Origin of the sequence: Pseudomonas sp. p106, assembly GCF_003936645.1 — a bacterium.
Lineage (GTDB): Bacteria > Pseudomonadota > Gammaproteobacteria > Pseudomonadales > Pseudomonadaceae > Aquipseudomonas > Aquipseudomonas putida_E.
This window is the reverse complement of record NZ_RHQR01000001.1, coordinates 429,132-486,802: the sequence shown is the minus strand read 5'-3', so window position 1 is coordinate 486,802 and position 57,671 is coordinate 429,132. Positions and strand designations below refer to the sequence as shown.

Annotated in this window: 48 protein-coding genes (1 of these 48 only partly in view); 24 read left to right on the top strand and 24 right to left on the bottom strand. The window is 63.1% G+C overall.

Features of this window, described 5'->3' with window-relative positions:
* Positions 1-870 carry the 5' portion of an alpha/beta hydrolase gene (locus EGJ09_RS02450; RefSeq protein ID WP_125923131.1) on the bottom strand. It extends 159 nt beyond the left edge of the window, so 870 of the gene's 1,029 nt are visible here — the first part of the coding sequence; it begins with the start codon at positions 868-870; its stop codon lies beyond the left edge, outside the window.
* Between the two features lie 220 nt (positions 871-1,090).
* Between EGJ09_RS02450 and EGJ09_RS02445 the strand changes: the two genes are divergently transcribed.
* The 3 genes from EGJ09_RS02445 to EGJ09_RS02435 all read left to right on the top strand — a co-directional run bounded on the left by EGJ09_RS02445 (position 1,091) and on the right by EGJ09_RS02435 (position 3,613).
* Positions 1,091-2,038 carry an AraC family transcriptional regulator gene (locus EGJ09_RS02445; protein WP_125923130.1) on the top strand — a complete coding sequence of 316 codons (948 nt, stop codon included), beginning with the start codon at positions 1,091-1,093 and terminating at the stop codon, positions 2,036-2,038.
* 229 nt (positions 2,039-2,267) lie between these two features.
* Positions 2,268-2,963, top strand: coding sequence for a 3-oxoacid CoA-transferase subunit A (locus EGJ09_RS02440; RefSeq protein WP_039601534.1), 696 nt, complete (start codon positions 2,268-2,270; stop codon positions 2,961-2,963).
* An 8-nt stretch (positions 2,964-2,971) separates the two neighbouring features.
* Entirely contained in the window at positions 2,972-3,613 is a 642-nt protein-coding gene (locus tag EGJ09_RS02435) for a 3-oxoacid CoA-transferase subunit B (protein WP_012314450.1), read from the top strand.
* Positions 3,614-3,787: 174 nt separating this feature from the next.
* Here EGJ09_RS02435 and EGJ09_RS02430 read toward each other — a convergent pair whose 3' ends face one another.
* A complete protein-coding gene (locus EGJ09_RS02430) occupies positions 3,788-4,165 on the bottom strand; it encodes a VOC family protein (protein ID WP_119689016.1) in 378 nt (125 codons plus the stop codon).
* Positions 4,166-4,362: 197 nt separating this feature from the next.
* Here EGJ09_RS02430 and EGJ09_RS02425 point away from each other — a divergent pair, with 197 nt between their 5' ends.
* Entirely contained in the window at positions 4,363-4,554 is a 192-nt protein-coding gene (locus tag EGJ09_RS02425) for a hypothetical protein (protein WP_196996291.1), read from the top strand.
* 33 nt (positions 4,555-4,587) lie between these two features.
* Here the strand turns inward: EGJ09_RS02425 and EGJ09_RS02420 are convergent, their stop codons facing one another.
* The 3 genes from EGJ09_RS02420 to EGJ09_RS02410 form a co-directional block, all read right to left on the bottom strand.
* On the bottom strand, positions 4,588-4,821 hold the full coding sequence (locus tag EGJ09_RS02420) for a hypothetical protein (protein WP_125923128.1): 234 nt from the start codon (positions 4,819-4,821) through the stop codon (positions 4,588-4,590).
* A gap of 87 nt (positions 4,822-4,908) precedes the next feature.
* The gene (locus tag EGJ09_RS02415; RefSeq protein ID WP_046786323.1) at positions 4,909-6,531 is read right to left on the bottom strand and encodes a methyl-accepting chemotaxis protein; all 1,623 of its coding nucleotides are present in this window, start codon (positions 6,529-6,531) and stop codon (positions 4,909-4,911) included.
* Positions 6,532-6,735: 204 nt separating this feature from the next.
* Complete coding sequence (locus tag EGJ09_RS02410; RefSeq protein WP_080952116.1) at positions 6,736-7,542, bottom strand: outer membrane protein OmpK; 807 nt, start codon at positions 7,540-7,542, stop codon at positions 6,736-6,738.
* A 645-nt stretch (positions 7,543-8,187) separates the two neighbouring features.
* Here EGJ09_RS02410 and EGJ09_RS02405 point away from each other — a divergent pair.
* The 6 genes from EGJ09_RS02405 (at position 8,188) to EGJ09_RS02380 (ending at position 14,414) form a co-directional block, all read left to right on the top strand.
* Entirely contained in the window at positions 8,188-9,201 is a 1,014-nt protein-coding gene (locus EGJ09_RS02405; protein ID WP_125923127.1) for an ABC transporter substrate-binding protein, read from the top strand.
* 38 nt (positions 9,202-9,239) lie between these two features.
* Positions 9,240-10,265, top strand: coding sequence for an aromatic ring-hydroxylating dioxygenase subunit alpha (locus EGJ09_RS02400; protein WP_115274915.1), 1,026 nt, complete (start codon positions 9,240-9,242; stop codon positions 10,263-10,265).
* A gap of 66 nt (positions 10,266-10,331) precedes the next feature.
* Positions 10,332-11,186 (top strand): ABC transporter ATP-binding protein, encoded by an 855-nt coding sequence (locus tag EGJ09_RS02395; protein WP_125923126.1) that lies wholly within the window; start codon positions 10,332-10,334, stop codon positions 11,184-11,186.
* A gap of 111 nt (positions 11,187-11,297) precedes the next feature.
* The gene (locus EGJ09_RS02390) at positions 11,298-12,026 is read left to right on the top strand and encodes an ABC transporter permease (protein ID WP_172655317.1); all 729 of its coding nucleotides are present in this window, start codon (positions 11,298-11,300) and stop codon (positions 12,024-12,026) included.
* 16 nt (positions 12,027-12,042) lie between these two features.
* Complete coding sequence (locus tag EGJ09_RS02385; RefSeq protein WP_125923125.1) at positions 12,043-13,473, top strand: amidohydrolase family protein; 1,431 nt, start codon at positions 12,043-12,045, stop codon at positions 13,471-13,473.
* Positions 13,470-14,414, top strand: coding sequence for a PDR/VanB family oxidoreductase (locus tag EGJ09_RS02380; RefSeq protein WP_125923124.1), 945 nt, complete (start codon positions 13,470-13,472; stop codon positions 14,412-14,414). Before EGJ09_RS02385 ends, EGJ09_RS02380 begins: the two co-directional genes overlap by 4 nt.
* Positions 14,415-14,427: 13 nt before the next feature.
* Here EGJ09_RS02380 and EGJ09_RS02375 read toward each other — a convergent pair whose 3' ends face one another.
* Complete coding sequence (locus tag EGJ09_RS02375; RefSeq protein ID WP_125923123.1) at positions 14,428-15,045, bottom strand: dTMP kinase; 618 nt, start codon at positions 15,043-15,045, stop codon at positions 14,428-14,430.
* A 207-nt stretch (positions 15,046-15,252) separates the two neighbouring features.
* Here EGJ09_RS02375 and EGJ09_RS02370 point away from each other — a divergent pair, with 207 nt between their 5' ends.
* Positions 15,253-16,905: a mechanosensitive ion channel family protein gene (locus EGJ09_RS02370; protein ID WP_125923122.1), complete on the top strand. Its 1,653-nt coding sequence runs from the start codon at positions 15,253-15,255 to the stop codon at positions 16,903-16,905.
* On the opposite strand, the gene aspT is transcribed toward EGJ09_RS02370, so the two are convergent.
* The gene (gene aspT / locus EGJ09_RS02365; RefSeq protein ID WP_125923121.1) at positions 16,898-18,586 is read right to left on the bottom strand and encodes an aspartate-alanine antiporter; all 1,689 of its coding nucleotides are present in this window, start codon (positions 18,584-18,586) and stop codon (positions 16,898-16,900) included. The two genes, EGJ09_RS02370 and aspT, sit on opposite strands and share 8 nt — an antisense overlap.
* A 90-nt stretch (positions 18,587-18,676) precedes the next feature.
* Positions 18,677-19,354 carry a DUF3313 domain-containing protein gene (locus EGJ09_RS02360; protein WP_125923164.1) on the bottom strand — a complete coding sequence of 226 codons (678 nt, stop codon included), beginning with the start codon at positions 19,352-19,354 and terminating at the stop codon, positions 18,677-18,679.
* A gap of 230 nt (positions 19,355-19,584) precedes the next feature.
* Here EGJ09_RS02360 and EGJ09_RS02355 point away from each other — a divergent pair, with 230 nt between their 5' ends.
* From EGJ09_RS02355 to EGJ09_RS02340, 4 genes are read left to right on the top strand one after another with little or no spacing between them, the layout of a single operon-like run.
* Entirely contained in the window at positions 19,585-20,181 is a 597-nt protein-coding gene (locus EGJ09_RS02355) for a paraquat-inducible protein A (protein WP_125923163.1), read from the top strand.
* Positions 20,178-20,822, top strand: coding sequence for a paraquat-inducible protein A (locus EGJ09_RS02350; protein WP_125923120.1), 645 nt, complete (start codon positions 20,178-20,180; stop codon positions 20,820-20,822). The genes EGJ09_RS02355 and EGJ09_RS02350 overlap by 4 nt, the downstream gene beginning before the upstream one ends.
* Positions 20,803-22,458, top strand: coding sequence for an intermembrane transport protein PqiB (locus tag EGJ09_RS02345; RefSeq protein ID WP_125923119.1), 1,656 nt, complete (start codon positions 20,803-20,805; stop codon positions 22,456-22,458). The genes EGJ09_RS02350 and EGJ09_RS02345 overlap by 20 nt, the downstream gene beginning before the upstream one ends.
* Positions 22,459-22,475: 17 nt before the next feature.
* A complete protein-coding gene (locus EGJ09_RS02340) occupies positions 22,476-23,030 on the top strand; it encodes a membrane integrity-associated transporter subunit PqiC (protein ID WP_196998176.1) in 555 nt (184 codons plus the stop codon).
* A gap of 25 nt (positions 23,031-23,055) precedes the next feature.
* Here the strand turns inward: EGJ09_RS02340 and EGJ09_RS02335 are convergent, their stop codons facing one another.
* The 11 genes from EGJ09_RS02335 to EGJ09_RS02285 form a co-directional block, all read right to left on the bottom strand.
* A complete protein-coding gene (locus EGJ09_RS02335; RefSeq protein WP_125923118.1) occupies positions 23,056-25,584 on the bottom strand; it encodes a fused MFS/spermidine synthase in 2,529 nt (842 codons plus the stop codon).
* Between the two features lie 84 nt (positions 25,585-25,668).
* Entirely contained in the window at positions 25,669-27,234 is a 1,566-nt protein-coding gene (locus tag EGJ09_RS02330; RefSeq protein WP_125923117.1) for an arylsulfatase, read from the bottom strand.
* A gap of 99 nt (positions 27,235-27,333) precedes the next feature.
* Complete coding sequence (locus tag EGJ09_RS02325) at positions 27,334-28,335, bottom strand: HAD family phosphatase (protein WP_125923116.1); 1,002 nt, start codon at positions 28,333-28,335, stop codon at positions 27,334-27,336.
* 45 nt (positions 28,336-28,380) lie between these two features.
* The gene (locus tag EGJ09_RS02320) at positions 28,381-29,685 is read right to left on the bottom strand and encodes a BatD family protein (RefSeq protein ID WP_125923115.1); all 1,305 of its coding nucleotides are present in this window, start codon (positions 29,683-29,685) and stop codon (positions 28,381-28,383) included.
* Positions 29,682-31,280 carry a VWA domain-containing protein gene (locus EGJ09_RS02315; protein ID WP_125923114.1) on the bottom strand — a complete coding sequence of 533 codons (1,599 nt, stop codon included), beginning with the start codon at positions 31,278-31,280 and terminating at the stop codon, positions 29,682-29,684. The genes EGJ09_RS02320 and EGJ09_RS02315 overlap by 4 nt, the downstream gene beginning before the upstream one ends.
* A gap of 1 nt (position 31,281) precedes the next feature.
* A complete protein-coding gene (locus EGJ09_RS02310; RefSeq protein ID WP_125923113.1) occupies positions 31,282-32,274 on the bottom strand; it encodes a VWA domain-containing protein in 993 nt (330 codons plus the stop codon).
* Positions 32,261-32,770: a DUF4381 domain-containing protein gene (locus EGJ09_RS02305; protein WP_125923112.1), complete on the bottom strand. Its 510-nt coding sequence runs from the start codon at positions 32,768-32,770 to the stop codon at positions 32,261-32,263. The genes EGJ09_RS02310 and EGJ09_RS02305 overlap by 14 nt, the downstream gene beginning before the upstream one ends.
* Positions 32,767-33,708: a DUF58 domain-containing protein gene (locus EGJ09_RS02300; RefSeq protein WP_115274935.1), complete on the bottom strand. Its 942-nt coding sequence runs from the start codon at positions 33,706-33,708 to the stop codon at positions 32,767-32,769. Before EGJ09_RS02300 ends, EGJ09_RS02305 begins: the two co-directional genes overlap by 4 nt.
* A gap of 13 nt (positions 33,709-33,721) precedes the next feature.
* On the bottom strand, positions 33,722-34,696 hold the full coding sequence (locus EGJ09_RS02295) for a MoxR family ATPase (RefSeq protein ID WP_125923111.1): 975 nt from the start codon (positions 34,694-34,696) through the stop codon (positions 33,722-33,724).
* A 104-nt stretch (positions 34,697-34,800) separates the two neighbouring features.
* Positions 34,801-37,155: a tetratricopeptide repeat protein gene (locus EGJ09_RS02290; protein WP_125923110.1), complete on the bottom strand. Its 2,355-nt coding sequence runs from the start codon at positions 37,153-37,155 to the stop codon at positions 34,801-34,803.
* A 328-nt stretch (positions 37,156-37,483) separates the two neighbouring features.
* The gene (locus EGJ09_RS02285; RefSeq protein WP_256658382.1) at positions 37,484-39,505 is read right to left on the bottom strand and encodes a PAS domain-containing sensor histidine kinase; all 2,022 of its coding nucleotides are present in this window, start codon (positions 39,503-39,505) and stop codon (positions 37,484-37,486) included.
* A gap of 217 nt (positions 39,506-39,722) precedes the next feature.
* On the opposite strand from EGJ09_RS02285, the gene EGJ09_RS02280 reads away from it, so the two are divergent.
* The 9 genes from EGJ09_RS02280 to EGJ09_RS02240 all read left to right on the top strand — a co-directional run bounded on the left by EGJ09_RS02280 (position 39,723) and on the right by EGJ09_RS02240 (position 52,044).
* Positions 39,723-40,643, top strand: a complete 921-nt coding sequence (locus tag EGJ09_RS02280; protein ID WP_125923108.1) for a bestrophin family protein — start codon at positions 39,723-39,725, stop codon at positions 40,641-40,643.
* A gap of 137 nt (positions 40,644-40,780) precedes the next feature.
* On the top strand, positions 40,781-41,788 hold the full coding sequence (locus EGJ09_RS02275) for a zinc-binding alcohol dehydrogenase family protein (RefSeq protein WP_125923107.1): 1,008 nt from the start codon (positions 40,781-40,783) through the stop codon (positions 41,786-41,788).
* 224 nt (positions 41,789-42,012) lie between these two features.
* Positions 42,013-42,183: a hypothetical protein gene (locus tag EGJ09_RS02270; protein WP_177433131.1), complete on the top strand. Its 171-nt coding sequence runs from the start codon at positions 42,013-42,015 to the stop codon at positions 42,181-42,183.
* 229 nt (positions 42,184-42,412) lie between these two features.
* Positions 42,413-44,947: an HWE histidine kinase domain-containing protein gene (locus EGJ09_RS02265; RefSeq protein ID WP_125923105.1), complete on the top strand. Its 2,535-nt coding sequence runs from the start codon at positions 42,413-42,415 to the stop codon at positions 44,945-44,947.
* 178 nt (positions 44,948-45,125) lie between these two features.
* A complete protein-coding gene (locus EGJ09_RS02260) occupies positions 45,126-46,499 on the top strand; it encodes an APC family permease (RefSeq protein WP_115274942.1) in 1,374 nt (457 codons plus the stop codon).
* Between the two features lie 88 nt (positions 46,500-46,587).
* Positions 46,588-47,775, top strand: coding sequence for an MFS transporter (locus tag EGJ09_RS02255; protein WP_177433134.1), 1,188 nt, complete (start codon positions 46,588-46,590; stop codon positions 47,773-47,775).
* A 223-nt stretch (positions 47,776-47,998) separates the two neighbouring features.
* Complete coding sequence (locus tag EGJ09_RS02250; RefSeq protein ID WP_119688990.1) at positions 47,999-49,006, top strand: hypothetical protein; 1,008 nt, start codon at positions 47,999-48,001, stop codon at positions 49,004-49,006.
* Between the two features lie 27 nt (positions 49,007-49,033).
* Positions 49,034-50,980, top strand: a complete 1,947-nt coding sequence (locus tag EGJ09_RS02245; RefSeq protein ID WP_125923104.1) for a LodA/GoxA family CTQ-dependent oxidase — start codon at positions 49,034-49,036, stop codon at positions 50,978-50,980.
* Positions 50,981-50,988: 8 nt separating this feature from the next.
* The gene (locus EGJ09_RS02240; protein ID WP_158621125.1) at positions 50,989-52,044 is read left to right on the top strand and encodes an NAD(P)/FAD-dependent oxidoreductase; all 1,056 of its coding nucleotides are present in this window, start codon (positions 50,989-50,991) and stop codon (positions 52,042-52,044) included.
* Between the two features lie 61 nt (positions 52,045-52,105).
* Here the strand turns inward: EGJ09_RS02240 and EGJ09_RS02235 are convergent, their stop codons facing one another.
* The 5 genes from EGJ09_RS02235 to EGJ09_RS02215 all read right to left on the bottom strand — a co-directional run bounded on the left by EGJ09_RS02235 (position 52,106) and on the right by EGJ09_RS02215 (position 57,288).
* Positions 52,106-53,107 (bottom strand): D-glycerate dehydrogenase, encoded by a 1,002-nt coding sequence (locus EGJ09_RS02235; protein WP_125923102.1) that lies wholly within the window; start codon positions 53,105-53,107, stop codon positions 52,106-52,108.
* A 9-nt stretch (positions 53,108-53,116) separates the two neighbouring features.
* Entirely contained in the window at positions 53,117-54,409 is a 1,293-nt protein-coding gene (locus tag EGJ09_RS02230) for an MFS transporter (RefSeq protein ID WP_115275558.1), read from the bottom strand.
* Between the two features lie 61 nt (positions 54,410-54,470).
* Entirely contained in the window at positions 54,471-55,421 is a 951-nt protein-coding gene (locus tag EGJ09_RS02225) for a sugar kinase (protein ID WP_125923101.1), read from the bottom strand.
* Complete coding sequence (locus EGJ09_RS02220) at positions 55,414-56,193, bottom strand: sugar phosphate isomerase/epimerase (protein ID WP_125923100.1); 780 nt, start codon at positions 56,191-56,193, stop codon at positions 55,414-55,416. The genes EGJ09_RS02225 and EGJ09_RS02220 overlap by 8 nt, the downstream gene beginning before the upstream one ends.
* Positions 56,194-56,265: 72 nt before the next feature.
* Positions 56,266-57,288: a LacI family DNA-binding transcriptional regulator gene (locus EGJ09_RS02215; protein WP_125923099.1), complete on the bottom strand. Its 1,023-nt coding sequence runs from the start codon at positions 57,286-57,288 to the stop codon at positions 56,266-56,268.
* Positions 57,289-57,671: the final 383 nt, after the last annotated feature.

The window sequence follows — 57,671 nt, the reverse complement described above, 5'->3', positions numbered from 1 at the left end:
GTCTTCTCCCGCGATGAACAGCATTGGGCGTGGCGAGATCGTCTCGATGTCATTGAACGGGTAGAAGTTCATGAAACGGACATTACTGGTCAGCGTGGGATGCGTCGTCAGAAGCGGCGACAACCCTTTGGGGGTGAACTCCCCCCGGGGCGTGCGGTAGAAGTCGTAAAACTCGCGTTCGATGGCATTGGCGTGCTCGGTCAGCTTGTCGACCGTGCCACTGGTGTACAGGGTGTCACCGCCGGCAAACTCGACATCACGCTGAGCTGCTGCTTCAGCTATGGCCTTCTTGCGTTGCTCGACCGTGACCGCGTGCTTGAGGCCGTTGCGATTGGCGGCGCCCATGTCGTACATGCTGACCGTGGCAATGGCTTTCATTCGCGGATCAATCTTCGCCGCACTGATGGCAAAGCTGCCACTGCCGCAGATGCCCAGCACGCCGATCCGGTTGCGATCAACGAAACCCTGAGCGCCGAGATAGTCGACCGCCGCACTGAAGTCTTCGGCATAGATGTCCGGCGATACCAGGTTACGCGGACGCCCCTCACTTTCACCCCAGAACGATAGATCGATGGCCAGGGTGACGAAGCCCTGCTCTGCCAGCTTCTGGGCATAGAGATTCGCGCTTTGTTCCTTAACCGCCCCCGTCGGATGGCCGACGATGATGGCAGGGTAACGGGTATTGGGTTTCAGGTTTTCAGGAACGAACAGGTTGCCAACCGTATTCATCTGAAACTGGTTTTTGAAGGAAACCCGTTCGAGTGATACCTGGTCACTCTTATAGAAATTGTCGGCTCCATGGGACATATCGGCGGCTCCTGCAGTGAGTGAACAGGCCATCAAGGCAAACGCTACGAACAAAGACTTCATGCACTCATTCCTGTCTGCTCGAAATGGAAATGGTGCGAGGGGCAGGCTCTGCTGAGCACACTGGCCACCTCGCCTATAGCCATCTTCGTCGCACAAACCGCTTCATCAGTAGAGCAAACGGGTAGTTTTATTGCCTAAATCTCCAGTTCGTACCGGCTGGGCATGGACAGATGACGCAACGCGACCGTAATGTTTTCCACAAGATCATCGGAAGCTTCCCATGCCTGCCACCACACAACCGCCCCTCCCTACAAACCCCATGGCCACGCTGTGCGAGGTAATCGGCGCACACGCGCCCACGGCTGGCGATTTCACGACACACATCGCAGATCTCAGCGTCTACCGACGTAACGCACCGGCCCCACCGATTACCTGTATCGTCGAGCCGAGTGTCGTGCTGGTGGTACAGGGCGCCAAGGAAATGGTCATCGGTAGCGAGGTCTTCCCCTACGACACGAGCCGCTTTCTAGTCACCTCGCTGAACATCCCCGCTAACTCGGCGGTGACGATGGCCAGCGAGCAAGCCCCTTGCCTCGGCCTGGTATTCAAGCTCGACCTGCGCACACTGGCGGAATTGATCGCACAAGATGGTCGTTTGGCGGTGAGTGGTCAGTCCTTTCACACCAGCGCTGGAGTGGGTGAATTAGGCCCGAAGTTACTGGAGAGCTTCAGCCGCCTGATCGAGCTGCTCGAGGAGCCTGACGCGATACCTGTGCTCTGGCCGCTCATTCAGCGGGAAATCCACTATCGTTTGCTGCTGAGTGACCAGGCCCCCCTCCTGCGCTACATCGCCTCCGTGGGCAGCAAGGGCCACCGGATCGCCAAGGCCATCGACTGGATGAAGCTGAACTACGCCGCGCCGCTGCGGGTGGACGAGCTGGCTTCCCAGGTGCAGATGGGACTCTCGACCTTCCACCAGCATTTTCGTCAGCTGACCGCTATGAGCCCCCTGCAGTACCAGAAGTGGCTGAGGTTGAACGAAGCGAAACGGTTGATGCTAAACGAGCATCTGGATGCCGCCACCGCGGCCTTCAAGGTCGGCTATGAAAGCCCCTCGCAGTTCAGCCGCGAGTACGGGCGCCAGTTCGGCACACCGCCAAAGCGCGATATCGCAGAACTGCGCCTGAGCGCGGAAAGATCAGCTGCCTCCACACCCAGCGTGCCCTGAGCCCAGCGCTCAGGAAACCGTCCACTACGCGATGCAAACAACCGCTCGTAGATCGCACAATAGTTCGATAATCGCACACCATCCGCTTCCCCCCTCTCTACTTGTGCCCGATCTTGCGGCACGCTTAGCACAGTCAGCAAACATTTCCCAAGCGCTGACTGGCCCCCATGTCAAAGGGCGCGCCAGGCAGGCCCACAACCCATACTCCAGGAACAACCAGGAGCTCGCTTTGATCAATAAAACCTATGAGTCCATCGCCAGCGCGGTGGAAGGCATCACCGACGGGTCGACCATCATGGTCGGTGGTTTTGGCACTGCCGGCATGCCGTCCGAGCTGATCGATGCTCTGATCGATACCGGTACCCGCGACCTGACCATCATCAGCAACAACGCTGGCAATGGCGAGATTGGCCTGGCCGCCCTGCTCAAGGCAGGCAGCGTGCGCAAGGTGGTCTGCTCCTTCCCGCGCCAGTCCGACTCCTACGTCTTCGACGAACTGTACCGGGCCGGCAAAATCGAGCTGGAAGTGGTGCCGCAAGGCAACCTGGCCGAACGCATCCGCGCAGCGGGCTCGGGTATCGGTGCATTCTTCTCGCCGACCGGCTACGGCACTCTGCTCTCCGAGGGCAAGGAAACCCGTGAGATCGATGGCCGCCAGTACGTGCTGGAAATGCCGCTGCACGCCGACTTCGCGCTGATCAAGGCGTACAAGGGTGACCGCTGGGGCAACCTGATCTACCGCAAGGCCGCGCGTAACTTCGGCCCGATCATGGCCATGGCCGCCAAGACCGCCATCGCTCAGGTCGACCAGATCGTCGAACTCGGCGAACTGGACCCGGAACACATCATCACCCCGGGCATCTTCGTGCAGCGCGTGGTCGCCGTTACCGGCGCTGCTGCTTCTTCGATCGCCAACGCTGTCTGAGGCCTGCCATGACCATTACCACAAAACTTTCCCGCACCCAGATGGCCCAGCGCGTGGCCGCAGACATCCAGGAAGGCGCATACGTGAACCTGGGCATCGGCGCGCCTACGTTGGTGGCCAATTTCCTGGGTGACAAGGAAGTGTTTCTGCACAGCGAGAACGGCTTGCTGGGCATGGGCCCGAGCCCCGCGCCGGGCGAGGAAGACGATGACCTGATCAACGCCGGCAAGCAGCACGTGACCCTGCTCACCGGTGGTGCTTTCTTCCACCACGCCGACTCCTTCTCGATGATGCGTGGCGGCCACCTGGACATCGCCGTACTGGGCGCCTTCCAGGTGTCGGTCAAGGGCGACCTCGCCAACTGGCACACCGGCGCCGAAGGTTCGATCCCGGCCGTAGGCGGCGCGATGGACCTGGCCACCGGCGCGCGCCAGGTGTTCGTGATGATGGACCACCTGACCAAGTCCGGCGAAAGCAAGATCGTGCCTGAGTGCACTTATCCGCTGACCGGCATCGGTTGCGTCAGCCGCATCTACACCGACCTGGCCGTGCTGGAAGTGACGTCCGACGGCCTGAAAGTGGTAGAGATCTGCGCTGACATCGACTTCGACGAGTTGCAAAAGCTCAGTGGTGTACCGCTGATCAAGTAAGCCACGCAAACTGTCTGCATCCGCCTGGCGGCGAAGGGGCCGAAAATGCCCATGGCCGCCAGGGCGGCTTTCTACCAGGCTATTCCAGCGATCCTTTCAAACCTCTTTTAGCCCTTGCCGGGCGTTGGTCTCATCCTGCTTGGTGAGGCCGTCCTCAACCACTGCCACGTCCAGTCACAACTGCTCGGAAATCTCGATCAGGTTGAGATCCGGGTCGCGTACGTACACGGAACGGATAGGGCCTGTCGCACCGGTTCGCTGAATCGGGCCCTCAATAATTGGCCAATGCTGACCCTCAAGGTGCTCGATAACCTCTTCGAGGCTGACACTGGCGATGAAGCACAAATCCAATGCTCCAGGAACAGGCAGATGGGCTTTTGGCTCGAACTCATGCCCCCGCACATGAACATTGATCTTCTGATTGCCGTAACAGAACGCGAGACGTCCTTGGCCGAAGGTCTCCAGGCGCATGCCCAGCACGCGGATATAGAAGTCTTTACAAGCGTCGACATCGACAGTGGTCAGCACCAGGTGGTCCAGATGGTCAATCACTTCGCGATCTCCGATTCTGTAGGGGCTTGGGGACGTGCAAGGCGTTCGCTGACAACCTTTGAAGACCCCGCCCTGTTTTAGTTGCCCCCGGAATGAACGTTTTACCCACTTGACCACTCCATGTACCGCGCCATCATTGCCGGCCGACTCAAAAGCGCGATGAAGGATCCTGCGCGTGTTCCATGGAGAGGAAGATCATGAGTGTCACCCTGAAATGCCTCGAGTGCGATGGGCAAGATCTGGTAAAGCCGGGCAGGCTCCACAGAAAGTCGATTATCACCTGCAGGGAATGCAATGCCATCGCCCAGTATGGTGACCTGTTGGAAGCAGCGGGTCGACGGTTGCTGGCCGAGCTACAGCAGCAGCTGGCCGGGTTGAAGGCAGGCTGACCACCCTGCTCTCCCGTAACCCGCTCACAAGGCCTACTTGCCAGGATGTACTTCGACCTTGGTAATTTCCAGCGCCTTGGCCTGCTGCAGAATCTCCGTCGGGGAGGCGTGCGCGGCAGGCATCACGAGGCTATTCTCACCATCCCCGTAATGCAGCACGATCAAGTGCAACGCTGCTTCGTGAACGGGGAGCCCGCTCTGCTTGAGCTCGAACGAGTGGTCACGCGGTTCGCCCTTGAAAAGGTACGTCAGGTTGTACGTGTGCATGCTGACCTCAATGATGCTGGATAGTTAAGTATCCTGACCAGAGGGTCAGCATATGGTTCGACTCAGGCCGACATCATTGCGCAGTAGTCACAGCCGAAACCGCTTCATCATCCCGTTCAAGCCAATCGACAAGCTGGCCAACTCCTGGCTCGCCGTGCTGATCTGGCCCGCACCCTCGGAGGTCTGCACCGCAAGATCCCGAATATTCAACAGGTTACGATCGACTTCTCGAGCCACTTGTGCCTGTTCTTCAGTGGCGCTGGCCACCACCAGATTGCGCTCGTGAATCGTTGTCGCACCATCGGTGATCTCATCCAGTGCCTGCCCGGCCAACTCAGCCACCTGCAGGGTATGCCCCACCTGCTGGCTATTGCTGTGCATCGACTCCACCACCCGCGCCGTACCGCTGCGAATGGCATTGATCATTTCCTCGATCTCCAGCGTCGAGCTCTGGGTACGCGCCGCCAGCGCGCGGACTTCATCCGCCACCACAGCAAAGCCGCGGCCCGCTTCACCCGCCCTCGCCGCCTCGATCGCTGCGTTGAGCGCCAGCAGGTTGGTCTGCCCGGCAATTGCACCGATCACATCCAGCACCTTACCCACTTCCTGGGACTGCACCGACAGCGCTTCGATCTGCCGCGACGCCTCATGCACATCCTGGCTCATCTTGCCGATCGAACTGATCGCCTCGCCGACCCGCTGACGGCCGCGACGCGCCGCGTCTTCGGACTGACGCGAGATTTCGGAGGTGCTGACGGTGTTGCGCGCCACTTCTTCCACCGCGACGCTCATCTGCGTGACGGCGGTAGCGGCTTGCTGGATCTCGTCGTTCTGGCGGTTGAGGTCGCGGGAGGTTTGCTGGGTAATTGCCGACATCTGCTCGCTGGCCGCGGCCAGCTGATGAGAAGAATCCCCGATCAGCCGCAAGGCATCCTTCAGGCTGGCCTGCATGGCTGCCAGGGCATGCATCAACTGGGTCGCCTCGTCGCGGCCGGTGGCATTTACGGTATGGGATAGATCGCCGTCGGCAATGTTCTGCGCCACTCCAATGGCTTCACGCAGCGGGCTGACGATGCTGCGGGTCAGCAACCAGGCAAGGCCGATGGTCAGCACCAGCACCAGGCCGATCACACTGAAGGTCAGGTACAGGGCACGCTGGTACTCGGCGCGGGCATGGGCGGTGTGCTGTTCGGCGGTGTCGCTGCTGAACTTGACCAGGTTGTCGTACAGCTCGCCGATACGGTTGGAAATGTCCTGCATGGCGCCGCTGAGCATCGCCTGCATCTGCGGTACCTGGTTTTGCTCGGACAACCCCTTGTACTGGTCGAGCAGCACACGGTACTGGTCGATCAACCGCTGCATCTCGGCAAACGCCGGCTTGCCCGCCGCCGGCACTACCGCACCGTAGCCCTCGACGCCCTTGTCGAGCAGGCCCTTGAGCACCTCCAGGCGCGCCAGGGTCGGCGTCAGCTGTGCGGGCTCGCGGGCAATGGCCATGCGCAGGGTGATGATGCGCAGGCCCAGCATGTGGCTGCGGACTTCACCCAGGTAGCGGGTGCCGACATTGGTCACCTGCTCGGTGTACACCACGGCTTCGCGCATGCTGGAGATCTTGTTGATGGAAAACAGCCCGAGCACCACGACCAGGGCGGCGATCAGGCTGAAACTCAGGTAAGAGCGGGTAGCGATGTTGAGATGGCGCAAGCGCATGAGGACATATCCGGGTGGCAGTGGGATGTACTACCCATTACGTTCGGCATGCAGAGGCCAATGTTGAGTGCTTGAAGGGAGTTAGCGCCCGATAATCGAACATTATTGGTTTTGCGGTGGCAGGCATCGAGCGCCGCACGGACGACGCTCGATCTTCATATCCAATAAAAACAGTGATATACGGTAACGTTCTGATGTAATTGCTTAGAAATGCGCCTTGACCAACACACTCACCGCATTCTGATCTGTCGGGAATCCGTGGCTATCCTCGATCCCGTACTTGTCCGACCAATAATCCCACTCCAGCCCCGCATAAAGCCGCTTCGGCGTGTGCCCGAGGGCCTTGCCCACGTCGTACTTGAACTGCGGATTGAAGTGGAAACTCTTGGCCACGTAATCCGACGTGCCCTTGCTGCCAACGTCATTCACATACCACTCCAGGTATCCGTCAAACAGGATGTCCGATCGCCCTAGCGGTAGGGTCATTGCCCAGGTCGGGTTGATCTGCCATTGCCCCGATGCCTTGCCGGTAATTCCGTCAGGCTTGCGGTAATAGGTATTGAGCGAGAAGCGATCGAACCCCGGGATAGTCAAGTCCACGGCAGGCCCCAACAGGTATCTGCGAGTGCGCCCCTCGCCGCGCTCGTAGGTAGCGGCAATCAGTACATCCTTGACGATGCCAAAGCGCAGGTTCTGTCCGCTGACCTTACCCAGCGACAATCGCGGGGAGAACTCACCGTAGTAGCTGTGCCCGTCATTGCCCGACAAGCCGTTGGACCACTTGTTGTCGACGAACAGAAATACATCCCCCCAAGTCCAGCCGCTGGCGTGTTCGAAGGTGACGGTTTGCTGAATGTCGTTGCCGGTGCCGTCGACTTTGTAGTTGTGGCCGTACAGGTAGCTCAGGCTGTTGTCGTACCACATCAGCGGGCCGGCCTGCGCGCCGGAACTGGCCAGGGCGCAGAGGGGCAGGAAGCAGTAGCTTAGGCAGGCAAGAGGGTTGAGTTTCATGTGCATCCCTTGGGTCGAGGTCGGTGAGGTTCACCAGCAAGGGATTCAGCGGACAGACCTCTCCTCTGGCCACGTTGCAAACCGTGGCGCCACCCTTGCCGGGTGTGCGGCGTGATGCCGCCAGAGCAATGTCCCATGCCATTTCGGCACTGACCGCTTCTACTCGACTGTGCCCTAGCAGGGGGCGTGCCAACTGATCGAATACAGTCTAGCTCAGTGATTGTGGCCAATTTAATGAATTAGTGAGCACCAAGCCGGCTCAGCATTGCGCACTTTAATGGCGCCGAGCGCTCCTGCCTTGCACCTTCCCGGATCACTGCTCTGCCCTTGCAATACCCCCCCGGCCCTGAACAGCCCGGCTTTGGCGGTTTGCGCACATTGGCACGCTTCTCGCTACATCTGCCTTCGAGTAGAAGCGGTCAGTGCCAGAAATGGCATGGGGCATTGCTCTTGCGCCTTGAATTGGGCGTACATCCGAGCGGATGATTTGCGCGCGGCCTCACGGCCCTGGGCAAGTAGAGAAATGTCGGCCGTGGCTGCTGCATGCTGTGTGCACCCTCCTCTTGCTGCGTTCTCTCTGCGCTCGGTTTTCGCTGGCGTGTTCCCCAACACCTGGCGCATTTCGAATCGAGGTGGAGAACAATCATGAAGAACCGCTTTGCTTTGACTTTCCCGCTTCGCTCGCTGCTTGGCGCAGCAGTGCTGAGCAGCGCCTCCCTGGCCATGGCCAACGACAAGGTCGTGTTGCTCACCTCCTGGTACGCCCAGGCAGAACAGGGCGGCTTTTACCAGGCCGTGGCCGATGGCTTGTATGAGAAAGAAGGCCTGGATGTGTCCATCCGCATGGGCGGCCCGCAGGTCAATGGCATGCAGTTGCTGGTCAGCAAGCAAGCCGACTTCATCGTCAACTACGACCTGCAGATCCTCAAGAGCGTGGAGCAAGGGCTGCCGGTGGTCGCGGTGGCTGCGCCCTTCCAGGGTGACCCGCAGGGCTTGATGACGCACGCCGATGTCAACGGCCTGGACGGCCTGCAAAACAAGCAGGTGCTGGTGTCCACGTCCGGCCAGCAAACCTGGTGGCCTTGGCTCAAAGGCAAGTACCAGCTTCAGGACAGCCAGGCACGGCCTTACACCTTCAACCTGCAGCCCTTCCTCGCCGGCGCCGACACCACCCAGCAGGCCTACGCCAGTTCGGAACTGTTCCAGGCCATCAAGGCAGGCCAGAAACCCAACTTCTTCCTGTTCGCCGATGCAGGTTACCCGCCCTACGGCTCCACCGTGGTCACCCGCCAGGACGTCATCGACCAGCATCCCGAGCGCGTCGCCGGGTTTGTCCGCGCCTCGCTCGAAGGCTGGAAACGCTACCTGGCCAACCCCGCTGCGGGCAATGCGCTGATCAAGCGCGACAACCCCAACATGAGTGATGAGCTGCTGGCGTGGGGCGTATCGACGCTCAAGCAATACCAGCTGGTCACAGGGGGCGACGCTGCCAGCCACGGCATCGGCACGATGAACGACGCCCGCTGGCAAGCCACCCGCGACTTCATGGTCCAGGCCGGCCTGCTCGGCGCCGCCGCCCCTTGGCAAAAGGCCTATACCACCCGCTTCGTGCAAGGCCTGAACGTGCAGCCCGACACCGTCCAGGCCGCCAGCCGCTGAGCCTTACAACAACACTTAATACCGTGAGGAAACTGGACATGCTGGTCACCAAACAACCTGTATTGCGACGCTTCTGGTACGCCCTGCTGCCCATGACAGCCCTGGACGACGGGCCAAAACCCTTCACCTTGCTCGGTGAAGCCCTGGTCCTTTGGAAGCGCCCCGATGGCACCCCGGTAGCGATGCGCGACCGTTGCTGCCACCGCACCGCCAAATTGTCCAAGGGCTTTGTCAGCGAAGACGGCAATATCGCCTGCGGCTACCACGGCTGGGAATACGACTGCAGCGGCACCTGCGTGAAGATCCCGCAGAACCCGACTGGGGCGATACCGCCGGGCGCGGCCGTCAAGGCCTACCATTGCCAGGAAAAGTATGGCTACGCCTGGGTCGCGCTGGACGATCCGCTGCAGCCGATCCCCGACTTCCCGGAAGACGGCGCCCCCGGCTACCGGCGCATCTTCCAGTTCTACGAAGAGTGGAAAACCAGCCCGCTGCGGGTGATGGAAAACTCTTTCGACAACTCGCATTTCTCCTTCGTGCACAAGGCCAACTTCGGCCTGTTCGACCAGCCGCAACCGGCCAGCTATGAGTTTCGCGAAACCGATTATGGCTTTGAAGCCGAAACCCGCGTCCCCATCCGCAACCCTGAAGAAAGCTTCGCCATTACCGGCACCCGCGCGCCGATCACCGAGCGTCACCTGGTCAATCGCTACTACCTGCCGTTCTCCCGACGCTTTGGCTGCATGTACCCGGACAGCGGTATCCACCACATCATCTACAACTGCGCTACACCGATCGATGACGGCCGGCTGATGCTGGTGCAGTGGCTCTATCGCAACGACAGCGAGGCTGACTGCCCGACCCAGGCGCTGATCGACTGGGACGCAGCGATCACCGCCGAAGACCGTGACATCCTCGAGGCCACTGACCCGGACGCCTGCGTCGATACCCGGCGGCGTGTCGAGCTGCACATGCCCTCGGACAAGCCAGGCCTGGTAATCCGCCGGCAGCTGCTGGGCCTGCTCGAAGCCCATGGCGAAAGCGAAGTGTTCGCAAGCCACTGACCGCCTGTTCCGCGCCCCGGTGTACCGGGGCATACACAACCGCTCATGACCTTTGGGGAGAGCGCCATGTTGATGCAGACCCTGTCCGAAACCTGCGCCCAGCTGCAGGCACCACCCAACGCCGACGCCTTGGGTAGCGACACGCCGCTGTTCGCCAACCAGGTCGAGAAGACCTACAGCAATGGCACCGTCGCTTTGCACCGCGTCAAGCTGGCGATCCAGCGCGGCGAGTTCGTGTCGTTGCTGGGCCCCTCCGGCTGCGGCAAAAGCACCTTGTTGAAAATGTTCGCCGGCCTCGAACAACCCTCGGCCGGCCATGTGCGCTGGTGGGGCAAGGATGCCCCAGACAGCGATCCACAGGCCAGCGGTGCTGGCCGCAGCCTGGCGATGGTGTTCCAGGAGGCGACCTTGATGCCCTGGGCCAGGGTGCAGGACAACGTGCGCCTGCCGCTGGACCTGGCGGGCACGCCCAAAGCCCACAGCCAGCCCAAGGTACAGGCTGCGCTGGAACTGGTAGGCCTGGGCGCGTTCGGCCAGGCCTACCCGCGCGAGTTGTCTGGCGGCATGCAGATGCGCGCATCGATCGCCCGGGCGCTGGCCACCGAACCTAACCTGCTGCTGATGGATGAGCCGTTCGGTGCCCTGGACGAGTTCACCCGCAACAAACTCGACAGCGACCTGCGCCAGCTCTGGGCCCAACGCGACCTGACCGTGGTATTCGTCACCCACAGCATCTTCGAGGCGGTGTACCTGTCATCGCGGGTGGTGGTGATGGGCGCGCGGCCCGGGCGGGTGATCGCCGATGTGCCCATCGACGGCCCGCTGGAGCGGGACGAGGCCTACCGCACCTCCCCGGCCTTCATCGCGCAGTGCGCCCACCTGTCCCGGCTGCTGGCCCAGGCCAACGGCGAACCTGCTTGAGCGCCCAACTTCAGAGCACAACCTGAGAGCCCTGACATGAGTCGACCTTCTACCCCCTGGCTACACAACCCCACGGTACTGCGCATCGCTTCGCCGCTGCTGGTCGGCGCGGTGCTGCTGGGCCTCTGGCAGCTGGCCTGCATCGCCTGGCAAGTACCGGTCTACCTGGTGCCGTCACCCGCCGACATTGGCCGCACGCTGATCAGCGACGGCCCCATGTTGCTCGGTGCGCTGTGGATGACCCTGAAGATCACCTTCCTCTCGTTCGCCCTCGCAGTCGTCATCGGCACACTGGCCGCATTCGTGTTCGTGCAGAGCCGGCTGGTGGAAGCCAGCCTGTTCCCCTACGCGATATTGCTGCAGGTGACGCCCGTGGTGGCGATCGCACCGCTGATCATCATCTGGTGCAGCGACACCACCCTGGCGCTGGTGATCTGCGCCACCCTGGTCGCGGTATTTCCGATCATCGCCAACACCGTGCTGGGCCTGCGCAGCGTCAACCCGGGGCTGCTCAACCTGTTCCGCCTCAATCGCGCAAGCCGCTGGCAGGTGCTGCTGCGCCTGCGTATTCCCAGTGCCTTGCCGTGCTTCTTCGCCGGCCTGCGGATCGCCAGTGGCCTGGCATTGATCGGCGCCGTGGTGGCCGAGTTCGTGGCCGGCACCGGGGGCACCGGCGCCGGGCTGGCGTACCAGATCCTGCAAGCGGGCTTTCAGCTCAACATTCCGCGGCTGTTCGCCGCCCTGGTGCTGATCGCCCTGACCGGCGTCGCATTGTTCAGCCTGATGGCCCTGCTGGCTCGCTTGAGCCTGCGCCACTGGCACGAAAGTGAACTGGGTTAAGCCCTTGGAGCCCCCTATGAAGCATTCCGACAGCTGGCTGATCCGCAACGCCAGTGCCATCCTCACCGGCCTGCGCGGGCCAGCCGCCCGCCACGCCGGGCCGGACATCCGTATCAGCCAAGGGCGCATCGCTGCCCTCGGTCCCCTGCAACCGCTGGCGGGTGAGCAGGTGCTCGATGCCACCGACTGCGTGGTCTACCCAGGTTGGGTGAATACTCACCACCACCTGTTCCAGTCGCTGCTCAAGGGGGTCCCGGCGGGCATCGATCAAAGCCTTGGGGCGTGGTTGGGCGCGGTACCCTATCGCTACCGTGGCCTGTTCGATGAGCACAGTTTCCGCCTGGCCGCGCGTATCGGCCTGGTAGAGCTTGCCCGCTCCGGCTGCAGCACGGTCGCCGACCACCATTACCTGTACCTGCCAGGCATGGCCTTCGACAGTGCGCAGATTCTGTTCGAGGAGGCAGAACGGCTGGGCCTGCGCTTCGTGCTGTGCCGGGGCGGCGCAACCCAGGTGCGCCAGGCCGAAGGCGCCGCCAGTGCCGGCCCAGAAACCCTCGAACAATACCTTGATGACGTCGGGCGGCTGGTGCGCAGTTACCACGACCCCGCCCCCGACGCCTGGCGCCGGGTGGTGATGGCGCCCACCAGCCCGCCTTACTCGATGCCGCCAGAGCACCTGCGCGAAACCGCCCGCGCCGCACGCAAGCTGGGCATCCGCCTGCACAGCCACCTGAGCGAAACGGTGGAGTACCAGAACGAAATCCAGCGCCGCTACAACCTGTCACCCGTGGCGTTCTGCGCGGAGCACGAGTGGCTCGGCGCAGACGTGTGGTTCGCCCATCTGGTCAAGCTCAGCCCCGAGGAAATCCGGCTACTGGGCGCCACCGGCACCGGCATTGCCCACTGCCCGCAGAGCAACGGGCGCTTGGGCAGCGGCATTGCCGATATCCTTGCCATGGAAGCGGCAGGCATGCCGATCTCGATCGGTGTGGACGGCGCAGCCTCCAACGAAGCCTGCGACATGATCAGCGAAACCCACGCCGCCTGGCTGATGCAACGGGCCAAGGCCGGCGAGCGGGCTTTGCCCGACTATGCAGGCGGCGAACTGGAAGGCGGCGCCCATGCCGCCAGCGTGGAAGACGTGGTGCGGTGGGGAACCGCCGGTGGCGCGCAGGTGCTGGGGCTGAACGCGCTTGGCACGCTGGAGGTTGGCATGGCAGCGGACCTGGCAGTGTACCGCCTGGACCAGCCCCGCTACTTCGGCTTGCACGACCCGGGAATTGCGCCAGTGGTGGGCGGTGGCCGGCCGACCTTGCGCGCCTTGTTGGTAGGTGGGCGCCTGAGCGTGGACAACGACACGATCCCTGGCCTGGACCTCGCCGAACTGGGTAGCCAGGCCCGTGAAGCCGTGCTGCGCCTGCAGCGGGCTGCGGGGGGGCGCGCATGAGTTGGACCTCCTTGCAAGTACGCGCCTTGCGGCTGGAAGCTGACGACGTACTGGGTGTCGAACTTGGCACACCGGGCGGCGCACCGCTGCCGCTGAGCTGGGCGGCCGGCGCCCATGTCGACCTGCGCCTGGGCAACGGCCTGGTCCGCCAATACTCCGTGGTCAGCCTGCCCGAAGAGGGCCATCTGTACCTGGGCATCAAACGTGAGCCTGCTTCTCGCGGCGGTTCACAGTGGCTGCACGAGCACCTGCGCCTGGGCGCACGGATCGAGGTCGGCACCCCGCGCAACCTGTTTGCCCTGCAACCGGGGGCGGGCCCAGTGACATTGCTGGCGGCCGGGATCGGCATCACGCCCCTGCTGCCGATGTACCGCCAATGCCTGGCGCAAGGGCGGGCGGTGCGCCTGCTGTATTTCACCAAAGACGCGCGACAGCTGCCGCTGGTCCAGCGCCAGGACCTGCCCATCGAAGTCTTCAGCGGTTTGCGCGCTGTGCAGATCAAGCAAGCCTTGAGCGAACTGTTGCCCGTTTGGCAGCCCCACGCCAGCTTGTATTGCTGCGGGCCCGCAGGGTTCATGGACAGTGTGGAACAGGCCGCTCTGACCCATGGCTGGCCAGCGTCGGCCCTGTACCGTGAGCACTTCAAGCCTGCCGAACCCGCAGCCCAGGCCGACTCCAGCTGCACACTGGTGTTGCAGCGCAGCGGGCGGGAAGTCCAGGTACAAACGGGCGAAAGCCTGCTGCAGGCCGCTGCGCGGGTCGGGGTGGACCTGCCCATCTCGTGCGGCATGGGCATTTGCGGTGCGTGCATGTGCCGGGTTATCGAGGGCGAGCCAGAGCACCGGGACGAGTGCCTGACTGAAGCTCAACGCAGCAGCGGGGAATGGATCACGCCGTGCGTCTCGGCGTCGCGCAGTGCGCGCCTGGTGCTGGACGCCTGAAAGCAGGCACGCTCTAAGGGCATCGAAGCACGCGTTGAATCGCTGAAACCACCTGCAGCGTAGCGTCTTCGATCGTCCCTTCATTGCGGCACATCAGCCAGCCGTTCTCTGCAACGGCTTGCTCGAAGGCCCGGGTACAGGCCACATGCTCTTCGAACCTGTGCATCACCGTGCTGCTCAACCCGCGCGTGCGTGCCGTCGCCCTCGCCCATGAAATATCCGGGGCGGTGACCACCCCCACACTCAGGTCGGGTACACGCACATTACTGGCGATGTTCAGGCGCAGGATCTCAGGGAACGGGATCAGCCGGCGAAACGCGGCTTCCGACGGGTACCAGCGGTCGATCAGGATGATGCTGCCCGACGGTTGTCTGGGCAGCACGTGCTGGGATATCCAGGCACGGCTCTGGGCAAAGCGCTCACAAACCGCCAGCTCAAGCTCCGGGCTGGGGTTTCTGACGAACTGGTTGACCAGGGCCATGGTTTGCGCCCTGAAGGGGTCACTCTTGCGCTCACAGATACGGATGACCTTCAGGCCGTCAGCCCTCAGTGCTTGGGTAACAGATTCCAGCAGTGTGGTCTTCCCGGTGCCCTTGGGCCCGTCCATGGAAATGAACAGCGAACGGCTCATGCTTCACACAACGCATGACAAGCAGCGCTTGCAGGGGGCATATCGTGCAACGGCATCTTGATTCCTTCACGTAAGACAGTGGAGAACATTCTATAGCGCGGTGACGTGCGCATCAGTCAATAAAACCGCCCCTTTGCAACACCACTGAAGGTTGCGCGAATCCGGCTATGCTGGAAGCAATTCGCACGCAGGCGCCGGGAGTGGAGCATGGGGATCAAGCGTTGTTCAGGATGGGCGGCTTGGCTGATTCTGGGGTTGCACATGATGGTTTCTCCCCTCCTCCATGCCGACAGCGCTCAGCCCGCCACAGGCGTCGAGGGCGTCATCGCCGAACCAGCCGCACTCACGGTCATCAACCGCACGGTGTTCGTCTTTCGTTCTACCCTGCTGGGTGAAACCCCCAAGGCGCGCGCCCAGCGTGCCAAGAGCCTGATCGAAGAAACCCTGCAGGAGAACGACGATCTCAAGGTCAGGACCGACCCTATCCTGAACAGCTATCTGGTGCTGCTGGGCGGCCGTCGCGCATTCATCGTTACACCGCTCGATGCCGCTGCCGACGACATAACGCCAAGGGAGGCTGCCGAACGCGCTGCCGAGAACCTGCGCCTGGTGGTAGAGGAAACGCGCCAGGCACGCAGCCTGAAGTTCCTGTTGACGGCCCTTGGCTACTCGGCGGCCGCCACCTTGGTGTTCTTCCTGTTGCTCAAGGCCGCAGGGCTTAGTCGCCGCAAGCTCCTGGGGCTGTTGCCCAAGCTGATGGGCAAGCACTCCGAACGCCTCAAGGTCGGCCATACCCAGCTGTTCGACATGCAAAACCTCTACTACCTGATCGACCGCTCACTGTGGCTGCTGTACTGGTTGGTTGTGCTGTTGCTCTGCTACCAGTGGCTGGGTTTCGTGCTGTCGCAGTTCCCGTACACCCGTTCCTGGGGCGAAAGCCTCAATGTCCACTTGATGGAGCTGTTCAATTACCTGGTCAGCGGCATTCTGCGCGCCATGCCGGGCCTTGCCGTGGCCATCTCGATCTTCTTCATCGCCCGCGGCATCAGCGCCTTCTCCAAGCGCGTACTACGGCGCATGGCCCGCCCGGGTACCTTGTCGTGGCTCACAGCCGAAACCCTGCAACCCACCATGCGCCTGACCTCGCTGGCCATCTGGCTGTTCGCGCTGGTGATGGCCTACCCGTACTTGCCCGGCTCGGGCACCGATGCCTTCAAAGGGCTGTCGGTGTTGATCGGTTTGATGATTTCACTGGGCGCGACCAGCGTCATTGGCCAGGGTGCAGCCGGCTTGATCCTGACCTACACCCGTACGCTTCGGGCCGGCGAGTTCGTCCGGGTGGGCGAGTACGAAGGGACAGTGACCGAAGTGGGCATGTTCACCACCACGATCAGAACCGGGCTTGGTGAGGTGCTGACGCTGCCCAACTCCATGATTACAGGCGCGGTGACCAAGAACTACTCACGTATCGTGCAAGGGCAAGGTTATGTGGTGGACACGGTTGTCACCATCGGCTACGACACGCCTTGGCGCCAGGTAGAGGCCATGTTGTTGGAAGCCGCACGGCGCACCGAAGGCGTTCTGCAGGAGCCCAAACCACAGGTATTCCAGACTGCACTGTCGGATTTCTACCCCGAGTACCGCCTGGTCGCCCAGGCCATTCCCTCTGAACCCAGGCCGCGCGCCCTGCTGCTGAGCCTGCTGCACGCCAACATTCAGGACGTGTTCAACGAATATGGCGTGCAGATCATGTCACCGCATTACCTGGGCGACCCGGAACAGGCCAAGTGGGTACCCAAAGAGCAGTGGCATACCGCCCCGGCCAATCCCCAAATCCCTGGTGAGGGTCCGGTCAGCTGACCGTCAGCGCAATGATTACCGGCCCGCAGACCGCCAGCAGTACATTGGAAATGGCATAGCAGACAGTGAACCCGATGACGGGTGTGTTGCTGCCGGACTGCTCGAGGATCTTGTTCATCGACGCCGCTTCGGTTTGCGCCCCGGCCAAGGCCCCGAACAGGATCAGCGGGTGCAAACGAAGCACGTAATAACCGAAGTACAAGGTCACCAACGGAGGGATCAAGGTTACCGCCGCACCCGAAACCAGCAACGCCAGGCCTTGCGTTTCGATCGCGGCCAGTGCGGCCGGGCCAGCCAGCAACCCTACCACGGCGCCGAACGCGGTCAGGCCGAACTCCGAAAATGCCCATTGCGCCGCCGGCGGCAATGCACCGAAGTCAGGGTGGCGCGAGTTGTACCAGCCAATCAGCAGGCCCACCAGCAATACCCCGCCACCCACACCGAGTTCGACAGGGATGATGCCGATGTGCGTGGACAGCATGCCGAGCAATGACCCCACCACCAGGCCCAGCGCATGAATGGCGATATCGCTCTTGTAGAGGTTCTGGCGCACCCGGCCTACCTGCCCCGCCAGCGCTTCGACACTACTGGTGCGCCCGGTCAGGGTAATCACATCGCCCCGGCGCAGCACCGTGTCGGGCAACAGCGGCAGTTCCAGGCCCTGGCGCGTGATGTCTACGATGTAACAGCCCATTCGCGTGGCGCCGACCAGTTCTTGCTTGATCTGGCGCAGGGTTTTGCCGGCAAAGGTGCGCGAAGTGAGCACAATCTGCGCCGTACGGGTGGCGAAGGACATCGATAGCGGGTCATCCACCTCCGGGCCTATCCACTCACTGAGCGCTGGCACGGCCTCCCGCAATGCGTAAACGCCCAGCACATCGCCACGCTGCAGGCGCACGTGTGCTTCGCGCTCAAGCACCCGACCGTCGCGCACCACCCGCTCGACACTGAGGTTGCGGTGCAAGGCCTCGATATCGGCAATGCTCATACCCTCGGCCTCAGCCACCGCCAGTTTGTGGGCCCGCACCACGATCCGCGTGTAGGGCACGCCCAAAGCAGCGTCCTCCTGGTCGATACCCAGCCAGCGCTCAAGCTCACGGGCTGAGGCGGCAAGGTCTACGCGCAGCAGGCGCGGTGCGATGCTGCCCACGAATACCACCAGCCCAATGGTGCCGAATACATAGGTGATGGCATACGCCACCGCCATGTGGCTGTTCAGTTGTGCCTTGGCGGCTTCGTCGAGCGCGAGCTGGGCAATGGCACTGCTGGCTGTGCCCATGATCGCCGTGTCGGTCAGCGCGCCAGCGCCAAGCCCGGCAGTAAAGCCGGCATCGAAACCATAAAGGCTGTGCGCGGCAAGGATGGTGGCCAGTGCCGTGCCGCACAACACCACAGACAGCAGCACCAGCTTCAAGGTGCCGCGGTTGAGGCTGCCGAAGAACTCCGGGCCGCTCTTGAAACCCACCGCATAGATGAACAGCGCAAAGAATACCGATTTGAGCTCATGCGGAACGTCCAGTCCGATCTGCCCAATGGCCAGGCCCATGAGCAACGCGCCGGCCACCGAGCCCAGATGGAAGCTGCCAAGGCGTATCCGGCCTATCAGCACACCCAGGGCAATGGCCAGGAACACGGCAATTTCCGGGTTTGCACGCAAGGCGTGAAGTATGAACTCGATCATTGCCGCACCTCCCTGGAAGCACAAAGGCCTGCACTCCAACACCCAGTGACGGCGTCCAAGTGCAGGCCTGGGTACACTGCAAACAGCGGGCTATTTAGCCTTGGCCTTCATCTGCAGATAGTACTGATGGACGTCGGATGCCCAGCTGTCGAGTACTTTCTTGGCATCCGAGGCCTGCATGACCTGGCTGCTGTTGTCCAGTTGCTGCCCAGCCCCCTTGCGCACCCCTTGGGCGATGACCTTGTTGGTCTGAGCGTCAATGAAAGCCACCTCCGTGGCAATGGTCGTGTCCTGGTCGCGAATACCGGTAGCGGCGCTGACCCCCGCCGCCACAAGGGCGATCGGAATCACTTCGTAGGGCCGCAACCCCTTGGTCTTGCTGCTTACCCCGGTAATGGCCGGGCGCACGATAATGGTGCCGGCACCCGGTGAAGTGGCCAGCGGCAATGATTTGCCCAGTTCACGTTTGAGCGCCGTGTCGTAGTAGCTGGTGATGCCTTGCAGCGTGCTCTGGGGGATTTTCTCGGTTGGTTGCGGCTTGGGATACAGCTGGCTGGGCTCGACATAGAAGGCGGTGTACTTGTTGATATCAAGCTGAGGATCGACCCAGCGCATCACCGGCGCGCCTGAAGGTGATTCCGCTTCTTTCAAGCGACTGTAGTCCTTTAGAAAACCTGAATATTCATCCGGCTGGGTCAACTTGCTGGAGCACCCCACAAGCGTAAGCGAAGCGACACACAGCGTACTTGCCAAAAACGCTAATCTCATTCCCGAAACTCCTGTATGGCCGCACGTGCGCAAGCCGTGACAGACATGAAAATGTAACGTGGCAGTGGCCACTTCCTACCACTGATGCAGTGCAATCAAGCAAGGGTAGTTATAGACCCGGCGCAATGAACTGGCCGACAGATTTACAGATTGTTCGCTGAACATTTGCCTAATACAGGAGCGCTTCTATATTCACAAAGGCCTGATTTCAAGTTGACCAGAGCGTCATGATGCCCCCACCCGAGCAATTGATCATCTGCGAGCACTGCGACTGCGTGTATGAAAAAGCCTTGCTCGCCAAGCATCAGAAGACCTTGTGTTCGCGCTGTGGCGGTGTGCTGCAGCGGCACAACGGCCTGACGGTGGAGCAACGCCTGGCGCTCACGCTCACGGCGGCAGTGCTGTGGCTGTTCGCCAACTTCTACCCAGTGATGAGCATCAGCCTGAAGGGGCTGAAGAACAGCGCCACGTTGTGGGATTCGGTATTGGCATTGAGCCAGGGGCCGATCACGTTCATGGCAATGGTCGCGGCCATCTCGATCATCATCGCCCCGGCATTCCAACTGCTTTTGCTCATCTGGGTCCTGGGTTACGCCCTCACCGCCCGCCGCTCACCGGCCTTCAAGCTGTGCATGCGCTGGCTGGAAACGCTGCGCCCATGGAGCATGCTCGAAGTATGCCTGCTGGGCGCGATGGTGGCCGTGTTCAAGCTCGCCGGCATGCTCGATGTGCTGCCGGGCATCGGCCTGCTTGCACTGGCCGCACTGAGCCTGCTGATGATCCGCATTGCCGGGCGTGACATTCGCGACCTGTGGGACACGCCATGAACCGGCCGCCAACCGCCACCGAGCTCAACCTGTGCCTGTGCCACAGTTGTGGCCTGGCCTGCGACATGCGCGACGAACCGCATCAGTGCCCACGCTGCGATGCCCCGTTGCATCGGCGCAAGACCAACTCGCTGGGCCGTACCTGGGCCTACCTGTTCGCAGCGCTGGTCTTCTACATACCGGCCAACGTACTGCCAGTGATGAACACCACGATGCTCGGCAGCGGCGCCGACAGCACCATCATGAGTGGTGTAATCGAGTTCTGGGGGCATGGCGCCTGGGACATCGCGCTGATCATTTTCATTGCCAGCATCGCCGTGCCAGGGGTGAAGTTCATGGCATTGACGATGTTGTTGATCACGGTCCAGCGTGGCAGCACCTGGGCGCAACAGCAGCGCTCGAAGCTCTACCGGTTCGTTGAACTGATCGGCTATTGGTCGATGCTCGATGTGCTGGTGGTGGCGCTGGTTGCGGCACTGGTGAAATTCCAGGCTTTGGGCGATATCGAGCCGCGCCCCGGCATTCTGTTCTTTGGCATGGTGGTGGTGTTCACCATGCTTTCAGCGATGAGTTTCGACCCCCGCCTGATCTGGGACACGCCACCTGAAAAGGAGCTCATGGATGAATCCATCCAGCAATGACAGCCCAGCCGTGCCGGGCAAGGCACCCGTTAAAACCCGTCGGTTCAGCTTCTCACTGGTGTGGATCGTGCCGATCGTGGCGGTGCTTGTCGGCCTCTCGCTGGTGGTGCACAACGTCATGCAGGAAGGCCCGACCATCACCCTCACCTTCAAGACCGGCGCCGGACTGGCGGCCAATAAAACCGAGGTCCGCTACCGCAATGTGGTGATCGGCCATGTTACCGAGGTGGCCCTGAGCAGTGACCAGAAGAACGTCAATGCTACCGTCAAGCTCGATAAAGAGGCTGAGGGTTTCACCCGTGAGGACTCCAAGTTCTGGGTGGTCCGCCCACGCATCGGTGCAGGTGGCGTGTCGGGCATAGACACCTTGCTCTCAGGCGACTATATCGGGGCCGATATCGGTCAGTCGCACACCCGCGTAAAGCACTTTATCGGCCTTGAAAACCCACCGCCCATCACCTACGGCGAGCCCGGCAAGCATTTCACCCTGCATACCCAAGACCTGGGCTCACTGGACATCGGCTCCCCTGTGTATTTCCGCAAGATCCCGGTCGGCCAGGTGGTCGCCTACGCCCTGGACAAGGACGGAAAAGGGGTTGACGTAGAGGTCTTCATCCACGCACCCAACGACGCCTTCGTGACCGCCAATACCCGCTTCTGGAACGCCAGTGGGATTGACGTAGAGGTCGGCGCCAACGGCTTCGCACTCAAGACCGAATCGCTGTCTTCCATTCTGGTCGGCGGCATCGCCTTCCGCGCACCGGACTTCAACCCCAACGACACCGTCGCCAGCGAAGACCAGCGCTTCGAGCTGTTCGCCGACCAGAGCAGTGCGCTGGCACCGCCTGCTGGCAAGGCGCAGTACCTGGCACTGCGTTTCGACCAGGCGATGCGCGGCCTTAAAGTGGGGGCACCGGTAGAGTTTCTGGGCATAGAGATTGGCCGCGTCGTATCGGTGAACCTGGACTTCGATGCGAAGCAGCGCAGCTTCCCGGTCAATGTCGGCATCGTGATCTACCCCCAGCGCCTGGGCCGGGCGCACGAGAAGATGCTTAAGGCCCTGCAGCACGATCCCAATGACGAAGCGTCCGCCGCCAAACTGATGGGGACGTTCATCGACAACGGCCTGCGCGCCCAGGCACGCAGTGGCAACCTGCTCACGGGCCAGCTGTACATCGCCCTGGACTTCTTCCCCAAAGCGGAGAAAGTGGCCTTCGACCCGACTGCCCGACCTGTGATGATCCCTACCGTTCCAGGCAGCCTGGAGCTGCTGCAGGAGCAGTTGCAGACCATGGTCGACAAGGTCAACCGGCTGCCACTGGAACGTATCGCCAGCAACCTGGACGCCAACCTGGTCGAGCTGCGCAAGAGCCTGACACAGTTCAATGGCAAGACATTGCCGGGGGTACAGAGCACCTTGGCCGAAGTCAGCACTACCCTCAAATCGGCCAACTCGACCCTGGCCGAAGATTCGCCGCAACGGGAGCAACTGACGCAAACCCTCGACGAGCTCGGCCGTATGTCGCGCTCGCTGCGCGAACTCGCCGACTACCTGGGCCGCAACCCCGAGTCGCTGATCCGTGGCCGCCCGGACAACGCCGCGCCAATGGACCTGCAAGGGCCGCCACGCAAATGACCACAGGAGTGTTGAGCATGACCCCGTTGCCAAGGATTACCCTGCTGGTCGCGCTGATGGCGCTGGGCGCCTGCCGCAGCGACCCTATCCAGTTCCACACCCTCACGCCGGCACAGCCGGCACCCTCCTCTCACACGGCCCCAGACGAGATCCTCATCGAAGGTGTCAGCGTACCGCCGCAGGTTGACCGGCCCCAACTGGTCATCCGTCAAGGCGACAGCAGCCTGGCCATTCTGGAAACCCAATGGTGGGGCGCCACCCTGGTGGATGAGTTGCGCAGCGCCCTGGTCGACCAGCTGAGCACTGTGCGCGCCGCACACAAGCTGTCCTTGCGCGTGGATGTACAGCGCTTCGATTCGGTGCCTGGGCAGTATGCGCTGCTGGACGCCCGGTGGCGCCTGCGGGCCCGGGAGGCCAATATCCAGCTGACCTGTCGCAGCACCCTGCAAACCGCATCTGGTGGCAGCATCGATGAGGTGGTGATCGCCCAGCAAGCCAACGTGAAGCGCTTGGTGGCCATGATCAGCCAGGCGGCCATGTCGCCAAACGCTGGCTGCCCCGCCTCACGCTGATAGCCATTGAGTCAAAGGCGGTGCGTTAACGCTCACCGCCGGTGAACCAGCGCATGTAGGGGTTCTGCGCGGTCATCGGCGCCAATGCCCGCGCCTCACGCATCCAGGCCTGGCGGTTACCGTTATAGGCCAGCAATGACAAGCCGTAGAACCGCCGAAGCAGCTGCCACTCGTCTTCCACCGCACCCTGCTGGGCGCGGCCGGCATTTTCCAAAGGCGGCGGTACGCGCAGTGCAAGCAACGCCGGGAGCACCCGCGTGATCTCCCGCGGACGGACCCACGGTGCATATTCGATGCGCGGCCGGTCATCGGTAACCGGCTGGGCATCACCCGCGTAGCGTTCCAGGCCCTCTCGGTTGGTCACCCAGGTGGCCAGCAACGCATCGACCGACCCCACACCAACCTGCGCCAGTGCAGCGGCAACTTCAGGCTGTTCGAAACGCTGACGGATACGCGGCACATCCAGTGCCATCGGCGATGCCGAGCCGATCAGCAGCATTTCGTGAAACTCGGTGGTCCACAACGACGCATGGGGGAACACATCAAGGAAGCTGCGCACCAGCGAGCGGCTATCCTCGTCGTTCTGGGTAGGCAACGGCAGCCATTGGGCGACCAGGCCGTACTGCTCCAGGCGCGAGGCCGCCAACTGATAGAAGTCACGCGAGTACAGGTTCACCACCCCGGCTGCGGACGGCGGTGGCGGCTCCAGGGTGATCAGGTCGTAGCGCTGCGCGCTGCGCAGCAGTTCGCGGCGCCCATCGCGCAGGCGGATATCCAGGCGCGGGTCGTTGACCGCATCGTAATTGCCGGAAAACAACGGCGCCGCTGCCAGCACCTGCGGCAACAGTTCGGCCACCACCGGGTGCTCCAGGCCCGGGTAGCGCAGCATTGCCCCGGCGGTGATGCCAGTGCCAAAACCGATCACCAGCGCCGAGCGGGGTTCGCCGCGGTGTATCAGCAGCGGCAGCAATGCCTGCAGGCGCATGTAGCGCAGTGACGGCATGGCATCACCGGTATTGGACACCCCCTGGATGTACAAGCGGTTGAAGGCCTGGCCCTGGCGCTGCTGGTTGACCACCGCTACCGTGCCTCCCCGGCCCTCTTCGTAGAACACCAACTCGCCACTGCGGGCTCCGGGCAACAGCTGCGCCAACCGCTGTGGCGGGGTCAGCACGCCAGTGAGCACGGTTGCTGCACCGACCACCAGCACGGCCACCCGCATGCCCTTGCCCACGGCCTGGCCACGCCATACCGCCACCATGCCGACGGCTGCCGCAACAACGGCGAGCACGAACAGCGTGCGTACCAGCCCAACTTCAGGCACCAGCACAAACCCGGTGAGCATGACCCCGGCAATACCGCCCAGCGTGTTGAGCGCCACGACCGTGCCCACGTCCCGCCCCACTTGGCCACTGTCCACGGCCAGGCGCAAGGCCAGGGGGAATGCCGCACCAAGTAGCGTGGTAGGCACGAACACCACGCACAGCGCCGCCGCGGCAAAGCGCGCGCACATGCCTGCCAGTTGGTTGCCAGTCAGTTGCACGACCTGTGCTTCCAGGGCGGTCTGCAGCACGATCAGCCAACGCCCGAGCCCGGCGACCTGCAGCAACGCCAGCAGGCCTGCGGCGGCGATCAGCAGCCCGAACAACCCCCAAGGGTCGCGGATACGGTCCGCTCGCCGGGCGTACACGGCGCTTCCCAGTACCAGCCCGGTCAAGTAAGTGGCCAACACCACGGAAAATGCAAAAGCCCGGGTACTCATGAACTGCACGATCGATTGTGTCCACACCACCTCGTACCCCAGCGCCACGCCGCCTGCCACGCAATACAGGGCGATGGCCAGCCTGGCCTTGGGCGTGCGCGGTTGCAATGCCGCTGCGCCAGGGGCCAGGTCACGCTCATCCTTCGCCCGCCCAAGCCAGGCGCCCAGTGCGGCCAACAGGTTCAGCACGGCGGCCACGCACGCGGCCCCGGTAACCCCCACCAGCGGCAGCAGGACGAACGCTGCTAACAAGGTGCCGCAGATTGCCCCGGCGGTATTGGCGGCGTACAGCCAACCGCCCGCCTCGCCCATCTGCCCCTCGGTGGGGGTCAGCGCACGCACCAGCACCGGCAAGGTACCGCCCATCAAGAAGGCCGGCAGCCCTACCAAAGTGAAGGGCAACAACCAGGCCAGCAGGCCTGCGCTTGCCTCCAGGCGGGCAAACGTCGCGGCGCTGTGCGCCAGGGCCAGGGTTGCCCCTACTCCCAGCACTGCCACCGCCAATTCAAGGCCAGCATAGAGCTTGACCGGGCGACGCAACCGGTCGGCCCAGCGCCCGAACACCAGGCCGCCCAGGGCCAGCCCGGTGAAAAATGCACTGATACCAGCGGTGATGGCATACACCTCAACCCCCACCACCAGTGACAGCTGCTTGACCCACAGTACCTGGTAGATAAGCGCCGCGCCGCCAGAGACGAACAACAGCGCCGCTGGCAGCATCAGCTGTAGCGGCGTCTGTTTTACCGTGGTTTCAGGGGCATGAGCGCGAGCGGAGTTCACAGCTGCTGGCATCGATAAGCCTTAGCGGACCTGAAACCCGGTCCGCAATGGATAGGAAAGAATGCGCCCGCCAAGGGCGGGCGCGGGGCATTGCCGTTACTTCTTCATTTTCTCTTCGATTTTCTTGTCCACGTCAGCACGGATCTGGTCGATGCTGAAGCTCGCCGGACGCTGGCTAGGCGGGTATTCCACGAACGTCTGCAGGAACGCTGCAGCCTTGCGGGTACCCTGAAATACCAGATAGTCGTTCTTGGTCAGCCAATCGTAGTACTGGTCCGAAACGATATCCGCGCGCTCGTAAGGGTCCATACGCAGGTTGAACATCTTGGGCACACGCAGACAGGTGAACGGTTCGCTCCAGACCTGCAGCCCACCGGGTGCCCGCTGCTCGCAGAACACCAGTTTCCAGTCTGCAAAGCGCATGGAAACCAGTACACCGTCATCGTTGAAGTAGTAGAACTCTTTACGCGCGCTCTTGTCGGTTTTGCCCGTCAGATAATCGAGCTGGTTGTAGCCGTCGAGGTGAACCTTGAAGTTCTTGCCTCCCACATCGGTGCCCTTGAGCAGGCGGTCCTTGATGCCTGTATCGCCTGCTGCTGCCAGCAGTGTCGGGAACCAGTCCAGCCCGGAGAACATCTGGGTGGAGATGGTGCCGGGTTGGACCTTGCCTGGCCAGCGAATCATCGCCGGCACGCGATAGGCGCCCTCCCAGTTGGAGTTCTTCTCGTTGCGGAACGGCGTGGTTGCCGCGTCCGGCCACGACCACTGGTTTGGCCCGTTGTCGGTGGTGTAGACCACGATGGTGTTGTCGGTAACCTTCAGGTCGTCCAGGGTCTTCAACAGTTTGCCCACATCGCCATCGTGCTCGAGCATGCCGTCGGCGTATTCATTGCCGATCATCCCGCTCTGGCCTTTCATCGATTCACGCACATGGGTGAAAGCATGCATGCGTGTGGTGTTCATCCAGACAAAGAACGGTTTGTCGGCCTTGACCTGCTTATCGATGAAATTGATCGCCGCCTGGGTGGTTTCATCGTCGATGGTTTCCATGCGTTTGCGGGTCAAGGCACCGGTGTCCTCGATCTTGCCATCGGCACTGGATTTGATTACCCCTCGAGGTGAGGCGGCCTTGATGAAGTCCGGATCATCCTTCGGCCAGTATGGCCGTTCAGGCTCCTCCTCCGCATTGAGGTGGTAGAGATTGCCAAAGAACTCATCGAAACCGTGGTTGGTAGGCAAGTATTCGTCGCGGTCGCCCAGGTGGTTCTTGCCGAACTGGCCAGTGGCATAACCTTGTGCCTTCAACGCCTGAGCGATAGTCACATCACGGTCCTGCAGGCCCACCGGCACGCCCGGCATGCCCACCTTGGACAGCCCGGTGCGCAAAGGCGTCTGGCCGGTAATGAAGCTCGACCGGCCGGCGGTGCAGCTGTTCTCTGCGTAATAGTCGGTAAACATCATGCCTTCTTTACCGATGCGGTCGATGTTCGGCGTCTGGTAACCGACTACCCCTTTGCCATAGGCGCTGATGTTGGTCTGGCCGATGTCGTCACCGAATATCACCAGGATGTTGGGTTTTTCCGCGGCATTGGCCGTACACACGCCCATCGCCGCTGTGGCGGCTAGTGCGAACGTGGTTATCCATCTTCTGCTGGACTTCATTAGGCGATCTCTCCGTATCACGTTTGCTGGCATGTGCCACGACTACGTGCACGTTCGACCTACTGCTCGGCTGGTCCCTGTGCCCCTGCGGTTTCTTTGTCACTGAGCCTGGTTGCTATCGAATGGGTAAATGCGCTGCCATTCCCGGGCCATGTCGACCACGGTCCAGTTACCGGCCCTGGCAGCGTCAAGGGCCTTGTCCAGGCGCCCTATCTGGCTGTCACGGTCATAGGCCCATTCGCGTGTTGCGTCGGTGTGGTGAACCAGGCCGGCAAAGCGCTTGCCGTCACCGGCCATGGTCCACTGCAGCATCTGCAGGTCGCCGTCGGAATTGCCGAAGGCCAAGATCGGGCGGCGGCCGATGCGGGCGTCAATGCTCACCGGTTTGCCCGGGCCATCGTCGTTGTGCAGCAGCTTGGGCAGCCGTTCAATGGACAGCTTGCCGTTGTCATCGATGAAGCGGGCATCGAGTGTGGTGCCGATCACCTGCTCGGGCGGCACGCCGTAGACCTCTTGAGCGAAAGCGCGCATGAAGGCCACTTCGCCGCCCGACACGATATACGTCCTGAAGCCATTCGCCCGCAGGTACTGCAGAAGTTCGAGCATGGGTTGGAAGACCATTTCGGTGTACGGCTTATGGCTGCGAGGGTGCACGGCCGTTGCCAGCCAACGCCGGGAGTTGGCGATGAAGTCCTCGGTACTGACCCCGGCATGGGTAGCAGCAACGATCTTCAGAATGCCGTCCATACCGCTGTCAGTGAGGGCCTTCTGGTCGCCCTCCAGCACCGCCTTGAACGGTTGCTGGGTGGCCCACTCCGGGTGTTGCGGGGCCAGCCTTTTGACCTCATCGAGGGCGAACAGCACTTCGAAATACAGCGGCTGTTCGCTCCACAGGGTACCGTCATTGTCGAAGACGGCAATGCGCTCGGCCTCAGGCACATAATCCTTGCTGCCCTCGGTGGTCACGGCGGTGACGAAGGCTTCGATGGCCTGGCGTGAAGTGCCTTCGCGCCAGGAGGGCAACGGGTTCGCGGCCTGCACCGCCAAGGGCAGCAGGAGCAACAGCGTAATCCACCAGCGTGTGCGTTGCAGGTCGAGCATGAAGTATCCCTCCTCGGTGCTGCCTACCCTGCTTAGCCCAAAGGCTCACGGGTTGAGTGGTTTCAAACCCTTGCGATGACGGACTTGCCGTTCCCTCACGACCACGCGCCGCAGCGCTGGCAGAGCCGGGCTCAGCAATGGCGTGGCCTGGTGGCCTTCACTGACCTTGCCGTAGCGGTTCTGGAGCCAGTCTAGTAGACGTATTCGCATTGAGGACGGCAAAGTCGAGGAAAATTCTGACACCGTGCGCTGGCCGGTAACGCGCCGGATCCACAAGTACAGGGCGCCGAGCTGAGGTGGATTTTCCGCAAGCTGCTCGCGGGCCAGTTGCCAGGCGTAATCCGCCGACTGCAACCGCGCCTCTCCCCGCGCGGCTTGCCAGCCTTTGAAATGCCGCCATGCCACCTGCAGCCAAGGCCGTGCGAAATAGCTCAGCCCCACGCCAAGTACCAGCAAACCCGCCGCCCACAGCCAGTGGCCGGGCAGGCGCAACTGTGCCTGGCGGCCGAGCGCGCGCAGGTCCTGGTCGATGGAAAATGGTGCTTTGTAGCCGCCGTCAATGACGGTGACATCGATCGCGGGCAGCGTCGCTCGCCTGGCCTCACCGGTCGCAGCGTCCCACCACTGCAGCTCGATCGCGGGCAGCTGGTAGTCACCGGCGGCGGCTACCACATAGCTCACACTGTCCTCGCGCTGGCCACCGTTCGAGCCCCCTCTGCCATCACTGAGCGGCGCAATACGGGGGGTTTGCACGTAGCGTTTGAGGCCCTCGATCTCCACCAATGGCGGCGGCGGTATCAGCATCGCCTGGGCGCCCTCGGCACGCGTCAGCACTCGGCGGGTAATGCTGTCACCTGCACGCAACGGTGAATGCGACAGCTGCGTCTGTTGCTCAAGGCTGACCTTGCGCGCGACCAGGCGGTGCACGGTAGCGTCACCGGACAAGGCCTTGGCAACGAATGCCAGCGGCTCGCTGGTGAGCGTGACCGGCGTGTCCGACTGGCCCGGGAATACCTGAAAAGTTTGAGCAGGCAGTGTGAAGGCTTGGGCCGTTTGCGGGGTGATCTGGTAGGTATAACGCAGGCCGAAGAAGGTCTTGCCATCGAGTTGTTCGTTCAAATGCTGCGCTTCGCCGCTGGGAGCGCTGACCGCCGCACCCGGCAACCCAATGGCCGGCAGCACCGCCGGCTGGGTGAACCAGGTGTCGACCAGCAGGTCGACCTGCAACTCGAGCGTGGCGCCCACCACCGTGTCGCCGGCCGGCACCAGGCGAGCCTGCACCCGCGCCTCGGGTGCTGCCACCGCGAGCAATGGCAGGCAGAGTGGGAGCAGCAACAGCAAGCGCCTCATGGTGTGCCCTCCGCGGTTTGCCGCGAGGCATCCTGAAGCAGGAACTTGCGTCGCAGGAACTGTGCCGGCGAGGTGGTCAGGTTATTCAGCCAAACCTGATCTGACGCCGCCTGCGGGGTAAGTTGCTGCTTCTGCTTGGCGCCTGTGGACGGCGTCTGGTCCTCCACCACCTTGTCGGCTTTTTCGTCCGGCGTGCCCGCCTTTTGCTGATCTTCGTAGTCCTTGAGCAGCGCCTGTGCCAACGCAAGATTGGCACTGGCCTCGGCAAACGTCGGCTGCCGTTTCAATGCCTGCTCATACGCCTGGACCGCTTGGGGAAACTTGAACTGGCGCACGTAGATGTTGCCCCGGTAGAAAAACGCCTGTGCGGTGTCGAGCTTGCCCAGACTGGCCAAGGCAACGTCATAGTCGGCGGCGCTGTAGGCGGCCAGGCCTTTCCAGTAAGGGTCGCTGAAGTGCGCGGCGGCCTGTGAGTAATGGCCATGCTCAAAGGCCCAGCGCCCCTGCTGGTCAGGGGTGAAGAACGCATCGGCAACAGGCCCGGCCCGCGCCATTTGCGGCTGCATGCCCAACAACAGCGCCAGCAGCACAGTGGCCATCCAGTGCACCTGCCAGCCACGGCGCAGGCACAACAGTGCAATCAGTGCCAGTGGCCAGCACAGCCAGTACCCTGCGTCCTTCCAGTGCACCTGCTGCGGGTCGCCCTGGGCCGCCTGAAAATGCTGCTGCGCATGCAGTTCGATCCAGTCCAGGTCATCGTCGTTCAAGGTCAGGCTGCCCAACGGGGCATTGACGGCCTTGGCCAACTGGCGCAAGCCATCCTGGTCGAAATCGGCCTGCAGCGGGCGCCCGTCGGCGGCAATTCGGGCACGTCCCTGGGCGTCGTGCAGCACACCGCTGTCGTGGCTGCCGACTGCCAACACCATCACCTGCAGGTCGCTGCCCTTGAGCGCGTCCGCAAGCACTGGCAATTGCCCTGCATCAGCGCCATCGGTGAGCAATACCAGCGTGCCGGGCACCTGCTCGGCCGCCAGCAAGCGTTTGGCCACTTCGATCACCCCCGCCACGTCCTTGCCGGGCTTGGCAATCAAATCAGTGCTCAGCGCCTGCAAGAACGTGTCGAGCAAGTGCGGGTCTTCGGTAGCCGGCAGTACCAGGTGCGCGCTGCCGGCATAGGCGATCAGCGCCGTGCGCGCACCCGCCCTGCGCATCACCAGGTCGTGCAGGGTGTGCTTGGCCGCTTGCAGGCGGCTCGGCGGGACATCGTCGGCGTCCATCGACGGCGACAGGTCCAGCGCAAGAATCAACGGCGCACGGTTGTCGACGAACGCCGGGATATCCCGCTGCCAGGTCGGCCCGGCAGCGGCCAAGGCGCCCAGGCCAAGCAGTGCTGCCAGCAAATGCACAGGCCGCACGCGCTGGCGTTGTTCAGGCGTGATGATCAAATGCTGCACCAGGTGCGGGGCGATGACGCCTTGCAATTGCCGTTTCAGGTCATGGCGCCGCCGCCAGGCCCAGGGCAACAGCGCCGCCGGAACCCACAGCAACAACCAGTATGGCCGCAGCAGATGCAATGCACTGAGGTCGATGTCCATGTCACAGCCTCCCCTGCGCAGGCCGCGCCCGCACAGTGCTGGCTATCGCAGCCAGGCTGTGGCTCAGGGCCAGCAACAGCAGGGCGGCGCCCAGCGGCCACCAGAACAGGTCACGCTTGGGCTGATGGCTGAAGGTCTTGACCGTGTGCGGGGTGATCCGGTCGAGCGTGGCATATACCTGGGCCAGCGCGCCCCGGTCATCGGCACGGAAGAACCTGCCAGCGGTGGTGCGCGCGATACCTTCAAGCGCCTGCAGGTCGACTTTGTCCTCACCGCTGGCCTGCGGATCGCCGATACCGATGGTATGTACCACGATACCCCGTTCTCGGGCCAAGGCCGCTGCGTGTTCGGGCGTGATCGCGCTGCCGGTGTCATTGCCATCGCTGAGCAGCACCATCACCTTTTCCTGCTCCTTGGCCTGGTCGAGCAGCTTGATGGCAAGGCCAATGGCGTCACCGATCGCGGTATTCGGCCCGGCCATGCCGACCCCGACCTCATCCAGCAGCAGCGACAGGCTGGCGTGGTCCAGGGTCAAGGGTGCCTGCGGGTAGGCACCGGTGCCAAAGACGATCAGGCTAATGCGGTCTTGCTTGCGCTGGGTGATGAAGTCGCGCACCACCGCTTTGACTGCCGTCAAACGGTCCACTTGCCGGCCATTGGCATCGGTGAAGTCCTTGGCATGCATGGATTGGGAAATATCGATCGCCAGCAGCATGTCGCGAATCGGCTGGTTGTGCTCGATAGCCTTTTCCACCAACACCGGCCGCGCGCAGGCGGCCACCAGGAGCCCCCATACCAACAGGTTCATGAACGCCTGCCAGCGCCCGCCGGACCTTTGCGAGGTGCCCGGCAACTGGTTCACTGCACGGCTCATGGCGAAGAAAAACGGCACCCGCAGTGCGCTGTGCGCTTCGCGATAAGGCCGCATGAAGCGGTAGGCCAGCCAAGGCAAGGGCAGCAGCAAAAACACCCAGAGGTAGTCAAACTGCCACATGATGCACCTCGATCCAGCGCCTGCAGGTGTGCACCAAGGTGCTGAGTTCTTGATCGTCAATCGCTTGCACCTGCAGGTCAGGTGCATAGGCCAAGGTGTGCAGTTGCGCGGCAAACTGCATCGGCAAGGCAAAGCGTGCCCTTTGCTGAAGAAAGCCCTGCCAATGCTGGCCCGACAGGCTTTGCACCGGCGGCGCATCAGGCATGGAAAGCGCAACCCGCTTAAGCAGTTCCGGCAACTCACGCAGGGCCGGCAAGCGCTGTTCGGGGGTGTTGAGTGCCGCCACGAGCGCGTCCAGCCGCAGCAACGCTTCACGCCGATAACGGTTGCGCTGCCAGCGTCGCCAGGCATAGGCGGCATAGGCCAGCCCAGCCACCAACACGATCGCCAGCACTACCGCCCAGCCCCAGGTTTGCGGGGTATAACTGAACGGCGGCACCGGCAGTGGCAGCTCCTTGAGCTGGTCGATGGCGGGAGGCGGCGGCCGGACACTCATCGGGCACCTCCGGACAGCCGCCCCAGTTCGCGTCGCACCTGGCCCAGCACCTCTTCGCCGGTACTGATCATCATCAGGGGGATCTGGCTGCGGCGCAACAACTGGGCCACTGCCTGCAAGCGCCCGGAGAGGAAATCGCCCAATGGCCGGTGCACCTGGCGGCGCCCGACTTCAAGCTCGACTTGCATTTCACCCTGGGTCACGCTCAACCGCCCCTTGTCCGGCACGTCGAGCGCGATAGGGTCGTACACCTGCATGGCGATCACATCATTGTGCGCACTCAACTGTCGCAGCAGCTTCAAGGTCTGCTCCGACACCCCGGCAAAGTCACTGATGATACAGACCAGGGCATCATGCCCAGCGATGCCGATGGCCGTGCGCAGCATGTTGTCGAGTTGCCCCTCATGCTCGCTGTCCGGGCCATCTGCGCTAAGGCGGTTGTTGCTGCGCACCACGGCCGCGCAAAGCGCTTGTACCCGTGCGCGGCTGCGCAACGGTTTGATGTGCACCACCTGCTGGTCATCGAACACCAGCCCGCCTACCCGGTCACCGGCCTGCAGGGCAATCCATGCCGACAACGCCGCAAGCTCTGCGGCGGTGACCGACTTGAAGCTGCGCTGTGAGCCGAAATACATGCTCATGCGTTGATCGACCAGCAGCAGCGTTGGCCGATCGCGCTCTTCGGTGAAGGTGCGCACGAACGGCTTGCCGTAACGCAACGACGCACGCCAGTCCAGATGGCGCAGGTCGTCACCCGGGATATACCGGCGCAGCTCGTCGAAGCTCAAGCCCCGGCCACGCAGGCGCGAAGCATGGTTGCCCGCCAGGATGCTTGCCAGCGGTTGGCGGGCAACGAAACTCAAGCCGCGCGCGTGGTGTTCGAACGCCATCAACTGGCTGAGCGAGGCATGGACGAAGCCGTCCTGGGTCGATTGCATCGGCTTGCTCCGTTCAGGACGGGATCGCCACTGTGTCCAGCAACCGGTCGATCACTTGGTCGGGGCCAATACCATCGGCCACCGCGTCGTAAGAAAGTTGCAGGCGGTGGCGCAACACCGGGTGCACCACTGCACGCACGTCATCAGGGGTGACGAAGTCCTGCCCTGCCAGCCAGGCATGGGCCCGGGCCACCCGGTCCAGGCTGATGCCGCCACGCGGGCTGGCGCCGATCTTGATCCAGCGCGCCAGGTCAGGGTCATGCTCAGTGGGGTGGCGTGTGGCATTGATCAGGTCGATCAGGTAACGGTCGAGCGCAGGCGCTACCTGTATGCCAGCAATAGCGCTGCGCGCTGCGAACACCACCTCCTGGGCCAGGCGCTCAGGTGCCTGCTGCGGGCGGCCGGCCTGCTGTTCCTCGTTGCGCACCAGGCGCAGCACCTGGGTCTCATCCTCGACTTTGGGATAGTCCAGTTGCAGCTTCATCAGAAACCGGTCCATCTGCGCCTCGGGCAACGGGTACGTGCCCTCTTGCTCGATCGGGTTCTGGGTTGCCAGCACCATGAACAGCCCGGACATCGGGTAGCTCTGCCCGGCCACGGTGATCTGCCGCTCTTCCATGGCCTCCAGCAAGGCAGCCTGGACTTTGGCCGGTGCGCGGTTGATTTCGTCGGCAAGAATCACGTTGCCGAACAACGGCCCGGGCTGAAACTTGATTTCGTTGCCCTGCGCGGTCTGCTGCAGAATTTCGCCTCCGGTGATGTCCGATGGCAGCAGGTCGGGGGTGAACTGGATGCGCCGCAAGCTGGCTTCCAGATGCGTGGCCAAGGCCTTGACCGTGCGCGTCTTGGCCAGCCCCGGCAGGCTCTCCAACAATACGTGACCGTTGGCCAGCAAGCCGAGGATCACATGGCGGATGGTATCTGCCTGGCCCAGTACGCTTTGCGCCACACCGGCTTCAAGCGCTGCTATCTGCTCGCGTATATCCACTGATCCGATCCTAGTCAGTCGAGGCCTCGGCAGGAGGCCCCTGGATGTTCGCAACTGCTGTAGGCGACGAGGTAAATCTAGACGCTCGCCTCGCCAACGCCAGCTCAGTTGGTAGTTTCGTACTTCTGCCAATAGGGCTCGATGCCTTGCAGGCGCGGGTCATCGGGGGCCACTTTGCGCATGCGCTGCACATAGGCGTAGGCCTCACTGCGCTCACCGGCCAAGGCATGCAGGTAGATCAGCGAGTACAGCAGGTCGGCGTTGTCCGGTGCCTGCTCAAGGCCCCGTTCCAAAGCCACCAACGCTTCATCCCGACGGTTCATGCGTGACAGCAACAGGCCTTGGTTGTAGCGAATGCGCGTGTTGCCCGGCAGCGCGACAGCCGCGGTTTCCATCCAGCCCAGCGCCTCTTCGGGCTGGCGTCGCTCCACCAACAGCAAGGCCAGCATGTAAGCCAGGTTGCCCCGATCGGTGGCCGGCATCTTGTCCAGTGCCACGCCTGCGCGCAGGACCTTTTCCGCTTCATCCAGCTGATTTTCGCCCCTTGCAAGGTTGGCCAGGTTGACGCGCGCAGGCACAAAGTACGGGTCCAGCCTCAAAGCCTGCCGGTATTGGTCCATGGCTTCGCCCTGCCGCCCCTGCCTGCTCAGCAGCACCGCCAGGTTCAAGCGCCCGCCGGGCAGGTCCGCATTGCCACGCAGGCGCGTCTCATAGTCGGCCAGAGCAGTGCTGAACGCGTCCAGAGACTGGGCAGGCACCTGCGCCTTAGGCACATCGGCCAACGCCCGGACGGCCTCATCGCGTACCGCCAGGGCGGGGTCTTCAAGCAATGGCAACAGCGGCTTGAGGCGCTGCTCCGCAGGCACGCTGACAAACCCCGACACCGCGTAGGCACGCACCAGCGGGCTCGGGTCTTTCAACGCCCAGCCCAGACTGATGAGGGCCTGTGGGCCAAGGTCGGCCATCTGTTCGGCAGCAGTGGCGCGCACGATGGCTGGCTTGCCCTTGTCGGCCAGCACCGTGCCCAACAGGCTCAACGGGATGCCGTCGCCATTACGTACCGCCTGGAAAGCCTCGCCAAACAGCACCGGCCGACGCGGCTCGCCAAACCACCCCTCGATGGCCTTGGCCGCCCAGGCCGGTTGCTGGTCCGTGTGGCAGGCGGTGCAGGCATCGGGGCTGTCGACCTTGCTTGCCAGGTCCGGCCGCGGGATGCGCAGGCTGTGGTCGCGCCGTGGGTCGACCACCATGTAGGTCTTGGTCGGCATGTGGCAGCTCACGCACTGTGCGCCAGGGCTGCCTGGCGCGTGATGATGGTGAGCCGGCGTATCGTAGTCCTTGGCTTGCAGGGAGGCGAAGCGCGCCACCGGTGGATTGCCGTTGTGGCATTGCAGGCACAGGCCGTTGCCTTCGACCTTCACCTTGTTGGTGTGCGGGTTGTGGCAATCGGTGCACCCCACCCCGGCGCCGTACATCTTGCTTTGGGTGAACGAGCCGAACTCGTATACCTCACCGTCAATCTGCCCATCGGCATGATAGAGGCCGGTGCGCAAGGTGGCCGGTAAGCTCTGGTCAAGCTGTGGGTGGCCGGGCAGCTGGCCAACGCCCAGCGTTTGCCGGCGGCTATGACAGAATGCGCACTGTTCGACCTGGCCTTGGCTGCCCAATGCCTTGTAGTCCACCGCAAGGCCCATGTCCTTGGCCGACGCTGGAGCATGGTCGCCCGGCGCGGCCTGCTTCGCCCAGTCGACATGCGCCTGCCCCGGCCCGTGACAGCCCTGGCAGCCGACATTCTGCTCTTTCCAGGTGGTGGCGAAGCTGTCCTGACGATCGTCGTATTGCTTGAGCAGCCGCGTGGAATGGCAATCAGCGCACATGCCGTTCCAGTTCTGATAGCGGCCGGTCCAGTGCAAGGGGTCGTCGGGGGCAAAACGTTGCCCTGGATAGAGTGAGAACCAGCGCTGACCGCCCTCGCCCTGTGCCCGGCTGTCCCAGGCGATGGTCAGAGCCTGCAGGCGCCCTCTGGGCAGTGCCACAAGGTACTGTTGCAACGGGTAGTGGCCGAAGGTGTAGAGGATCTGGAAGTCTGCCGGCTGCCCATCCTCACCCTCGGTATTGACGAAAAAACCGTCTGCTTTGCGAAAGAAGCGGGCCTTTACTCCAGCCTCATCGAAGGCGGCGTCCTTGAAATTGCCCAGCACGTTGGTCTCGGTAGCCTCGCGCATGGCCCAGCCGTGGTCCGAATCTTTCCAGGCCTGGGCCTGCGTGGTGTGGCAGCCAAGGCAAGTAGCGGTCGCCACATAGCCTTCGGTTTCCTTTGCAGGCCCCGGCAACTGGCCAGGGCTTTCAGCGGCAAACGCTATCGCGTTCGGGCCGAGCAACAACGTGATCACAACAGCCAGGCACCAGCCAATACCAAAATGCCAAAACGCGCCTTTCCCTTCGTTGCAACGCCCCATCCTTAAGCTCCACGGTCAATGCTCAAAACGGCCCGTTGGGCGCAATGCCAGTCAGTCAGGGTTATCAGGGCGGCTACGCAGCCCATCGCTGGCAAGCCAGCTCCCACAAGGGCCGCGCAGTTCTTGAGGTCTGCGTTATACCTGTAGAAGCTGGCTTGCCAGCGATGGGCCGCAGAGCGGCGCCAAATCGCTTGGCAGACTGGTGTTACCCCTTGAACTCTTGTGACATCCTGTTCGCCTACTTCTGCGTGATCAGCCTAGCGCACAACCCGGGCAATAAAAGTTGGCACGGGGAAATAACTCAGCCTGGTTTTGCCCGAGTGCAGAACTAACGGCCTGTCTGTTTCAGCAAAACATTGACGTTCAGTGTCAGCGCGTCGAGGGCGAAGGGTTTTGTGAGCACCGCCGTATTCGCCTCCATCGGCGTGTCGCTCAGCACATGCGGCTGCGCATAGCCGGTCATGAACAACACCGGCAACCCTGGCCTGCAAAGGCGCGCCGTCTGCGCCATTTGCCGGCCGTCGATGCCGCCTGGCAGGCCGATGTCCGTCACCAGCAGATCGATGCGGATATCCGAGCGCAGCAGTTGCAGGCCCGCCAAGCTGTCAGCGGCTTCGATCACGACGTAACCACAGCTGCCCAGGGTTTCGCTGACAAACATCCGTACCGAGTGCTCATCGTCGACCACCAATACCGTCGCACCGGATAGCGCAGGCGGTAACTTGACCGGTGTTTGCACAGGCACATCCCGGTCGGCTCGGGCGGCCTGGCTTGGCAACTGCAGGTAGACGCGGGTGCCTGCGCCCTCCTGCGATTCTATCTTCACCTGCCCACCTGACTGTTTGGCGAACCCGTAGATCATCGACAAGCCCAGCCCGGTGCCTGCACCAACCGGCTTGGTCGTGAAAAAGGGCTCGAATGCGCGGCTGAGTGTCTCGGCATTCATGCCGATGCCATTGTCGGCCACGCAAACTGTCAGATAAGTTCCGGGGGGCAGTTCCGGATCCAGGCCCGGGCCCGGCTCGAGCACCTGGTTGAACGTACTGACCGATATCTCACCGCCACCCGCGTCACGGGCGTTGATACATAAATTGAGCAGCGCATTTTCGACTTGCGTCGGGTCGACCAGGCAGGTGCTGGCCTGCGCATCGAGCTGCACCTGCAGCTTGATCGAGGGGCCGACCGTTCGACGAATCAGCTCTTCCATGTCGCTGATCAAGGTATTCACGTCGGTATGCTCAGGCAGCAAGGTCTGGCGGCGGGAGAATGCCAGCAGGCGGTGTGTCAGTGAGGCAGCCCGTTGGGCAGCCCCCTGAGCCACCGACAAGTAGCGCTCCACGTCCGCGACATGCCCCTGCTTCAGGCGCAGCTTGATCAGGTCCAGGCTGCCGGTGATACCCGCCAGCAGGTTGTTGAAGTCGTGAGCGATGCCGCCGGTAAGTTGCCCGACTGCTTCCATCTTCTGCGATTGACGAAGCGCCGCCTGGGCCGCTTCACGCTCGGCAACAGCTTCGTTGACCCGTGCTTCCAGCGTGCGGTTCAGCTCGAGCAACTTGGCTTCTGCGTTTTTCCGGGCAGTTACATCGATCGACGACCCGATCAGTCCGATGACCTCACCAGCATCATTGAACAGGGGGGCCTTGATGGAAAGCCAGTACGTGGCCGAGCCATCCGGCATGTCGACCCGCTCCTCGATCTGCTCGGCTAAAGCGCCGCGCATGATGCGCTGATCGGTCTCCATCACCTGGCGCGCCTGTGCTTTGTCTTCCAGGAATTCAAGATCGGTCTTGCCCAGATAGAACCCCGGCGGCTTGCCGATCAATCGCGTGGCACCATCGTTGGCCACCAGCATGCGGCCTGCCAGGTCCTTGGCATAGACAACCCCTGGCACCGCTGCCGCGAATGTCCGCAGCAAGGCCGACATCCTGTCGCGTTCAGCTTCTGCCGAGCGGCGTGACTCGATGTCCATGAGTATGCCTGGGAACCGAACAGCCACGCCTTGCGGGTCGAGCTGTGCACGGCCGTTGGCCTCGACCCATCGATAACCGCCATCATCGTGGCGAACCCGGTATTCGCACCTGAATGCACCACCGCGGCCCACCGCTTGCTGTATATCGGCCCAGACACGCTCACGGTCGTGCGGGTGAATCGAGGCAAAGGCATCCTCGATCGGTATGCCCGCGATGCACCGGTCTGCCGCCAGCCCGAAGGTTCGTGAGAAGCGTTCGTCCGCTGTGACCTGGTCACTGGGGATGTCCCATACCCAGGTGCCGATGATCGCGCCTGCATCGAGGGCCAGTTGCAAACGCTCTGCAGCATTGGTTGGAAACGCATGTTCCTGGCCCTGCATTGCAGGTGCGCCAGTACGGCAGGAAATACCAGGACTCTCGCGATCCATACCCTGTCTCTTGATGGCAATGTGGGCCATGGTCGCATATCTGCGTCAGGCGCCGGAAGGCGCCACCATGCTCAGGTTCAAGATTAAGCTGCGATTAAGTCTGGCACCTTAACCTGTCTCCAGCAAAGGCGCTTTCGCCCGCCTTTTTGGGCTTACACGGAGTTCTGCCATGACCCATGCACTGGATAGGAAATGGAAATGCCTGGCCAAAACGATCACATACGTCGGTTGGTCACTGTTCTGGTTATTGCTATGGGACGTGGTCGTCACCCTGGACGCCATGCTGGTCACAGGCTACGAGCTCGAGCTTCCCCTGATGCCCCTGACGCTCTTGTGCTCCGCGCTGGTGGTGCTCATCAGCTTTCGCAACTCCAGTGCGTACAATCGCTGGTGGGAGGCCAGGACACTGTGGGGTTCGATGGTCAACAGCTCCCGCAGCCTGGGCCGGCAGGTGCTTACCCTCATCGACGATACCCATGGCCTGAACCCGGTAAAAGCCCAACTCATGCGGCGGCATGTGGCCTACCTGCATGCCCTGCGCATGCACCTTGGCGGCGACAGGAACCCTGAAGCGCTGGCCGCTTTGCTCACTGAAAGTGAACGGGCCCGCCTGGCGGGAACCAGCAATTTGCCCAACGACATTCTCAGCGGTTCGGCAGAACTGATCACGCGCGAGTTCAACGAAGGCCGGCTGGACAGCATCAGGCTGGCGCGCATCGAGTCGACGCTGGTAGACCTTTCAAACTGGCAAGGTGGCATGGAGCGTATCGCCAATACACCGCTGCCATACCCTTATGTGTATTTCCCAAGGCTGTTCGGCACGCTGTTCTGCATCATCATGCCGCTGAGCCTCGTCCCTTCCCTGGGCTGGTTCACACCGGTGGTGTCGACGGTTGTGGGCTGCATGCTGCTGGCCATGGAGCGCATCGGCACGGACCTTCAGGCGCCTTTCGGCAACAGCCAGCACCGCATCCGCACCGAAGACTTTTGCCGCAATATCGAAAGCAACCTCAAGTCGATGTTCAACTCGCCAGAACGAGGGATGCTGTCACTCTGCGGTGAGCCAACGCCGGCACTGCAGAGGCTTTGATCCGCACCAAGCGAAACATGCGGGGCCCGCCTGACTTTCACTGCAAAAGTGAAAGTCTTATCCAATTCCCCCTGTTTTTGACTCAACACAATGCAGATAGCCTGACCAGCACTCCTTCCACTATCGAGGTAATGGCAATGAAGGCCATTGTTTTCACCCAACCCGGTTTGCCGATTCAAGACCCGCAGTCGCTGTATGAGGCAGACCTGCCCAACCCAACTCCGGGTGCCCGTGATCTGTTGGTCGAAATCAAGGCCATTGCGGTAAACCCGGTCGATACCAAAGTGCGCGCGTCACGCAGCGCCGACCAACCCCAGGTGCTGGGCTGGGATGCGGTAGGTATCGTGCGCGAGGTGGGCAACGCCGTGACACTGTTCCAGCCCGGTGACGAGGTGTTCTATGCCGGCGCCATCGACCGCCCTGGCAGCTACAGCGAGTATCATCTGGTGGATGAGCGCATCGTCGGGCGCAAACCCCGCAGCCTGGACAATGCCAGCGCTGCAGCCTTGCCGCTGACGTCCATCACCGCCTGGGAGTTGCTGTTCGACCGGCTGAGCGTCGAGCAGCACGGTGGCAAGGGGCAAAGCCTGCTGATCATTGGCGCCGCTGGCGGCGTCGGCTCGATCCTGGTGCAACTGGCCAGGCAGCTCACCCAACTGACCGTGATCGGCACGGCCTCCCGCCCGCAAACCCAGCAATGGGTCAGCGAACTGGGCGCCCACCACGTCATCGATCACTCGGTTTCGATTCCACAACAGCTGGCGGCACTCAAGCTGGAGCCAGTGGATTACGTGATCAGCCTGACGCACACCGACACTTACCTGGCGCAATTGGTGGAAGTGCTGCGGCCGCAAGGCAAGCTTGCGCTGATCGATGACCCCGCACAACTGGACGTCGTGCCGCTCAAACGCAAGTCACTGTCCCTGCACTGGGAGCTGATGTTCACGCGTTCGCTTTACACCACCGAAGACATGATCAAGCAGCATCAGTTGCTCGAGCGCGTATCGGCCCTGGTCGACGAGGGTGTGCTCAAAACCACCGTAGGCGAGCACTTCGGCGCGATCAACGCTGACAACCTCAGGCGCGCCCATGCCCTGCTCGAAAGCGGTAAGGCCCGCGGAAAGATCGTGCTGGAAGGTTTCTGAACCAAAGGTTCATGGCAAAACTGCAGCACCCGGTGATGATGTGCATCGGCGTGTTGGCCACCCGGATACCGGATCACACGGGAGCATCACTGCTGTGCCCCGAAGGCGCTTGTTCTGCCAAAGCAGGCGCAAGGAGTGCCACGGCAGCCAGGCCAGGCTGCATCCCTGAGCCCTGGGCGGTAAGGTACGGGGCATTGCGCAACCCAACTGCCAAGGAGATGGCCATGGCGCTGTTCTGTAGGCTGAGTTTGTTGACCCTGCTCGCTGGCATGTTGCTGGGTGACATCGTGATCGCCACGGTAGGCCTGGTCGGCGTATGTGGAGCTGCCGTTTACCTCGACATCCGCCAGGATGCACACAATGATGCGCCCAACGAACCGGACTTTCTGGCATAGGTAGGCCCGCCCCGGCGTGCTTGGCTCAAGCCTGCACATCCACGCCAACACACCGGGGCCCGATGATGGCCATTTGGGCAAAAGCCCGCGAAACCTCTACGACGCCAAGGTGACTAAGCCATAGGCGCAGGCTAGACTCGCCCATGAATGCGACTGTAAACACTGCGTTTGCTTGAACATGCTCGGCGGTCACACAGGCAGCCGGCCTTTGCACTGCCGGCGGGAACCCATGACCTTGCAACCTCACGTCAACTTGACCAATTGTGATCGCGAACCGATCCAGATACCGGGCAGCATTCAGCCACACGGCTGCCTGCTCGCTTGCGACGCCTCAGCCCGCCTGGTCCTGCGCCACTCTGCAAATACGCCCCACATGCTCGGCGTGGCCGGCGGCGTGAATGGTCAACGACTGGAGGCGATCATCGGTATCGAGGCAGCCCACACGGTTCGCAACTCCCTGGCACGTGTGAAGGAAGCTTCCAGGCCAGCGCTGTCGTTCGGCGTGCCGCTGGCTTCAGGCCAGGCGTTCGATGTGTCTGCCCACCTGTTCAAGGGCACTGTCATCCTCGAGTTCGAGCCCGCCAGCCAGAGCATCGCCGAACCGATCGAACTGGTGCGCACGGTCATCGCCCAGTTGCGCGAGATCGACCGCTCCGACAGGCTTGTGGCCGATACCGCCAAGCGTGTTCGTGCACTGCTGGGTTACGACCGCGTGATGATCTATCAGCTCGGCGCCGACGGCGCGGGCAAGGTTGTAGCCGAAGCCCGGCGTAGTGGGCTTGAAAGCTTTCTGGGGCAATACTTTCCGGCATCGGATATTCCCCAGCAGGCCCGTGCACTGTATTTGCGCAACCCTGTGAGGGTGATTGCCGACGCCAACTTCAAGACCGTGCCGCTCGAGCCGGTGCTGGATTTGTCTGGCGAGCCGCTCGACCTGTCCTACGCGCACCTGCGCAGCGTTTCGCCGATTCACTGCGAATACCTGAACAACATGGGCGTGGGCGCATCCATGTCCATTTCAGTGATCGTCGACGGTGCCCTTTGGGGGCTGATCGCCTGCCACCATTACGCACCACGCACGCTGAGCATGGGCCAACGGGTGGCCGCAGAAATGTTCGGCGAGTTCTTTTCCCTGCATATCCAGACACTGCAGGCCAGGCAAACCCTGGAGGCCGCCGCCCACGCCCGGCAGGTGCTGGACAACCTGCTGCACGATGCCCACCGCACAACGGCCATCGATGAACTGCTGCGCGCTCGCTTGAGCGACTTCCATGCCCTCATCCCCTGCGATGGCATTGGCATGTCGTTGCAAGGGCAATGGACCGTGGCCGGGCTGACGCCGCCAAGGCAGGCGGTGCCCGGGCTGCTCAGCTTCGCCGAGGGTGTCGCCGAAGGCCGCACTTGGGCGTCGAACTGCCTGTCGCTGGCGCACCCTGCAGCCCAGGACTATGCCACGGAGGTCTCGGGGGTACTGATCATCCCGATGTCGCAGCACCCACGGGACTACCTCATGCTGTTTCGCAAGGAGGTGATCGAAACCCTGGATTGGGCCGGCGACCCCAACAAGACCTACGAGAACGGCCCCCTGGGTGACCGCCTCACCCCCCGCAAGAGCTTCGCCGTGTGGAAGCAGACAGTCCACCACCACTGCCTGCCCTGGTCCGAGCAAGACCGCCAGTTTGGCGAAGCCATCCGTGCGGCGGTGGTCGAGGTCGCGCTGCATAACAGTGAGCTGCTGGCCGATGAGCGTTCCAGGGCGGATGTTCGCCAGCGGATGCTCAACGAGGAGCTCAACCACCGGGTGAAGAACATTCTTGCGCTCATCGGTGCGCTGGTGGCCCACCCCACCTCGGAAAACCAGACGCTCAGTGGTTATGTGGCGACGCTCAAGGGGCGTATCCAGGCGTTGTCCCTGGCACATGATCAGGTGGTCCGGGGTGACGGTGGCGGCCGTTTTGCCAGCTTGCTGGAGGCTGAGCTGTCGCCGTACCGCACCAGCGCCGATGCACTGGTGATCAAGGGCCCGGGGCTGCTGCTCGATGCCCGCGCCTATTCGGTGATGGCTCTGGTGCTTCACGAGCTGGCGACCAATGCGGCAAAGTACGGGGCCCTGTCCAGGGCGGGCGGCAAGTTGACCGTCAACTGGGTTGTCGACACGGGCGGGGCCTGTGACATCACGTGGCGCGAGAGCGGCGGGCCAACCGTACGGGCACCGACGCGCAGCGGCTTCGGCTCGGTTCTGATCGAACGAAGCATCCCGTTCGACCTCGGTGGCAGCAGCACCCTTGAATACCGACCAGAGGGCCTGCAAGGGTTCTTCCGGATTCCGGCAAAGCACCTGACGCTGGTCGAAGAGCTCGCCAGCGATACCCCGGCGGTTGCACAGCAGCCACAGGTAGACTGCAGCAGCCTGGTCAATGCGCGTGTGCTCATACTCGAAGACCAGTTGGTGATTGCGGTTGGCCTTGAGCAGATTCTGGCCGATGCGCAGGTGCAGGATGTGCTCACCGCAAGCTCCGAAGCCGAAGCCCTGAAGCTGCTTGCCAGCCACACGCCGGATGTCGCAGTGCTGGACATAAACCTGGGCACCGGCACCTCCATTGCCGTGGCCGAAGCGCTCACAAGCCTGGGCATCCCCTTCCTGTTCGCCACCGGCTATGGCGACAGCATGAACATCCCCGACCATTTGAAGCATGTGCCGGTGGTGCGCAAGCCCTACGACGCAGCCTCGATCCTGCACAACCTGGAAAGCCTGCTGGCCTAGCGCGTCACCTGCGTGTGGGTACCGTACAGGCTCCCCCCAAAGGGTGATTTCGGGTGCGCCGCGAGTGTGGGAGCATTCCCACGTCCCACCTCAAGCTCTGCCCCTGATCCAACGCCATCAACAGTATCGAGCCTGCTCGCATATTGCGGCGTCCTGCATCCAGAACCAGGAGTCAGCAATGCATACAACAACAAATACAGCCCATCCGCCCCACCCTGCGTCGCACCCCACCGCTTCAGGCCGCTTCAGAAAATCCATGGGCATGACCGCGCTGGTGCTGTTCGGCCTCGCCTACATGGTCCCCCTGGCCGTGTTCACCACCTACGGGCTGGTCACCCAGATGACCAAAGGGCACCTGCCCACCGCCTACCTGCTGACCCTCGCCGCCATGTTGCTCACCGCCTACAGTTACGGCCGCATGGTCCAGGCCCACCCCTACTCCGGCTCGGTCTACACCTACACCCGCAAGGCTTTCGGCAGCCACTTTGGTTTCATCGCCGGCTGGACCCTGCTGCTCGACTACATCTTCCTGCCCTTGCTCAGCTACCTGCTGATCGGCATCTACATGTCCGAGTACTTCCCTGCGGTACCTGCGTGGGTGTGGGTGCTCGGCTCGATCGCCCTGGTCACCTTCCTCAACCTGATCGGCATCGAGTCCATCACACGGGTCAACTGGATACTGGTGGTAGCGCAACTGGTGTTCATCGTCGTCTTCGTCGCGCTGTCGGTGCGCAACCTCAGCGACCAGAGCGCGCCGGTGTCATTGCTGGCACCGTTCCACCATGAGGGCTTCAGCGTTGCGCTGGTCATGGCCGGCGCTGCGGTGCTGTGCCTGTCGTTTCTGGGTTTCGACGCAGTGTCGACCATGGCCGAGGAAACCAGCGACCCGACCCGGCGTATCCCGCAAGCCATCATGGCAGTGTCGGTGATCGGTGGCCTGCTGTTTCTGCTGGTGTCGTACTGCGCCCAGATGGTCTTCCCCGATTGGACATCTTTCGCTGACCCGGACTCCGCCTCGGTGGATGTGATGCGCCATGTCGGTGGCGAACTGCTGGTGACCGGCTTTACCGCCACCTACGTGGCCGGCTGCTTCGCCTCGGCCATGGTGTCCCAGGCCAGCGTGTCCCGCGTGCTGTTCGCCATGGGCCGCGACGGTGCATTGCCGCGGGCCTTTGGCCGCCTGGTGACGAAAAAGCGCGTGCCGGCCACGGCGATCATGCTGGTCAGCACCTTGTCGCTGGTCGCCCTGTTCATCACCCTGGACACCGTCGCCAACATGATCAGCTTCGGCGCGCTGTTCGCCTTCTCTGCAGTCAACCTGGCGGTGGTCAAGCATTACCTGGTCGACCAGAAGCTGCGTGGCACACGCAACTGTCTGCTGTATGGCGCGCTGCCGGCGCTGGGCTTTTTGAGCACACTGTGGCTGTGGAGCAGCCTGTCGAGCATGTCGTTCACCATCGGCCTGTGCTGGATGGCCGCAGGCTTCGTCTGCCTGCTGGGGCTGACCCGCGCCTTCCGGGTGAAGCTGCCCGACCTGCAGATGACAGACTGATCCGGCAAGCCGTCATCCTCGACGCTCAGGGCGCGAATTGACTATGATCCCGACTTGAACGTTTCAGCATGTTTCAATAGGGACCCTAATGTCAGTTCAGGAAATACCGCCGGTCGCCCTCTCCAAAGGCGAAATCGGCAAGATGGAAGCCGCCATGGCCTTGGGCAGTTTTGCCATTGGCACCGGCGAATTCGCGATCATGGGGCTGATGCCGGACATCGCCGGCAACCTGCAACTGAGCGAACCGCAGGTAGGCCATGCGATCAGCGCCTACGCACTGGGCGTGGTGGTGGGTGCACCGGCGCTGGCCATTCTCGGCGCCAAGCTGCTGCGCAAGCACATGCTGCTTTTGTTGATGGCGCTGTATGCCGTCGGCAACCTGGCCACCGCGTTCGCCCCGTCGTTCGCAGGCCTGGTGGCCTTCCGCTTCATCAGCGGCTTGCCCCATGGGGCGTACTTCGGCATCGCCGCGGTGGTTGCCTCGAGCATGGTGCCGAGCAACCAGCGCGCCGGTGCCGTGGCCCGGGTCATGATGGGCCTCACGCTGGCCATGTTGCTGGGCAACCCTGTGGCGACCTTGCTGGGGCAGTACTTCGGCTGGCGCTCGGCGTTTTTGCTGGTGGGCCTGATCGCTGTGTGCACCATCGCGCTGGTCTGGCAGTACGTGCCGCAGCGGCGCGATGAAGCACGCAGCGACCCACGCAAGGAGCTGCAAGCGTTCACCCTGCCGCAGGTGTGGATGGCGCTGGCCATCGCCTCGATCGGTTTTGCCGGCATGTTCTGTGTGTTCAGCTACCTCGCGCCGACCATGCTGGAGGTGACTCAGGTCGCTCCCCAGTGGATCCCCTTCGGCCTGGCCGCCTTCGGTATTGGCGGCATCATCGGCAACATTGCCGGCGGCAAGCTGTTCGACCGGCTGCAGTTCCGCGCCGTGGGCATCGTGCTGGTGTGGTCGACCGCCGTGCTGTTGTTCTTCACCATCGCTGCCCATTCGCTGTGGACACTGCTGCTGGGCATCGGCCTGGTCGGCACCATGATCGCCCTGGCCGCCCCCTTGCAGATCCGCCTGATGGACATTGCCCACGAAGCGCCGAGCCTGGCAGCGGCTTCCAACCATGCAGCCTTCAACCTGGCCAATGCCCTGGGGCCTTGGTTTGGCGGCATGGCCATCAGTGCCGGGCTGGGCTGGACCAGCACCGGCTATATCGGCGCCGCTGCGGCGCTGGTCGGGCTAGGGATTTACCTGCTAGCACGGCGCATGAAGGGCGGCCACTAAGCCTCTCGGTCGCAGCCCCCGCCAAACCGGGCTACTGGCGCGCAATGCCCGGTAGCCCCCTGGTAATGCCCCTTCCCAACAAACCTTCGGCAGCACTGCCGACGACCGGTGCTTGCCAACCGCCCCGCTCGGCTAGACTCCAAATCTCAAGTGAAAGGCCTCCCCCGGGCAGCACTTGCGGGCCCAGGATGCAGCCCCCGAAAACAAGACAAGGAATGTTGCCATGAACCGTACCGACTGTGATTCGGCCATAGCCTGCATCGAAAACGTTTTCATCGACCAGGTGCAGAAAAAACGCATCGCTGCCGGCCAGTGCCCGGCACGCCGTCCCGTCTTCCTTCGGCTGCATGGCGTGGCGCATGCCACGCTTGAAGTGTTGCCTACCCCGGCAGGCGTGACGCCCGCAGGGCTGTTCGCCAGACCCGCCAGCTACCCGGCATGGGTGCGTTTCTCCAGTGATATCCCTGATGACCGCCCCGACCTCAAAAGCACCGTAGGCGTCTCGTTCAAGCTGTTCGACGTGCCCGGTGAAAAAAGCCTCGAACCCGACGGTCAGGCACCGACACTGGACTTTCTGTTCCAGAATTTCCCGGTGTTCTTCGTCGATGACGCCGCCGGTTTCTGCAGTTTCCTGCAAGACTCCGAGGCCTACATCGCCAAACATCCGCTGACCGGCCAACTGCTAGACGAGATGGAAAAGACCGTCCCCACCGCCCTGGGCGAAAAAGTCTGGAGCGTGATTCCCTTCAAGTACAGCGATACCTGGTGCAAATACATCCTTGAACCGGAGCAGGCGCCCACACCCGGCAACCCCGACTACAACGACCCCAACTACCTGGCCAAGGACCTTGAGCAACGCCTCGCCGCTCAGCCGTTCCGCTACCGGCTGCTCATGCAACGCCGCGTGGGCGGCGATGACATGCCGCTGGACCGCGCCACCGCACGTTGGGACGAGCAGCTTTCCGTGCCCTTGCACGTGGCTACCCTGGTGATTCCAGCCCAGGACATCACCACCCATACCCAGGCCGATTACGGTGAAGCACTGGCGTTCAACCCGGCCCGCACGCTCAAAGGGTTTGAAGCAGTGGGCAGCATCGCTGAAGCACGCCGGCACATCTACCGGGTCTCGGCGGACCTGCGCCGCAACGTCAACGGCCAGACTGTCGGCGAGCCTCAGGTCCCGCGCCCTACCGAACTACCGGTCACCCCCCCTGTGCCGAGCGCACGCTGACACCCACCCACCGCAAGGAGCGCACACATGACCGACACCTACCACGCTGCCGCCCTCGACAGCATCGTGCGAGCCGCCATTCACCCGGCCATCGGCATCGCCCGGTTGGGCAACAGCCAACGCCCAGACGGCTATTTCATCGGCCCCGAAACCACCGGGCCCACAGCCATCGACGCGCAGTCGATGCGCGACCAAAACGGTGCTATCAAGCGCCAGGCCGCACGTTTCAGGGTGTATGGCTACAATGCCGCAGGCGAGGTGGTGGCCGAACTCACGGCAGAAAACGCCACCATCAAGTGGAATGTGCATCTGGCCAACCGCAAGGCGCAGTGGTACGCCTTCGTGCTGGCACTGGACGTGCCCGCCGCCCGCGACCTGCAAGTGCCCTTGCGCAACCCGCAAGTGCTCGGCGAACAGCGCGAGCAACTTGCCATCGACCCCGGTCCGCGCAGTATCAGCGGTTTCGAGCAGCAAGGTGAACAGTACCACTTCGACTCCGGGCAGTTCCTCGGCACCCCCGTGCCGCTCGGTGAACTGCGCACCGACGAAGCCGGGCGCCTGCTGGTGCTCGGCGGCTTTGGCCGCTCAGGGTCGCCGCAAGGTACGCCCATCTTCGACCCGGCAAACCCCTCGACCTTTGCCAACGCGCCGGGCTGGCACGACGACACAGCGGACGGTCCGGTGACCGCAACGGTCAGCATCAATGGCAGCGAGCTGCAAGTCGAAGGTGCCTGGGTGGTCTGCGCGCAGCCCAACTACTCGCCAAACACCCTCAGCTGGCGGACCATGTACGACCTGCTGTTCGATACCTACGTGCAGTACGGCTGGCTCCAGGCACCGGAACAGGTGTCGTTCCGCAAGCACGTGCTGCCTGTATTGCTGCGCATGAGTGGCCTGCAGTGGGTCAACAAGGGCTTCGCGGCGATGTTCGGCAGTGGCGGCCCTTTCGATTTCAACGACCCGGCGTTGCTCGGCAAACTGGCCGCCGTCCCCGACAGTGAAACCCAGGATGCCTACGGGCAACTGCGCCGTACGGTGTACAACGCCTTTCGTGCCAGCGACAACCCAGTGTACGACCCGCGTACCTGGCCATGGATCTACGGCGACACCTTTGGCGAGGAGGTCCCCTCGCCCACCGATATGCTCAGCGCTTCCGGCGTGCGCGACCAGATGCTCGCGCGCTGGGTGGCAGGCGATTTCGTCGACGACTGGGACCGCAAGCTGCCCTCGCACCTGCCGTTCGATAAGGTAAAGGTCAGCGAGCAGCCCGCGATGCTCGACCAGGCTGCGCTGGACCATTGTGTGGCCGATGCCTTCCACCCGGGTATCGAGATGAGCTGGCCCATGCGCAACCTGTCGTTGTACAGCGCGCCTTGGCGGATCAAGCATGACGATGGGGAGGCTGGCGAGCCCGATTACGGCCCGCACCTGTCCCAGGCCCAGGTGCTTTCCCCTACGGGGCCGCTGAACGGCCAGCGCCCTGGCGGCATCAGCCGCTGGATGGCATTGCCGTGGCAGGTCGATGCCGCCGGTTGCCGGTCGGGCTACGACCATCAGTACGACCCTTACCTGCCAACGTTCTGGCCAGCGCGGGTACCGAACCAGGTGCTGACCGAAGAGGACTATCGTGTCGCCATCGACAGCAACCAGCCCCGCGAAGAACGGCTGGCCGCATTCAACCGCCGCGCGCACTGGGACCGCAACCTCGCAGGCGATACCTTTGCCGACAAGGCCCAGTGCATGGCCGAGCATTTCGGCGACATCGGCATTGTCGGCGAGCGCCCCGGCGTACCCGACGACCCTGAACTGCCCGCGCTGATGCAAGTGGAAACCCGCAACGCGGCATTGACCCGCACCCCGCGCCTGCGCGCAGCGGTTTCCACCGGCAACCCGGCGCTGGACCGCTCGCTGCGCGAAGCAGGCTGGGAAAGCCTGGAGCATTACCGCCAGGCCCTGAGCCGGTTCCGGCATTGAGGGTCGATGTGCTGGTGATAGGCGCCGGTACTGCCGGCGCCGTCATCGCGCGGCAACTGCACCGCGCCGGCCTGGCTACGCTGCTGGTGGGCCGACCAGGGGCAGGCTTGCGGCCTGGCGAAAGCCTGCCTGGCGCGGCCCGCCCGCTGTTGCGCGACCTGGGCCTGCTGAGTGTCCTGGACCACAGCGCAGCGCTGCCTAATCTGGGCAACCTGGTGAGCTGGGACAGCGACACCCTACAACCCACCGATTTCATTCAAGACCCCCACGGCCTGGGTTGGCACCTGGACCGGCCACGTTTCGACGCCTGTTTGCTTGAGGCGGCGCGCAGTGATGGCGTGCTGCATATAGAGGCCCAGGTCAACCGCGTGCAGCGTCTGTCCGAAGGCTGGCGCGTTGGCACTCAAGCGGGGGACTTCAGTGCAGGCTTCGTCGTCGATGCCAGTGGCCGACACGGTGTATTGCGTCGCCGGCTGGGGCTTGCACGCATCTGCGATACGCCGCTGGTGGCGGTGTATGCCAGCGCGCGCGACGCCCATGAGGATCACCGTACGGTATTGGAAGCCACGCCCGAGGGCTGGTGGTACAGCGCCTGCCTGCCTGGCGGCCGGCGTATTGCCGTGTTGCATACCGATGCCGGGAACGCCTCGCGACTGATTCACACGCCGTCGCTATGGCATCAGGGGCTTGCCGGTACCCGGTACCTGCAGCACTGGTGCCGGGCCAGCGAGGGCTGGAGCCCGCTGAGCGCTACCGGTGCAGGCGGTGGCGCATTGTGCACGGCGCAAGGCCCTGACTGGCTGGCGGTGGGCGATGCGGCGCTGGCCTTCGACCCGCTGTCTTCGCAGGGTATTTTCAACGCGCTGTACACAGCGCTGCGCGGTGCGCAAGCCGTGGTGGCTCACCATCGCGGCGATCAACTGGGCGCGCAAGCGTATTCTGGCCAACTGCACCAGGTGCGCGAGCATTACCTGCGCCGTGTGCGTTACTACTACCAGGCCCAGACACGCTGGCCGCAGGCGCACTTCTGGCGCCTGCGTCGCAATGAGGCACTGCGCGCCTGACCTGGGGCGTTGCAGTGCACGGCACCGGCCTTGCCGCTGAACCGCTGCTACAGCGATTGCGTCAGGGTTGCGACCTAGAGGGGCTTGGCGCTCGCCACGCGCCCTCGTTCACCAGGTTCGCCGGCCGCTCGCCCGCCAACGCGCTCAACAGATTCTCTACCGCACAGCGCGCCATGGCCTCACGGGTTTCGTGGGTCGCCGAGCCGATGTGCGGCGTGGCCACCACGTTGTCCAGTTGCAACAGTGGTGAGTGGGCCGGCAGTGGTTCCTGTACGAACACATCCAGCCCGGCGCCGCGGATGCGCTTGGCCTGCAACGCCGCAAGCAGTGCCTGTTCATCCACCACACGCCCGCGGGCAATGTTCACCAGGATCGCCTCGGGCTTCATCAGCGAAAGCTCCCGTGCGCCGATCAGGCCTTCGGTGCTGGCACTCAAGGGCACCGTCAAACAGACAAAATCCGCCTCGCTCAGCAGCTCGTCCAGGGTGCGATACCGGGCACCATAGCGGGCCTCCACCTCTGGTTTGGCCCGCGAACTGTGGTACAGCACGCGCATGCCGAACCCGGCCACACCGCGCCTTGCCAAGGCCTCACCAATGCGCCCCATGCCGACGATGCCCAAGGTCTTGCCATGCACATCACTGCCAAAATGCGCCGGCCCAAGGTTGGCCTGCCAGTGGCCGTCACGTACCCAGCCGGCCAGCTCCACCACCCGCCGGGCAGTGGCCAGGATCAAGGCAAAGCCCGTGTCGGCGGTGGTCTCGGTCAATACATCAGGGGTGTTGGTCAGCATCACGCCACGGCGGGTCAGCTCGGCAATGTCGTAGTTGTCGACGCCAACCGACACACTGGCCACCACTTCAAGCTGTGGCGCCAGGTCCAGCAGGCTGCTGTCCAGCCGCAAACTGGCGCCCAGCAGGCCATGGGCACCGGGCAAGGCATCGCGCAGCCGGGCCAGGCCATCACTGCCGGAGGTATCCACCCAGGTCACCTCGACCTGCTGTTGCAGGCGCGCCAGCAGGGCCTCGGGCAGGCGCTTGTAAAGGACGATTCGCTTTTTCATAGCCGTTTCCTATTGGCTCATTGCCAGGCGCTGGCTGCGGGGCTTGGCCTGGCCGGAAGTATGTGAGGTTTTCAGCGCAGCCGTGAGCGCCACTGCCGTCAGCAGCGCACCGCACATGAACAGGTAAGAAGCGCCAGGGCCACCGGTGGCGCCATTGAGATAGCCGACCAGCCACGAGCCACCGAACGAACCCAGCGCGCCCATGCTGTTGATCAGGGCCATGGCCCCACCGGCCACGTTGCTGGGCAGGATCTCCGGCACGATGGCGAAGAACGGGCCATAGGGGGCGTACATGCAAGCCCCGGCAAGCACCAGCAGCGCATAGGACGCCCAGAAATGCTCGGTGCCCAAGGCGTAGGAGCCATAGAAGGCCAGCGCGGCGATCAGCAAGGGTGGCCAGACGAAACGCTTGCGCTTCTGCAGTTTGTCAGAGGCCCACGACACCCCGACCATGGCCACGACCGCCGCCAGGTAGGGCACCGAGGCCAGCCAACCGGCCTCGACGATGTCGACGTTCGCCGCCTGCTTGAGGATCGAGGGCAGCCACAGCACGAAGCCGTACACCCCGATGCTCCAGCAGAAGTACTGCAGTGACAGCACGATGACCTGCGGCGAGCGAAACGCCTCGCGGTAGTTCTTCACCGGTTTGATACCTTGCTGTTCAGCGGCCAGGGCCTGTTCGAGCGCCGCTTTTTCCTGCTCGCTCAGCCAGCCCACCTGGGCTGGCCGGTCGTCCACCAGGCGCCACCAGATGAACGCCCAGAGCACTGCAGGCAGGCCCTCGATGATGAACATCCAGCGCCAGTCGAAATGCTTGATCAGGTACCCCGAGACCACCGACATCCACAGGATGGTCACCGGGTTGCCCAGCATCAGGAAAGTATTGGCGCGCGAGCGTTCGGCGCGGGTGAACCAGTGGCACAGGTACACCAGCATCGCCGGCATCACCGCCGCCTCGACCACCCCGAGCAGGAAGCGGATGCCGATCAGCAGGTAGACATTGCTGACCATGCCGGTCAGGGTCGCCAGGCTGCCCCAGAGGATCAGGCTGACGAAAATCAGCTTTTTGACGCTGCGTTTTTGCGCGTAGATGGCGCCAGGCACCTGGAAGAAGAAGTACCCGAGGAAAAACAGCGCCCCCAGCAGGGACGACAGCGCCGGGGTGATCTTCAGGTCATCGGCCATGCCCGAGGCGGCGGCGAAGCCGTAGTTGGCACGGTCGAGGTAGGCCAGGCTGTAAGTGACGAAGACGATCGGGATGATGTACCACCAACGGCGTGGGGCGAGGCTTGTCGATTGCATGATGCGGCTCCTGAGCTTGTTGTTTTTGTAGCAACCGGCCGGCGTACCGGCGATCAAAGTTTCAGGCACTCTTGGGTAATGCGTACGCTTCCAGCTCCCGGCGCAGTGGCAAGCCTTCCATGTCGCCGCGCGATTGCACGGCGCGGCTGCCGCACCAGTTGCCGCGAACCACCGCCTCGGCGAGCGGGCGGCCTTCGAGCAGGCCGCTGACCACGCCAACGGCAAAGGCGTCGCCGGCACCGACGGTGTCCACCACCTTGGCCACCGGCACAGGGGCGACCTGCCCTTGACACTGGGCATTGCGGTAGTAGGCACCCTCACCGCCCAGCTTGATGACTACGTGCTCGACACCACGGTCGAGGTAGAACGCGGCGATGTCCGCCGGGGTTTGCAGGCCGGTCAACAGCCGCCCTTCCTCGAGCCCTGGCAGCAGCCAGTGCGCCTTTATCGCCAGCGCGTTGACTTCACGGACCATGCTGGCGCGGTCAGGCCACAGCGACGGGCGCAGGTTGGGGTCGAAGGAAATGCTGCGCCCCTCATTGCGCATGCGCTCGACCAGCTCATGGGCCAGCACCCTGCAGCCGGCCGACAGCGCCAGCGGAATACCGGTGGCGTGCAGGTGGCGGGCCTGCAGCAACGCCGGGCTGAACTGCGCCAGCGATAGGTGGCTGGCCGCGGAGTTGCGGCGAAAATACTCCACCACAGGGTCGCTGCCATCGTCGCAACGGCCCTTGAGCTGGAAGCCTGTCGGGTGGTGGTCATCGACCTCCACGTGGCTGCAGTCCAGGCCCTCCTGCTGCAGGGCGTCGAGCACGAAGCGGCCCAGCGAGTCGTTGCCCACCCGGCTCAGCCAGCGCACCCGAAAACCCAGCCGGGCCAGGCCGATGGCCACATTGCTGTCGGCGCCGGCAATGCGCTTGGTAAATGCCCCCACAGCCGCCAGGTCACCGGCCTGCTCGGCAACGAACATGGCCATGGTTTCGCCAAAACACAGCACGTCATGCTCAGGCATGGCTCACCTCCTCGCTCATGCCGATACGGGCCAGGTTGTTGACCTGGGCGCGGGTCAAAGCCAGTAAGTCAGCGCCGGCCAGCGGGTACTCCACGGCGCGCATCAGCCCGGGGGTGAACTCGGCGAACATTGCCTCCCAGGCCATCAGGTCCCGGGCCTGCGGCACAACGGCCGCCAGGCGCCCGCTGGCCTCGCGCTGCACTGCCTTGCAATGCACGTAACGCACCCAGCGGCCGAGCAACCGCGCTGCCTGCGCGGCGGATTCACCCTGCCATTGCCAGTTACCGATATCGAAGGTCATGCCCAGCGCCAGCCCCTGGGCCTCGCAGCGCTCAAAGAACTGCAGCAGCGGCGCGATGCGCCCGCCCTGCGCGGTCTGGTCATTCTCCACCAGCAACAGCGGGTCACCAGGGCGCAGTTGCGCTTGCAAGGCCGCCAGGTCGCATGCGCAAGCGTAATGCCCCAACGACACCTTCAGCGCCACGGCGCCGAGTGCGCGGGCCAGCGCCAGCTTGGCAGGCAAGCGCGCGTCCAGCTGCCCTTCAGGGGTCCACAGCTCCAGTGGCGAGGAATACAGGCACTGCAACTGCAGCGCGTTGATTGCCGCCGACAGCGCGGCGGCGTCCGGGGCCTCGTCGAACAACTCTTCGCGCAGTTCGACACGTGTCACGCCGGCAGCGGCCAGCAGTTCAAGGAAACTCTCCTGCCCACGCTCCCGGACCAAGCTGGCACCGTAGCTGGAGAGGCTGATGGAAACGGGGTTCTCGTGCATTGTTCTTGTCCTTATGAAACCGGTTTCATTTTTTGGCTGCAGCAATGGCCGGCGTCGTTGCCGGCCGTTTCTTCATTCGCGTAGTTGAGTGGAACCTCGGACGATCAACTCTGCCTTGAAGTCCAGGCGCCGTGGCGCCCCGCTCTCGCCGCGCAGGCGGTCGTGCAGGCAGTCGAAGGCGGCCACACCGATGCGTTCGGTGGGTTGGGCGAGCGCGGTAATGCCGCTACCGACCAGCGGGTACCAGTCCAGTTCGTCCAGCGCAATCAGGCCGACGTCCTGGAACAGGTTGCAACCCGCGTCGTGCAATACACGGGTCACCGTCAGGGTGGCCACGCCGTTGAAGGTAAAGATCGCCTGCGGGCCGTGCCCATTACTGCCGAGGAAGGCGTCAAGCCGGGCGTGCAGGTTGCTGTCGATCTCCACCAGTTGCTGACGCATGCCGGCGCGACGGCTGATCGAGGCGGTGAACGCCTGCGTGCGTTCGAGCCGGGAGCTGGTGCCGTCCAGTGGTTCGGTGACCGCCAGGATGTCGCGGTAGCCACGCGCCTGCAGGTGGTCCAGGGCCTGCTCGATGGCCTGGGCGTTATCAAGCCCTACCAGGTCCACGTTCAGCTCCGGCAGTTGCCGGTCTACCAGGACCATGGGCATGTCGCGCTGCAGGTTGAGCAGTTCGCCGGGGTGATGGCCGAGGGTATTCACGATCAGGCCCTCGACGTTGTAAGACTGCAGGGCCGCCAGGTGATGGCGCTCCTGCTCGTCGTCGCGGTTGGTGTTGCACACCACCAGGCTGTAGCCGTGCTGACGGCACGCGGTTTCAACGCCGTGCATCACCGCGACTGAATAGGGGTTGAGGATGTCTGCTACCAGCATGCCGATCAGACGCGTCTGGCCACGCTTGAGGCCGCGGGCCATCTGGTTGGGCCGGTAGCCCAGGCGCTCGATGACCTCTTCAAGGCGCTTGGCGGTAGCTTCGGCCAGCAACTGGCGATCGCCGCCAATGTAGCGCGACACGGTGGCCTTGGAGACGCCGGCAACGCGTGCGACCTCACTGATGGTCACGCGTTCGCGGGAATGGGCTGGCAAGTCGGTCATTTCGGTCCCTTGTGATTATTGTCGGTGACGGTGACTGAAACCGGTTTCAATACATCAAAACCGCGCGGTTTCGTCACCTACCGTTCGTCGGGATTCTACCTTTCCTGGCTCACTGCCCACTCAATTTCTTCAGCCGACGCCAACCCTGTAGGAGCCGGCTTGCCGGCGATCACCGGCAAAGCCGGTGCCCTACACCGCAGCGCCTGCATCGCCGGCAAGCCGGCTCCCACAAAAGGGACTGCACCGGCCTGATCGAGTGGCATCCAAGCGGTTTAACCACCTTCCGTGGCACTGACATACTCAATGTCTACAGCCGACGCCAACCCTGTAGGAGCCGGCTTGCCGGCGATCACCGGCAAAGCCGGTGCCATGCACCGCAGCGC

What these genes read in the sequence shown, in the direction of transcription:
- EGJ09_RS02445 (WP_125923130.1), top strand. Translation starts at nt 1,091, where the DNA reads ATGCCTGCCACCACACAACCGCCCCTCCCTACAAACCCCATGGCCACG.
- EGJ09_RS02435 (WP_012314450.1), top strand. Translation starts at nt 2,972, where the DNA reads ATGACCATTACCACAAAACTTTCCCGCACCCAGATGGCCCAGCGCGTG.
- EGJ09_RS02425 (WP_196996291.1), top strand. Translation starts at nt 4,363, where the DNA reads ATGAGTGTCACCCTGAAATGCCTCGAGTGCGATGGGCAAGATCTGGTA.
- EGJ09_RS02420 (WP_125923128.1), bottom strand. Translation starts at nt 4,821, where the DNA reads ATGCACACGTACAACCTGACGTACCTTTTCAAGGGCGAACCGCGTGAC.
- EGJ09_RS02415 (WP_046786323.1), bottom strand. Translation starts at nt 6,531, where the DNA reads ATGCGCTTGCGCCATCTCAACATCGCTACCCGCTCTTACCTGAGTTTC.
- EGJ09_RS02410 (WP_080952116.1), bottom strand. Translation starts at nt 7,542, where the DNA reads ATGAAACTCAACCCTCTTGCCTGCCTAAGCTACTGCTTCCTGCCCCTC.
- EGJ09_RS02405 (WP_125923127.1), top strand. Translation starts at nt 8,188, where the DNA reads ATGAAGAACCGCTTTGCTTTGACTTTCCCGCTTCGCTCGCTGCTTGGC.
- EGJ09_RS02400 (WP_115274915.1), top strand. Translation starts at nt 9,240, where the DNA reads ATGCTGGTCACCAAACAACCTGTATTGCGACGCTTCTGGTACGCCCTG.
- EGJ09_RS02395 (WP_125923126.1), top strand. Translation starts at nt 10,332, where the DNA reads ATGTTGATGCAGACCCTGTCCGAAACCTGCGCCCAGCTGCAGGCACCA.
- EGJ09_RS02385 (WP_125923125.1), top strand. Translation starts at nt 12,043, where the DNA reads ATGAAGCATTCCGACAGCTGGCTGATCCGCAACGCCAGTGCCATCCTC.
- EGJ09_RS02380 (WP_125923124.1), top strand. Translation starts at nt 13,470, where the DNA reads ATGAGTTGGACCTCCTTGCAAGTACGCGCCTTGCGGCTGGAAGCTGAC.
- EGJ09_RS02375 (WP_125923123.1), bottom strand. Translation starts at nt 15,045, where the DNA reads ATGAGCCGTTCGCTGTTCATTTCCATGGACGGGCCCAAGGGCACCGGG.
- EGJ09_RS02370 (WP_125923122.1), top strand. Translation starts at nt 15,253, where the DNA reads ATGGGGATCAAGCGTTGTTCAGGATGGGCGGCTTGGCTGATTCTGGGG.
- aspT (WP_125923121.1), bottom strand. Translation starts at nt 18,586, where the DNA reads ATGATCGAGTTCATACTTCACGCCTTGCGTGCAAACCCGGAAATTGCC.
- EGJ09_RS02360 (WP_125923164.1), bottom strand. Translation starts at nt 19,354, where the DNA reads ATGAGATTAGCGTTTTTGGCAAGTACGCTGTGTGTCGCTTCGCTTACG.
- EGJ09_RS02355 (WP_125923163.1), top strand. Translation starts at nt 19,585, where the DNA reads ATGCCCCCACCCGAGCAATTGATCATCTGCGAGCACTGCGACTGCGTG.
- EGJ09_RS02350 (WP_125923120.1), top strand. Translation starts at nt 20,178, where the DNA reads ATGAACCGGCCGCCAACCGCCACCGAGCTCAACCTGTGCCTGTGCCAC.
- EGJ09_RS02345 (WP_125923119.1), top strand. Translation starts at nt 20,803, where the DNA reads ATGAATCCATCCAGCAATGACAGCCCAGCCGTGCCGGGCAAGGCACCC.
- EGJ09_RS02340 (WP_196998176.1), top strand. Translation starts at nt 22,476, where the DNA reads ATGACCCCGTTGCCAAGGATTACCCTGCTGGTCGCGCTGATGGCGCTG.
- EGJ09_RS02335 (WP_125923118.1), bottom strand. Translation starts at nt 25,584, where the DNA reads ATGCCAGCAGCTGTGAACTCCGCTCGCGCTCATGCCCCTGAAACCACG.
- EGJ09_RS02330 (WP_125923117.1), bottom strand. Translation starts at nt 27,234, where the DNA reads ATGAAGTCCAGCAGAAGATGGATAACCACGTTCGCACTAGCCGCCACA.
- EGJ09_RS02325 (WP_125923116.1), bottom strand. Translation starts at nt 28,335, where the DNA reads ATGCTCGACCTGCAACGCACACGCTGGTGGATTACGCTGTTGCTCCTG.
- EGJ09_RS02320 (WP_125923115.1), bottom strand. Translation starts at nt 29,685, where the DNA reads ATGAGGCGCTTGCTGTTGCTGCTCCCACTCTGCCTGCCATTGCTCGCG.
- EGJ09_RS02315 (WP_125923114.1), bottom strand. Translation starts at nt 31,280, where the DNA reads ATGGACATCGACCTCAGTGCATTGCATCTGCTGCGGCCATACTGGTTG.
- EGJ09_RS02310 (WP_125923113.1), bottom strand. Translation starts at nt 32,274, where the DNA reads ATGTGGCAGTTTGACTACCTCTGGGTGTTTTTGCTGCTGCCCTTGCCT.
- EGJ09_RS02305 (WP_125923112.1), bottom strand. Translation starts at nt 32,770, where the DNA reads ATGAGTGTCCGGCCGCCGCCTCCCGCCATCGACCAGCTCAAGGAGCTG.
- EGJ09_RS02300 (WP_115274935.1), bottom strand. Translation starts at nt 33,708, where the DNA reads ATGCAATCGACCCAGGACGGCTTCGTCCATGCCTCGCTCAGCCAGTTG.
- EGJ09_RS02290 (WP_125923110.1), bottom strand. Translation starts at nt 37,155, where the DNA reads ATGGGGCGTTGCAACGAAGGGAAAGGCGCGTTTTGGCATTTTGGTATT.
- EGJ09_RS02285 (WP_256658382.1), bottom strand. Translation starts at nt 39,505, where the DNA reads ATGCAGGGCCAGGAACATGCGTTTCCAACCAATGCTGCAGAGCGTTTG.
- EGJ09_RS02280 (WP_125923108.1), top strand. Translation starts at nt 39,723, where the DNA reads ATGACCCATGCACTGGATAGGAAATGGAAATGCCTGGCCAAAACGATC.
- EGJ09_RS02275 (WP_125923107.1), top strand. Translation starts at nt 40,781, where the DNA reads ATGAAGGCCATTGTTTTCACCCAACCCGGTTTGCCGATTCAAGACCCG.
- EGJ09_RS02270 (WP_177433131.1), top strand. Translation starts at nt 42,013, where the DNA reads ATGGCGCTGTTCTGTAGGCTGAGTTTGTTGACCCTGCTCGCTGGCATG.
- EGJ09_RS02265 (WP_125923105.1), top strand. Translation starts at nt 42,413, where the DNA reads ATGACCTTGCAACCTCACGTCAACTTGACCAATTGTGATCGCGAACCG.
- EGJ09_RS02260 (WP_115274942.1), top strand. Translation starts at nt 45,126, where the DNA reads ATGCATACAACAACAAATACAGCCCATCCGCCCCACCCTGCGTCGCAC.
- EGJ09_RS02255 (WP_177433134.1), top strand. Translation starts at nt 46,588, where the DNA reads ATGTCAGTTCAGGAAATACCGCCGGTCGCCCTCTCCAAAGGCGAAATC.
- EGJ09_RS02250 (WP_119688990.1), top strand. Translation starts at nt 47,999, where the DNA reads ATGAACCGTACCGACTGTGATTCGGCCATAGCCTGCATCGAAAACGTT.
- EGJ09_RS02245 (WP_125923104.1), top strand. Translation starts at nt 49,034, where the DNA reads ATGACCGACACCTACCACGCTGCCGCCCTCGACAGCATCGTGCGAGCC.
- EGJ09_RS02235 (WP_125923102.1), bottom strand. Translation starts at nt 53,107, where the DNA reads ATGAAAAAGCGAATCGTCCTTTACAAGCGCCTGCCCGAGGCCCTGCTG.
- EGJ09_RS02230 (WP_115275558.1), bottom strand. Translation starts at nt 54,409, where the DNA reads ATGCAATCGACAAGCCTCGCCCCACGCCGTTGGTGGTACATCATCCCG.
- EGJ09_RS02225 (WP_125923101.1), bottom strand. Translation starts at nt 55,421, where the DNA reads ATGCCTGAGCATGACGTGCTGTGTTTTGGCGAAACCATGGCCATGTTC.
- EGJ09_RS02220 (WP_125923100.1), bottom strand. Translation starts at nt 56,193, where the DNA reads ATGCACGAGAACCCCGTTTCCATCAGCCTCTCCAGCTACGGTGCCAGC.
- EGJ09_RS02215 (WP_125923099.1), bottom strand. Translation starts at nt 57,288, where the DNA reads ATGACCGACTTGCCAGCCCATTCCCGCGAACGCGTGACCATCAGTGAG.